A 56,394-nucleotide genomic window follows, 5' to 3' on the forward strand; every position below is an offset into this window, starting at 1 on the left:
GTACTGATTGTTAAACTCGTAGCGATGGCGATGCCGCTCGTTGATTTCTGTAGTGCCGTAGCATGAAGCGGCATGGCTTTCAGGGTCGAGCTTTGCCGGCATGGCGCCCAGTCGCATGGTGCCGCCCTTGTCGGTGATCGTGCGTTGGTCGTCGAGTAGGCAGATGACGGGCTCGCGGGTTTCATTATCGAATTCGGTGGAATGAGCAGCATCCAAGCCGCACACGTTGCGGGCGAATTCCACAACGGCACATTGCATTCCTAGGCAAATTCCGAAGAAAGGAATGCCCCGTTCTCTAGCAAAGCGGATCGCCGCGACTTTGCCCTCGATGCCCCGCTCGCCAAAGCCACCGGGTACGAGGATGCCATCGTACCCAGAGAGCAGGCGTTCTGCGCCTTCGGACTCAATCTCTTCACTCTGGATCCGCGCCACGCGGATTTGTGCCGCATGGGCAATGCCGGCGTGGTCGATGGCTTCGTAGATTGATTTGTATGCATCGCGATGCTCGGCGTATTTGCCAACTACGGCGATGCTCACTTCGTGCTCTGGATTGCGAAGGGTGCTCAGCAGGTCGTGCCACGGTGTGAGGTCGGGCTCTGGTGTGCGGAGGTCGAGTTTCTCGCAGATCAGGCGATCGAGCCCGTGATCCACGAGGCTTAGTGGCACTTCGTAGATCGAGAAATCCTTGTCCTTCTCTTCGATTACGGCATCGTAGGAGATGTTGCAAAACAGGGCGATCTTTTCGCGGTCTTCGCGGCTGATCGAGTGTTCGCAGCGGCAGATGAGAATGTCCGGCTGAATACCAATCTCTCGAAGTTGGCCGACCGAGTGCTGCGTGGGCTTGGTTTTCAGCTCGCGAGCTGCTTTCAGGTAGGGCACGAGCGTGAGGTGAATGTACAGGCAATTTTCTTTACCTGCGTCGAGCGAAAACTGGCGGATGGCTTCTAGAAACGGCAGGCTTTCGATGTCGCCAACGGTGCCGCCAATTTCCGTGATCACTACGTCAGCCGCATCTTCGCCTTCGCCGGCGAGTCGTTTGATGACAGATTTAATTTCATTGGTGATGTGCGGTATCACCTGGACGGTCTTGCCGAGGAACTCCCCGCGGCGTTCTTTGTTGATGACCGACTGGTATATCTGCCCAGTCGTGTAGTTGGAATCGCGTGTGAGCGGCGAGTTGGTGAAGCGTTCGTAATGCCCCAAGTCGAGATCGGTCTCGCTGCCATCGTCCAGCACGTACACCTCGCCGTGCTGGTAAGGGCTCATCGTGCCGGGATCGACATTGATATACGGGTCGAGCTTCTGCATCCGTACTTTGAGGCCACGACGCTCAAGCACCATGCCTATCGAGGCACTGGTAAGACCTTTACCAAGCGAGCTAACCACGCCACCAGTTACGAAAATGTGCTTAGCCATGAAGTTCCTGCGGAGACTATTGGAGAATTTGGATGGGGTTCCACAGGGATTGTATTGTAGCGGATTCGAGGCGAGGTGATTAGGGGGAGTAATTCCAACGTTCGCAACATGTCAGGAAGAAACATGGGCTAGGGATTTGAGAGAATCTTAGCTTTCGAACAATTTCTACCGGAACATCTGCCCGCGACCCTCAGCCTCGAATGCATTGATAATGTGCGTGATTTCTGGCTGGGCAGACTCTTTCGGCCAGACGACTTCTACTACATCGAAGCGGCCAGGGTGCTCCAGCAGGCCATGGCCTTTTTGGAAGGCGAGCGCCGCACGAGTCATGCGAGTGCGACGAGTGAGGTCAACCGCCTCGGCGGGGCGGCCGTGGTCGGCTCGGCGGCGGGTTTTCACTTCGATGAAAACGAGTGTGCGCCTGCTACCCGACTCGTCAATTGCAATGATGTCGATCTCGCCATAACGCACTCGTTGACGCGTAACGACAATTGTGTATCCGAGTCGCTTGAGGTACTTCGCGGCAGCGCGTTCGCCGCGATTCCCTAAAGTGAGATGGCCACTGAGGGACCGAGGGCGCACGCGTTCGGCGAGCCAGTTGCGCAAAAGAGAGAAGAGCGGCACGGGAATCTAGGCGATAGGGAATAGGGCTCAGTTTCAACCCCTACCCTAATTACCTATTCCCAATTCTCCTAATCCCTACTTCGTGCGATCAACGCGGCGTTCTTTGAGGCGGACGGCCTTACCTTGGCGTTCGCGAAGGTAGAATAGCTTTGCCCGACGGACGACGGCACTGCGTTTGATGTCGATGTGGTCGATGCGGGGGGAGTTCACGGGGAACTTACGCTCGACACCTTGGCCAGCCACGATGCGGCGGACGCAGAACATCTCTTTCGAGCCGGAACCGTTGCGTGCGATCACAACGCCGGAGAACACTTGGATGCGCTCTTTCTCGCCTTCAAGAATCTTTGTGTGGACATCGACCGTGTCGCCGACCTCGAACTGAGGACGCTCTTCCTTCATGGCCGATTGTTCGACGGACTTGAGAATTTCTTGTTGATTCATGGCGTTGCTTTCCTAATTCAGCTTCTTCTTTTTGAACCACAGAGCCAACTAGGCTGACACTGTGGAGGAACACGGAGGTTTGTTAGCCAAACCACTCTTAGTGTTTCTCCGTGTCCTCTGTGATCTCTGTGATTAAAAAATATGCGGTGCGTCAATCCAGAAGATCGGGGCGTCGCTGTTTGGTTCTTTCTAAACTGTTTGCTTCTCGCCACTTGGCAATTTTTTCGTGGTCGCCGCTCAGGAGCACTTCGGGCACGGTGTGGCCGCGGTACTCTCGGGGGCGTGTATATTGGGCATACTCTAGGAGGCGATTTCCTGTGGAAAATGAATCGTAGCGGTTGCTGTCCTCATCGCCCAGGACCCCTGGGACCAGTCTCACGACTGCATCCACGAGGACCATGGCCGCGACCTCACCGCCATTGACGATGAAGTCTCCGAGTGAAATCTCCTCAGGCTCTAAAATGTCGGTAATGCGTTGATCGAAGCCCTCGTAACGACCGCAGAGCAGAATCAGCCGCTCATGGGTGGCTAGGCGTTCGACGACACGCTGTGTTAGTTTCTCTCCGCCGGGGGTCAGCATAATGACCTTGGCGGTTTGTCCTGCCTGTGATTGGACCGCCTCAACGGCCTCAACCACGGGTCCTGGGTTGAGGACCATGCCGGCTCCGCCTCCGAAGGGGCGATCGTCGACTTTGTGGTGTTTCTCGTCTTTCGACCAGTCGCGAATGTTGTGCAACTGAATATCGACCAAGCCGTTTTCAATTGCCAGGTTCAACAAGCTTTGCCCCAGGTACCCGGGAAACATCTCGGGGAACAGGGTGAGGATGTCGAAACGCATGACGATGTGCTGGGCAACTGTGATAACTCAGCCCACAGGACGGCTAAGCCGCAAGCGGCACTACTCCTTGGCTTCCTCTTCAGCTGCCGGTGCTTCTTCTTTGGTTTCTTTCGCAGCAGGAGCTTCCGCCTTTTCCTCGGTTGTCGCCTCTGCGGGCTTCGACTCTTCGCCGGCAGCCTCCTCAGTCTTTTCCTCGGTGGCTGGAGCGTCGGCGGCTGCAGCTTCTGCAGCGGCCTTAGCTTCCGCTTCCGCCTTGGCGGCTTCTTCGACAGGGTCTTTCGCCTTGCTGACGGGTTCGCCAGCATCGGGGACCACCTTCGGGGCAGCGTGCTTTTCGCGAGCCGCGGCATTCTCTGCGACACGCGTGCCGCCAGTGCCGTACTTCTTGATAAGCGTGCCTACTCGATCACTCGGCTGGGCGCCGACGCTCAGCCAATGGTCGATACGATCTGCCTTGAGCGTGGCTCGGGCGTCGGTATCGGCAATGTTCGGGTCGTAAGTGCCCAATTCCTCAAGCACGCGGCCATCACGCGGCGAGCGCTTATCGATGGCACAAATGCGGTAATAAGGGCGATGGGTCCGGCCCATCTTCTTCATGCGGATGCGTACCGCCACGGCTAATCTCCAGGTAAATGACTCTGCAGCTGTCTTCTAAAACGCTACAAGTTGGTCGGACAACCCCAATCGATGGGGCGCAAGCTCAGTATTGTGGCAGATTTAGGGTCGATCTGGCAAGTGGGCGAGGGGTGAAATTTTGGGCGAAACAGGTTCTCTATCGGGTATAATTGAAGGTGTAGAGATTTCCTCTGAGGATTGATGTCATGAGTACGCCTACCATTGACCAAACCAACGCCGATTTCCCGCCCGAGCTGCCAATTGAGGCGGCTCGCCCACCACTGCGCGTGATGGCCGGTGGAAAAGTGGTCATAGGCAATAGCCGAGTTCGACTTGCTTCTGTGATCCGCGAGTACCGCCAAGGTTCGACCGCTGAGGAGATTCTCGAAGCCTATGAGGCGCTTCAGCTTCCTGATATTTATGGCACGATCAGTTACTATCTCCGCCATCGCGATTCGGTAGATCAATACCTTGAGCGACTGCATCAGGAGGAAGAAGCGACACGCGCTGAGTGGGAAGCAAGCCATCCCAAAACTCCCACCCGAGAAGAACTGCTAAAGCGTCTCGAAGAAAAGAGGCAGGCAGATGCTGCAGCTGGCAAGTGATGCGGATTTGCACGGCGGGATTGTGAAGGTGTTGCAGAAGAACTCAGCCATCGACTTCGTAAGATCAATCGATGTCCTTCCTGAGGGGACCGAAGATCCTGATGTGCTGGCTTGGGCAGCTGGTGAAGGTCGCGTCCTGATTTCGAATGATCGACAAACCATGACCGATGCTGCCAAGACTCGAATGCAGCAGGGCCTGCCAATGCCCGGTGTGATATTTACAGATATCGACAATCACTCGGTAGGCCGTGCAATCAATGATATCCTCGTGATCGCCGAAGCGATGCCACCAGAAGAAGCGCGTGCGATTGGTCTCTTGTACGTGCCTTTTTGAGCGTTAGCTCTAAACGGTAGCTAAGCCAGTCAAGAACCTCACATCGCGAGCATGTCTCACGCCGGTTTTTACCCTCCCGCTTGCGGGAGGGTCGACGTCTCAGCGTAGGGGAGGGCTCTTCTTTGCATTCTGAGCATCCCGAACCGAATCTTTCGTTGCCTCAGGTGCGCTTTCGTGCATCAGCCCCGAACCGCCACCGTCGCGTTTTTGGAAGCAGCCATCTAGCCCGCTTAGCGGCAAGCCCGCCTGTCGCATTATTGTGTACCCAACCGCTTCCACATCCGTCTCGACGTCCTCATCCGTAAATCGAATGACTTGCCAGCCATGACTGCGGAGATAAGATTCACGCTTTAAATCCTTCTCACCAATCGCGTCATGGTAGCCGCCATCGATCTCAATCACCAATCGCTGGGCAACGCAGGCGAAATCAGCAAAGTAGGAGCCGATTGGGTGTTGGCGACGAAACTTCAAACCGCCACATTGTCTTCCACGTAATAGAGCCCACAGTAAGGACTCCGATTTCGTCTGCTCACGACGTAGTGGACGTGCTCGCTCGGTTTGGATTGGTTCGGGCTCCATCGGTGACGCTCGCTGAAGAGGGGAAGTTGTTTGGAGAGTTTCCAGTTTACCCTCCCCGGCCCTGAGAGGCCGACCCTCCCGCAAGCGGGAGGGTAATAATTGGGGCATTGATGAAAGAGGGGGCATCGGGGAAGCCAGTCGCAGCCGCCAGTTGCGAGAGATTGTCGAATTAGGCATCGGCTAATTGAATGTTGGTGGATAGCTACATTATGGCGTTTGGCTGCAGAGTGCCAATGCTCTCTCGCGCGACCCCATGAGACAGTGCTAAAGCAGGGTGCCGTGAGTGTCAGCGAAACGCACTTAGATAATCAGTGCCAAAAGAATCCAGGCTTCTCAACGTAACCCTCGCACTTCAGCTCGAGAGCTTCCCCGACTGATCTTGCAAATTCGCTGATCTCGTCTTGATGAACCTTGGTCCTGAGTACGAAATCACGCACCGTAATACGCTTTCGATTCTCCACACTGCATACTTTGTGAACATAACCGTGATTGCCACTGCCAGGGCTGCCATACGCCTCGACGTGAATTTGGATGACGTGAGAATCCCCAATGGGCCATTGCCACGAGAACAACGTAACCTTCTGAAGGAAACGCATGTTGAGAGTGACGATCTTATTCTTGAGGTCAAGCTCTCTATCGGGAAAGATGCTCGCTATGATCCATGCTAGTACTGGTATTCCTGCATACCACAAATCGTCAGGTTGTTTGACAAGCAACCATGTCACAATCAACGGGAAAGTAATTGAGAAAATCTTTAGAAGCAGCCACCGAATTCTAGTGTCGCCACTTGGCAATTCAATAGTGCCATCGCTTTGATCAATTGCAAGATTTGCGAAGTTGCCTTCTTTCAAGTGACAGCCTTTCTCAAAGGACTTGACATAATACTCACCCCCCACGCTTCCTACGCCGCGCCTCTTTCATCCGAGCCTTCCGGGCTGCCGCCTTTTCCTTCGGTGTTAGCCGTTTGCCCGTACCCTGCTTTTTCTTGGTGAGTGCACCGCCGCCCATGGCGCTGGCTTGCATTTCGCGGGCCATTTTCATGCGTTCTTTGATGCCTTTGCCGGCCATGGCGGTCATCATTTGGGCCATGGCGTCGAACTGCTTCACGAGGTCGTTCACCTCGTTGGGTTGCACGCCGCTGCCGGCGGCGATGCGGCGGCGGCGGCTTTGGTCGATCACCTTCGTGGGGTTACGCTTCTCTTCGGCCGTCATCGCGTCGATGATGCCGAATAGGCGTTTCATGTCGGCCTCGGGGTCGACATCGTCGCCCAGGGAGTCCATCATGCCGCCCATGCCGGGGATCATGCCCATCACTTTTTGCATGGGGCCCAGCTTGGTGATTTGGCCGAGCTGCTTGCGGAAGTCGTCGAGCGTGAACTCCCCCTTGCGCATCTTCTCTTCTTGGGCGAGCATCTCGTCCTGATCGAACTCGCGTTGCGCTTTTTCCACCAGCGAGAGGATATCGCCCTGCCCAAGAATGCGGCCTGCCATGCGATCGGGGTGGAACTCCTCGAGCGCGTCGAGATGTTCGCCCGTGCCGATGAACTTGATCGGCACACCGGTGACTTGTTTGACTGAGAGTGCCGCACCGCCGCGAGCGTCGCCATCGAGCTTGGTCATGACAACGCCATCGAGCTCGAGCGCTTGGTTAAACGCCTTGGCACTGTTGACGGCGTCTTGCCCGGTCATGCCGTCGACGACGAGCAGCGCCTGATCCGGCCCGCACTGGCGGTCGATGTTGGTGAGCTGGCCCATGAGCTCGTCATCCACATGCAAACGGCCGGCCGTATCGAGGATGACTACATCAACGCCTAGCTTCTTCGCTTCTTTGAGAGCTGCGTTGCAAACTTTCACGGGGTCTTTGTTCGTGCGATCGGAGTAAACGTCGATGCCGAGTTGCTCGCCGAGCACGTGCAACTGGTCGATGGCGGCGGGGCGTTGGAGGTCGGCCGCGACGAGCAGCGGCTTGCGGCCTGATTCTTTGAGCATCCGGCCCAGCTTGCCGCACGTGGTGGTTTTGCCAGAGCCTTGCAGGCCGCACATCATCAGGACGGTGACTTCGTCTTTGCCCTTGAGGTGCAGCGAGTGATCGACGGGTCCCATGAGGTCGATGAGCGCCTGGTGGACGATGCCGACGACTTGCTCGTCCGGGTTGAGCGACTTGAGGACCTTTTCGCCGACGGCTTGTTCGGTGACACGGCTCATGAAGGTGCGGACGACCTCGAAGCTGACATCTGCCTCCAAGAGCGACTTTTCGACGAGCTTCAGCCCGTCGCGCATGTTGGATTCGCTGAGCTTTCCCTTACCGCGCAGGGTTTTCAGCGCACTGCCTAGTCCGTCTTGTAGTCCTTCGAACATGCTCGATTACTCGTGTCACTAGTGGAATTGAGTCGGTTTGTATTGATTGTATCGCAATTGAAGGGGAGGCGGCAATCGGGGGTCCAATTGGGAGGTTGGATTACAGGTCTCGCGCAGAGACGCAGAGACGCAGAGTCGCAGAGATTCACGCTACCAATGAAATCAATTCGATCAGAGGGTGCGGCTTTATTGAGTTTCAGGTTATGGGGTTCATAATGGCAATCCACCAGACCTCTGCGTCTCCGCGTCTCTGCGCGAAAATTCCTGGTTGATGCTCGCACAACCCGACTATTCGTTCTTACTCCTACGGTCTTGCGGCAGAACACATGTCGATTACGGGTAGCGGGTACTCCCGGTTGGACAGCCTGCGGGGGGTGACGCATGTTTGAGTTGAAGATAGGAAGAAGCCTCGTACACACCTTACGCATATAAGTATTGCTGCCATGAATACTCCGCTCTTGAATCCAGCCCTGATCGCTGGTAACTCGACAGACGCTAGCTCCTTTGCAGCTAATTCTAACGGGGCAGATGCAAGCGAAGGCTCCCGCTCTACTGACCAGGGATTTGTCCCTGCTGAGCCGAAGACGCTCGGAGAAGCGCGGCTTGAGGAGAGTGAAATCGAGCACTTGCTGTTGAAGCTACTGCTATTGCGCGGCACATCGACCAGTTGGGCAGCGACTGAGAATTGCGGTGTGCAACGGCCCCTGATTCTTGAAGCATTCGAGCGGCTCCGTGGTGAGTTACTCGTTGCGATTAAAGGCTCAGCAGGGTTGGAAGACTATGTGTTCCAACTGACCGAGGCCGGGCATGATCGGGCGAAGCGGCTTTCCGAGCAGTGCACCTACTCTGGTGTGGCACCTGTAGCGTTGGAATCATACATCGACGCCGTTGAGGCTCAATCGCTCAGGCATAGTAAGATTACACTGGCTGATTTGCAGGAAACTCTTTGTGAATTGAAACTCAGTGGTTCCCTACTCAGTCAGTTGGGTCAAGCGATTAACGATGGCCGCGGACTGTTCCTGTACGGCCCTCCCGGCAATGGTAAAACGAGCGTTTCTGAACGCGTCGTAAGCAGCTTCGGTGAGTATATTTGGATTCCGCATACGGTGACGATCGACGGAGAGCTGGTTCGCTTGTACGACCCACGTAGCCACGTTGCCGTTGAAGAGGCGGAAGTGAAGCAGTTGCTGGGTGAGTTTTCCTACGACCGCCGCTGGATTCTCATCCAACGTCCCACGATTGTGGTGGGTGGCGAGCTGACGATGGCTCAATTGGAGCTGCAATACAATCCGGCGACCGGTATATGCGAAGCGCCCGTGCAAATGCGAGCCAACTGCGGTGCCCTAGTGATCGACGACTTTGGCCGCCAACGCATGCCGGCCTCCGAAATGCTCAATCGGCTGATCGTGCCGATGGAAAAGCACTATGACTTTTTGAACCTAGCCAGCGGTCGGCAAGTGAGCACGCCGTTTGAGATGCTGCTGGTGTTCAGCACGAACCTTGAGCCGGGTGCGCTGGTTGATGAAGCGTTCCTGCGTCGCATTCCTTACAAGATTGAAGTGGTGAGCCCGAACGAGACGGAATTCGCCGAGTTGTTCATGCAGTTGGCAGCTTCCAACAACTGCGAATGCCCAGGCGAAGTAGTTGATTACTTGATCGAACGCCACTTCCGAGCGAAGAATCGCCCACTGCGTTACTGCCATCCCCGCGACTTGATCCGTCAGATATGCAATTTGTGCGAATTCACGGGGATTCCATTGGAAGCTTCGCGCGACACGGTGGATGTGGCAGTGCACAACTACTTTGCAGGGATTTGATCGGCTTGCTTGACGACACTTCAAAGCGGCATCGGGACGATGCGGGCCAACTCGTGTGGGGAACGTTAGTGCAGGGTTGAACTTGCAAGAATGGTGAGCATTTTCGTTAGCCCACCGCGTCCCGCGGTCGATCGTTTACCTTTTTGAGAACGCTAACGCTTGTCGGGCGAGATCTACCCCGACGCTCTCGCCCCAGGCTTCCAGTAGCTTATTGAGCGTCGCGCCAACTTTCCCCGAGCCGACAGGCTTGCCGCTTAGCCGCACTACCGGCAACAGGCAAATCGAGGTACTAGCAAAATAGATCTCATCGGCGTTTGCGAACTCCGCCGGCGATAGGTCTGCCTCTTCGCACGCGATATCGAGCTGGTTGGCGATTTCAAACAGAGCGTCTTGGCTAATGCCAGGCAGTACGTTCTTGTGTCGCGGTGTTACTAAGCCGCGATCTTCGAAGTAGGCAATCACGTTGGCGGTAGTGCCTTCGCCAATGTTTCCGTCTTGATCGAGCAAAATGGCACGCGCACCGGATGTGCATTGTTCGGCTTCACGATCGGCCAAGTAGTAGTGCATCCGGCTGCGGCATTTTAATTGTGGCGGCAGGTTATTCGCATCCAGCTGACGAACGTCCACAATTTCCGCCGCGACGCCTGTTTCGTACTGCTCGGCCCAATTGGCAAAGGGCAGGGGATTGCCGTGGACGCAGACGTTGGGACTGGCCGCATCGTGGGACTTGCCCGGTGTGATGAATGCACAAATCGACCAGTCGTCGCCCGACTGCATCAGGTCGGCATTCTTTGCGGCGAACTTCTCAATCGCGGTGCGAACCTCTTTGGCCAGTGTGGGGTTCCAGCCTACGATTTCCAGTGAGTTTCGTAGGCGGGCAATGTGTTGTTCAATCCGGTAGGGCTGATGATTGAACGTACGCAACCTCTCCACCACAGTGACGCCCATAGTGAAACCGAGATCGTTGAGCCCGATGCTCAGCGATGACTGAGGGACCCAGTCGCCATTCCAGTAAGCAGTGACATCTTTCATGGCTCTAGTATAGCCATAATTACGCAGGCCGTAACAAGCTTGGCGCAGTTACGGCGTGAACATCTGCAAGACAACGCCAGGTCGTAACTGCGTCCCTTGTTACGGCCTACGAATTGGGGCCAGTAGGTGTAGCTAGCTGCGTGGCGATTGCTTGTAGGTTGCGGAAGCCGTATTGGACACCACCTGCTGCGATGCGACTTGTTGTTTAAGCATCGCGATTTGCGGAACTGCGGCTAAGTACTTGTGGAGCGAATGATCGCGACCTACGCCTTTGGTGGCATCGTAGGAACGGAACTTGCCGTTGATTTTCGTGAGCGAGCGGGCGGCGATCCCTTCATAGCCGAGTGCCCTCGCGCCGCGTTGGCCGATGCCGAGGGCATAGAACTTCATGGCCGGGTCGTGCCTATTGTTTACGAGCATGAGGCTGTCCATCATCCGCCCAGCGCGGCCGTGATACCCTCGAGGGCTGAGCCAGCTTTGGTTCGTGGCCGCAGCGATGAGCACTGTGGGAATGGGGGCTCGCTGTGGGTGCCTGCGTTGGGTGAGTTTCAGGCCATTTAAACTTCCGCCAGCCAACAGGTGCAGGGTGCCCGTCGCAACCCTCGCGCCGTAACTGTAGCCAACGATGCCGACTGGGGTTTCGGCTGAGAGTTGGTCGACCGCCCACGCGAGTTGCCAGCCCACAGGGCGCGTGCGGGCCGCTTTCACTTGATAGTCCTTTAACTGTCCTCGGATTTGTTCCGAGGGCCACGACCAAATGATGAACCGCAGCGGCGTCGTAGCCTGACTACGGCAAAGTGTTGTGTAGACTTGCAGCCCATGGGGTTTGTCGATGCCGCTGGGAATGCGATTTCCGTGGACGTAGATGACGGTCGGCGTGGAGTCGTCAGTGATCTTGTTCCAATGAGAAGCATGCCAGCGAAGTTCTCCATCGGTATCGCGAGTAAGTTGTTCGCATCGCAGGCCTTCTTGCATCGCCTTGGAACTGCACTTGGTGCCGATGCCGCGCGTACTTACCAAGAAGATTTGATCTTGGGCAGTTGCTTTTTGCGAGTTGAGCGAATGCGTGCAGACTACGCCGACAAACAGCATGAACTGCAAGAGTAATGGCGCGACAAACAGTCGCGATCGAAGGGCGGGGGAGGGGGACTTCATGTCTAGCGGGAGATGGTTCGTGTATGGGTTTAGCAGACACGCGATAATCGCTTCATGCGATACGCATACAAAGCCACTGGCTTCTTGGGGCTACGCAAGGGTAGCACGCAAAATGGACTCGTGCGGAGTGGTGCTTGGAAAAACTATTAACGGAGAACTCCGGGTGAGGTGTAGCTCCACGGCTAGGTAGTCATTCAGTAAGTGGCGTCTCGTGTTGCAAAAAGAAATCACCAAAAAATTGCCGTGTTTAATTTGCACATCATCGGTAGTGAGGTACGTTTCCTATGTCCCGGCAGCATTGCCCTCCTGAAGCGAATGTTGCTGGGGCCCCCCCGTTTTGTTCCCGCCGCGGAACTCCCCCCTGAAGGCCATCCTTTCTTCACAGTTGTCGAAAGCTGGCTCCCTCCCCAAACTTGCGTACTCGTTGAAGTGCCCCTTCGAAACGTGTGCGCGCTCCGTGGAGTACGGACTATGAGGAATGTACCCATTTTATTATTGTTGGCTGTCGTTACCGTCGGTAACACAGGCTGTACGAGTTGTTTCGGAAAAGTCCGTAGCTTGTTCCGTCGTGGCGCTCCGTGCGGCACAACGACCGTGGCTCCTGCTGCACTTGGTGCGCCGTTGGTGATGCAAGCTCCAACCGCTGTTGCGCCCCCCGTCATGCAGGCCCCCATGGCCTATCAAGCTGCCCCTATGCAATGTATGCCGTGTCAAGAAACATGCCCTCCTTGCGGCGACACCTGTGGTGACTGTGGTAATTGTGGTTGCGGCACACAGGGCTGGGTGAGTGGTTCCAGCGGATACTTCGGCGGCTACGTCGGCGAAGGCGGTGCTGGTTGCTCCGATTGCAACGGCGGTGTCATCTACGACGGTAGCAGCTACCCGATGGAAGGCCAGACGATCGAAGGCGAGAGAGTCAACGATGGTGGCTACTCGAGCAGTATGTCCCAACCGACACCTTCAAGCAGCGGTGGCAGCACTCGTGACAACGACCCTGGTCCGTCTCGTCCAGGTTACGGAGACCGATAAGAGAATCGCGATTCATCGAAACAAGAGCCCTCTCTCTGTGCCCTCCTGAACACGGTTAGAGGGTTCTTGTCGTTTATTGGGGATAGGAAATTTGGCGTCGCGATTCGCAACAAGGTAGAATAGAGGCATGAAAAGCCTTCGCTCCTATTCAAGTTTTCTTCTCGCAGTAATGCTCGCCGCAGTTATGTTCGCGGGCAACGCTCAAGCTCAGATCGCCACACAGGCCGCAGAGGGAAACTCTCTAGCAAAATTTGGCGAGACTTTCGAGTCGAGTCTTCGCGTGGGAGTGAAAGTAGACGCCACACGCGGTGCGGTAAAAAACATTCACGCAACGATTCCCGTGCCGATCAATTGTCCCGAGCAGGAAGTGCTCAAAGAAGCCGAGGATATCACAGCCGACGTGCAAGGGTTTGGTATTCGCGATGTCAAAGGTGGCGAGGCGCAGCAGCTGGTCGTGTCGATCCCACGCCTTAATGCGGGTGCCGAAGCGCGGGCGATTCTCACTTACCGCGTGCGCACGAAAACAATCCTGCCGCCTGAGGAGACGGATCATCTTGTCGTTCCCAAGAAGGTTCAGCGAGATCAAAAGATGTATCTCGGTCGTAGCAAGAATATCGATGTGAACCATCGCAAGATCCGTGATGCCGTGAAGGAAGCCCTTGCCGAGGTTTCCGAAGACGCCACCGCCTGGGAGCGGATCGAAGCTCTGTATGATTTTGCTTTCGACAAGATCGAGTACGTTGAGGGCGAAAATATTTCCTCCGTGGAAGCACTCAAACTCTGCAAAGGCGATTGCCAAGCTGTGAGCGTACTGTTCGTGGCCATGTGCCGCACCGAGAAAATCCCCGCGCGTATGGTCTGGGCTCACGAGCACCAGTATGCGGAGTTCTACCTTGAGGACGAAGAGCAACGCGGGCAGTGGTTCCCCATCGAATCGGCCGGCACAAAGGCTTTTGGTGAAATGCCGATTGCGCGTATCATCATGCAGAAGGGGGACAATTTCACCGTGCCCGAGAAAAAACGCGAGCGCCTCAATTACGCGACCGACTACCTAATCGGCCTGCCCACGCCCGGTGGCGGCAAGCCGAAGGTGAAGTATCTGCGGGAAGTTTTTTGAGTTCGGGGTCGCTTGCGTCTTAGCTGCGCCTTCAGAAAGGCGACCATTGTTTGAGGGGCTAGCGGCTTAGGGTTGGCTGCTAAGCCGCGAGCGGCAACTCTATGCGGGCTTCTCTCGCGTCTTTTGGCTACAATGCCTCAGGAACCGACAACTCTTGACCTGAGGCGAGTATGCTGCAACTTTCCAATACGAATTCTCCGTTTACCCGGGCGACGCGTTTTGAGCAACTCGAATCGCGACTCTTATTGACGGCCGTGAACGCAGGCGGACCGGCGATAGGTTTGTTTGCAGCGAGCAGCGGTTTCGTTGGCGGGGGCAACTATACTTCGTCGACACCGGTAAGCGTTGCCGGCGTGATGGATGCAGCACCGACAACGGTGTATCAAACGGAACGCACCGGTCAGGGTGGGGGCGACTTCAACTATTCGCAAGCAGGCCTCGTGCCAGGCAATGCTTACGACGTGCGTTTGCACTTTGCAGAGATATATTGGTCGGAGAGCGGCAAACGAAGCTTTGACGTCTTGATCAACAGTACAAAGGTACTCGACGACTACGACGTGTTCGTCGAGGCGGGTGGCGAAGATCAAGCGGTTATCGAGGAGTTTACCGCGACGGCAACAGGCAGCGGACGTATCGATTTCGAATTTCTCACCGAAGCGGATAACGCCAAGGTGAGTGCCATCGAGGTTATCGGTGAAACGCAGGGAGGCGGGGAACGTGTGCTTTTCGTACGCGGTGGCGATCGCACGGGCGGCTTTTTAGAGGCCAACAACGACGCAGGGCGGACCGAACAACTGGCCGACATTAACAACTTCGAGACCAACGGTGGCAACCACGGTTGGGGCACGCTGGCGACCACTCTTCAGTCGGCTGGCATGACGGTCGAACAGATCACCGAAGGCGTGGAGAATTCCTCGGGGCCTGCCAACGGGATTCACATCGACTTCGAGTCTGTTAATTTGGCTCAGTACGACGCGGTGGTATTGGGCTCTAACAATGCCGTCTACGATACTGCAGCAATCGACGCGGTTGAACAATACATCCGCACCGGTGGTGCGGTACTGTTCATTTCCGATGCGAACTTCGGCGGCAACTGGGCCGACGCGCCAAACTCTGATCAGCAGTTCTTGGATCGCTTTGGCTGGACGATGAATCAAGACCAGGGCACGTATGCGGTATCTCGCTCCGCCGGCGAGTTTGACGTGCCCGACCATCCGATTTTCGACGGCGTAAACACATTCGATGGCGAAGGCGTATCGCCTATCGTGCTCGGCACACCTGGCACTGGTGTCACTGAGGCTTTGCTTGCCAATGCAGAGGGCTCGACGCGTGTGAACACGCCACCGTTCGGTAGCAATCAGCAGGGCAATTCGCGGAGCGTGACGGCCAACGATGCGGCCCTAACCATAGCCTATGTGGATCAAGGACGCATTGCCGGGCACTTCGATCGCAACACCTTTTTTAACCAGAACGGTGCCGGCACAAGTATTGTGCGATTTGACAATAGCACCTATGCCGTGAATTTATTCAGCTGGCTGGTGGGACGGTTCGAACCCAACGCGGACTTCGACAACAGCAGTACCGTCGATGGATTTGATTTTCTCACCTGGCAGATTGGATTTGGTGCCACGTCGGGTGCAGTTCATTCCGAGGGTGACGCGAATCTCGACGGAGCAGTAAATGGGCAAGATTTGACAGGATGGTATGAACAATACGGCGAGAGCAACTCTGCCGTAGCGGCGGCTCAATTGGCACCGGGGGACCTGATCGCGTTGGCTGCGCGAGCGGCAGCGGAGAGTACGACTGAGGACGCTGACACGGCGACTGATATGTGCTTTGATCAGCTCGGGAGTGGGTTTGCTGCCTAGTGCGGCTCATTAAGCACGCTTGATATGACGAGGCAACATGCGCCGTAGCACTTTTCATTTCTTCATTGCGGTTTGTGCAGGCTGGGCAGCACTATCAATTCCAAGCCTAGTTGGACTGGCACTACCAGCAATTCAAATTGGTGACCTGCGAGCCACTAGAGTTATAGTTGGGACGGTAGGGGTTTTATTGCTGCCCATCGCAAGTGTGGGGCTTTGGCGCGAGCAACTTTGGGGGCTCTCGTGTCTCTTAGTTGGTTTTATTACCGTGTTGGTAACCATCCCATCGGCGAGCTATTTGCACGCTGTTTGCCTCGCTGTTACGCTTGTCCGCTACCTTGGTCCTAGAGAATAGGCAAGTGCTATGCGAGAGGACGCAGGCCCGAGCGAGGCGCACGAGTTCCTGCACGAAGTTTTGATTTCTCCGCAACTCCGATGGCTAGGCAGGGCCTACGATACCATGTCAACAAACTCAAATCACCCAAATAGAAAGCGCTCAGTATTCGTTGCCGTAGCTGTAGCAGGCTCGATACTGGGCGTCAGCTACATTGGCATCGTCAGGGACTCAGCTCCGCTGATCTTAGTGGGCATAGTTTCAATTTGCCTTTCCATTGTCTGGTTCTTGGGTTGGCTTAGGGGCGGCGCTCGGAGTGGAAAAGCCTGGCTAGTGGCAGGCGCCGTCTACATTGCCTTCATGATCCTCAAGTCCTACTTCGCATTTTTTTCTCACTAGCTGCTGGGAAAAGCCAGCAGCGGCACCCGGAGGTCTATTGCACCAGCCAGAATTCGCTCCACTCGGTCCGGCCGACCTTGTAGGCGTAGTCAGCGTCGCTTTACTTCTCTCGCTTGACTGGCCAATCGTTTCGCGGGGTCGGTCAGTGAAGTTCTTCCCGCAACCCGCAACGTTCCGTCGGCGATCTCCAGAGTCTCCAGTTGCCGGCGTTGGCCCACCGACGAAATGGCAGCGGCCAGTGGGAATAGGGCAACCGGCGCTCCTTCCCGCTCAGTCCAAGCGAGCGGGATTCTCATTTTCTCAGCTGCCGTGGCGACTTGTTGAGAAATCTTTTTCGTCGAGATAGGCAGCGAGCCGGCGTGGGCGCTCTCCAGCCGAATCGATAGCATGTCCGCGTCGAGGATTTCTGGGACGGCGACCACTGTCACTACCGTGTTGATCTTTCCTTCACGGTAACGAAGCCCGAGCAGAATCCGGCCGTTTTCGAACGCGATTCGCGGATCGCTGAGTGTTGTAGGGATTTGCTCTGCGTACTGGGCGACTAAGGAGATAGCTAGCCAGCCATTGATTTGGCCTTGGCTGAATGCCGTGCTCCAGGGTGCAGGCCGCTGCGTATCGTCTACCAAGGAGGCAACGCGCTGCCGGAGTTCTTCGCTTGCGACCCGAAGCTTGGGCGGTTGGATGCTGACCGCCTGTGTATAGAAGGGATCGACTTCTTGCAAAGCCTGCCAAGTCCAGGCGAACGCGACAAGGGTGAGTACCAGTAGACCGCTGGCCAACCAACGAAACCTCTGCCAGTTGCAACTCTTCAAGATAGATAGGATCTTGTTCGAAACTCTGAGAGGACGCTTCATCGTGGTCGGCTCCTTCCGACGAGGACACGGCTGTTTCGTCTACGGCGTCGCTGATTGCTTCCTTGTCTCTTGCGGTGCGGAGCGTAGGAGGCCGCTGGGAGTGGGTCAATGGAGGGAACCGCAAGTCAGGAAAACGGAAAATGTGCTAGCATGAGGGGAATCTAGGTATTAGGTAGATAGGGTATAGGAAATTGGGAACGCTTTGAGCCTGGGCCCTAATCCCTATCTACCTAACTACCTAATCCCTAAACATGACATTGACCGCGCTTGCCGAGGCACTAGAATCCCCTCTCCCTTCCCTCCGTTAACCAACAAGACCCATGCCTGAAGAAGCCGCCGCTATTGCTACCGAAGAATCACCTACCGAGGACCTCTCTACGCTTGAAGCGAATCGCCGGGCGAAATTGGCGAAAATTTCTGAGCTAGGTCACGACCCGTGGGGCGGCCGGTTTGATGACCGGTCGCTGATCGGCGAGATCCGTGCGCGGGCTGGCGAGATTACCTACAAAGTGCCCGACGAAGCGGGCGGCGAGACAGTCCACGAGCTACCGCCGCTGGAAACCGAAGAACAGTGCAAAGCGTTTCGCCAATGGAAAGCCGACCAGGGCCGGGGTGAGCTTGTCGGACCGAAGGTGCGTGCTGCGGGGCGAATCGTCTTGCATCGTGACAAGGGCAAGCTGCATTTCATCGACATTCGCGACTTGACGGGCGATCTGCAGGTGATGGTCGGTATGAAGCAAGTCGGCGACGATTGGGAACTGGCCCAGCAGTTTGACCTGGGCGACCTGATCGGCGTGGATGGCACGTTGATCCGTAGTAACACGGGCGAACTATCCATCTTGGCTGAGAAGCTGCACTTCATGGCGAAGTCGATTGCCCCGCCACCAGACAAGCACAGTGGGCTGCAAGACCCCGAGCTTCGCCAGCGACAACGCTACTTGGACTTGATTCATACCGAAGGCGTGCTGCCGCGGTTTCTTGATCGCACACGAATTGTGGCGTCAATTCGCAATACACTTGCACAACAGAACTTTGTTGAAGTTGAAGGCCCAACGCTGCACGGCATTGCCGGTGGTGCAGCGGCCAAACCTTTTCAGACGCATCACAACGCACTGGATATCGAACTTAATTTGCGGATCGCTCTGGAATTACACCTTAAGCGGCTGATGGTCGGCGGGATTGAACGCGTCTACGAAATGGGCCGCGTTTATCGCAACGAAGGTATCAGCCAGAAGCACAATCCTGAGTTCACCATGCTGGAGGTCTACCAAGCCTACGGCAACTACGAATCGATGATGGACCTCACCGAGGCCTGCATCACGGGCGCGATCGAGGCGATCCAAGCGGTACATCCGGCTGGCGCTCGAGGAGATGCCACTAGTGAAGTGAATTACTGCCTGCCCTGGGGTGGCACTACAATTGATTTCAAGCCGCCGTTCGCACGAATGACTTACAACCAACTGTTTGCGATGCATGCTGGCGTCGATCCTGAGGACGAGCAAGCAGTTGCAAAGTTGGCCGAGTCGATTGGAATCCCCACCGAGGGACGCCACCCAGATGTGATCAAGAACGATGTGTTCGAGGAGAAGGTTGAGGACGCCCTGGAAGGACCAGTGTTCGTGACCGACTACCCAGCGAGCATTTGCCCGCTCACCAAACGCAAGCGGGACAACCCTGAAATTGCCGAGCGGTTCGAACTGTTCATTCAAGGTATGGAGGTCGCCAATGCCTATACGGAACTGAACGACCCTGATTTACAGGAAGAACTGTTCAAGACGCAACTTTCGGGACTGAGTGATGAAGACTCGATGGCCAAGATGGACCATGATTTTATTCGTGCTCTACGCTACGGCATGCCACCGGCCGGCGGGTTGGGTATTGGTATCGACCGATTAGTCATGTTGCTGACGGGTACGCAATCAATACGCGATGTTATTCTATTCCCGTTGTTGCGTCCTGAGCGTTAATGCTCATTTAATTTCACACCACCCAAGGATGGGTCGATGTATAAACTTCTACTCTGCTGGCGATACCTTCGCACGCGTTATATCGCGTTGATCTGTATCGTGAGCGTAACGCTTGGCGTCGCCACGATGATCGTCGTGAACAGCGTCATGGCTGGCTTCACGCACGAGATGCAATCTCGCCTGAACGGCATGCTGGGCGATCTGGTTATCGATTGCCGCAGTATGGACGGCGCACCTGACGCGGCAGCGCACATGCAGACGATTCGTCGCACCGTTGGTGATGACGTCGTCGGTATGTCACCCACGGTAAACGTGCCTGCCCTGCTGTACTTCGACGTGTACGGTGCGAATGGCAAGCGGCAAAGTGTGACGCGGCAGATTACGCTCGTGGGTATCGATAAATCGACCTACGCGGACGTAAGCGAGTTCGGCAATTATCTGCAACACCCCAAAAACCGTGACCAGCTCGATTTCCAACTTCGTGAGAACGGTTACGATACGATCGATCACATGGCGGAGGATATGTCGAAAGTTCAGCCACGCAAACAGATGAAATCTGCCGGTTGGGGATATCGTCGCTACAAGTCGATGATTGAGAAGCAGCACGCCGCAGAAGCGGCCACCAAGCAACCGAAAGCAGGCGACGAAAAGGCTGAGGTAAACGAACCGTTCGATCCATTTAAGGCACAGGCGGAGGCGAATGGGGAAGCGCAGGGGCAGGAATTCGACTCCGCTAAAGAGCAGCATACGGGCATCGTGCTGGGCATTGGTATCTGCGGGATGCGACTGGCCAATGGCAGCGACCATTTTCTCGCGCTACCCGGCGATGACGTGAAAATCAGCTTCCCAACAGCCTCGATGCCTCCCAAGGCGATCAGCGAGAGGTACACGATTGTCGATTTCTATGAGAGCAAGATGAACGAGTACGACTCGAACTTCGTATTCGTGCCCATTCGCTCGTTGCAAGAAAGCCGTGGCCTTGTGGATCCGACCACCGGTGTGGGTAAGTTCACGTCGATTCAAATTAAGCTCAAACCGGGTGCTGACGCGAACGCAATCCGAGACAAATTGAAGTCCGCCTTCCCGCAAGAGTTTTATATGGTGAGCACCTGGCGGGACAAGCAAGGTCCCTTGCTCGCGGCGGTACAAATGGAAACCGCCGTGCTGAATGTCCTGCTGTTCATGATCATCGCAGTAGCCGGTTTTGGCATCTTGGCGATCTTCTACATGATTGTCGTGGAGAAGACACGCGACATAGGCATCTTGAAGTCGCTTGGCGCATCAGGCCGTGGCGTTATGGGTATCTTTCTCACTTACGGTTTCAGCCTGGGTTTGGTTGGAGCCGGAGCGGGCTTTGTGATTGGCTGGTTGTTTGTGCGTTACATCAACGAGATTGCCGACGGGCTGGGCAGACTTACCGGTCAGCCGGTGTTCGATCCTTCGGTCTACTACTTCTACAAAATTCCCACGATTGTTCAGCCATTCACCGTGGCATGGATTCTCGCCGGGGCAGTTCTCATTGCCGTTATGGCAAGTATCCTGCCAGCGCGTCGCGCGGCACGACTTCACCCGGTAAGGGCACTTCGTTATGAGTAGTTCATTGGCCAAGACATTAGCCGAGTCTGCGCGTTCGTTCGATTCTACAGGTAGCGAAGTGGATTACGAACCAGCGGCGCTGCGCATTGCACGTCCCTCGGCTAAACCAGCAAGCGGCGTTCCGGTACTTGCCGGGCCTGCTCGGTTGGGTTGTCGCGAACTTTTTAAGAGCTATCAGAAGGGCTCGGTTGGCATCCCCGTGTTGCAGGGTGTTCACTTCGATGTGAGCGACGGCGAGTTCGTGGCCATCATCGGTGCTTCGGGTAGCGGCAAGAGCACGTTGCTGCACTTGTTGGGGACGCTCGACAAGCCAGACGCCGGCGAAGTGCTCTTCGACGGCAACCGCATCGACAACCTGCCGGCTACCAGTCGTGACCTGCTGCGTAATCGCCACTTTGGGATGATATTCCAGGCGTATCATTTGCTGCCTGAACTGACTGCCTTTGAGAACGTGCTGGCACCGGCCTACATCTACGAATCGACGCTCGGTTATTGGGCGAAACGGAAGCAATATCGCCAGCGGGCTATGGAGCTGCTGGAGCTGGTAGGGTTGGCTGATCGTGCCAAGCACAAACCCAGCGAGCTATCCGGCGGCGAGATGCAGCGGACTGCCATCGCTCGGGCATTAATGCTCAAGCCTGAGGTGCTTCTCGCGGACGAGCCCACGGGCAATCTCGATCGCTCGACCGGCGATCAAGTCATGAAAACTCTCTGCGAGTTGAATGAGAAGCAGAACCTCACTATCATCATGGTCACGCACGACCCGCTGATTGCCGGACAAGCCGACCGCACGGTACAAATTGCCGAAGGGCGAATTGTGGGTTGAGCGTGAGTGGACTTGCGAACCTACTGTGGCCTCAGTCGGTCATATGGACGGAACGTGAGGCTCACCAAAGTGTCATTCCGACGTGAGGCTCGCCGACCGAGGAATCCAGACCGAACTTTTGTACGGACCGGATTCCTCAGTCGTTCGACTCCTTTCGGAATGACATGTACATTGTTCTAACCCCTCCCCCAAATACCCAATCTCCACCCCAGCCATGTCACGTCAAGTTTCGATCAACGGTAAGCTCGTCCCTCAAGAGCAGGCGACCGTCAGTGTGTTCGATCATGGCTTACTGTATGGCGATGGCGTGTTCGAGGGGCTTCGCAGCTATGGCGGGAAGGTGTTTCGGCTAGAAGAACACGTGAAGCGGCTCTACGAATCTGCCCAGGCAATTCGCCTGGAGATACCGATCTCGCAGTCCGATATGGCCAAACAGATTAGCGAGACGGTGGCCGCCAACAAGATTACGGACGGTTACGTTCGCGCGGTGATTACTCGCGGGGTTGGGACTTTGGGGCTCGACCCGAACAAGTGTAGCAATCCACAGATCATAATCATTGCAGATACGATTACCATGTATCCGCAGGAGTACTACGACAACGGCCTGGAACTGATCACCTCCAGCGTGATTCGGAACCATCCGGCAGCGCTCAGTCCGCGCATTAAATCGCTGAACTACCTGAACAACATTCTGGCGAAGATCGAGGGCCTGAAGGCGGGCTGCGTCGAGGCGTTGATGCTCAATCACAAAGGTGAAGTCGCCGAATGCACGGGCGATAATCTATTCCTCGTGAAGAACGGACGCCTACTCACTCCCCCCTTAGACGCAGGCATCCTTGAGGGCGTGACTCGCAACGCGGTCATTGAATTGGCTGAGGATGCTGGCATCGAAGTGGTGACGAACGCGATTACTAAGCACGATGTTTACATAGCCAACGAGTGCTTTCTGACCGGCACTGCGGCAGAAGTAGTACCGGTAGTGAAGGTGGATGATCGTGTGATCGGCACCGGCAAGCCGGGGCCGATGACGCTTGACTTGCACAAGCGTTTTCACGAGCTTGTCCGGTCGTAGGATGGGACGCGCATGAACGCGGATCGGGCGGACATGAACAGATTGGGTAGCAACGACACTGCGGCCGTCATTCGGTAGTTCAGCGTGTTCGCAAAACAGGCCGAGTGTCGCTGTCGGCTATGACAGGAGTTCTTCGAGTTAGCGGCCCAGTGACCTCTTGTGCTGCGCACGCCGACACTTATCCGTTTAAGCGTTGCGAGGTGACAACCGTAGAGGCGGATGAAGTGTAGGTGCTACCCGCTCAGTAGAAAACCGCGATCATCCGCCCGATCAGCATCCGCGTCTCATTTCTGACCTTACCGGCGAAAGAACTCTTCCGTCTCGACTTTCTTGTAGCTGGCGAGTTGCTGGCGAGCTTCTGTGAGGCGGGCTTGGTCTTCGCGTGAGAGCCGCCAAGAGAAGAGGTGTTTGGCGTGGATCTCAACATCCTGGCCAGCAATTCGACGGCTGATTTGCTCTGGCACGACTTGGTGCTTGACGAATTGTTCGTTGAGCAGTAACCGTGGCCCGGGTGGTGGAGTCTGATGCAGCATGCAGTTGAGCCGGGCATACCAGTCAGTGAACTCGCGATAGCGGGCCAGGGCAGCGGGATTTTCTACGTTGGTGGTCAACACTTCGTACGACCACTGCGGGCTACGCATGGAAAGCTTGCCGGTGTCTTTGGAAAAACCTTCTTGAAAGGCGGGGTTTGCAGAGAATTGCATCACCGGGTCATTTTGCTCGGAGGCCCACTTCGCAAGCTTTTTCATCAGCGGTGTGATATCCTCCAGCGGAACGTCGGTACGTTGCTGCTTTTCCGAGTTCAGCAGGATGAATTCGCCCGGATGGCTCTTGGTGGCGTTGCGATACACGACCACCTCGGCAGGTTTGCCGGAGAAATCGTACACCGCCTCTTTCTCAAAGATCGTGACGCTCCGGCTTACGGGCTCCTGCTCGTCGCCGACGTAGACATCGGTTTCGATGCGGAACTGATCGCCAGACTCCTCTGCGGCTTGCAATGTGGCGCTGGCGAAACAGCCGAGTGTCATCAAGAGAAACAGAGTGAACGCTGAGAAACGAGAAATTAACATGGCCGGGGTCACCGTCGCGGGGGAGGGGAATCAATGCACCCGTAGATTACGCAATACGCGAGGGTTGCGTAAATGGCAGTCCGCTTGATTGGGCGGCCACTATGACTCGCGCAGAGACGCGGAGACAGCAGAGAATTGTCGATTCAAGGCCCTGCTAGCAAAATGAGTATCGAGAAGATGCAGAACTAGTTGCAGGTGATCCCTTTCATCCAGTTGGCGAACTCGAAGCTCTGCCGTCTCTGCGTCTCTGCGCGAAACTATCGTATGCCAACAACAGTTAGCCCTCTTCAGCTCGCCAATCATCCAGATGCAGCTCCACGGTGCTGCGCCCGCGGAAGTGGTTGATCACGGGCCGGAAGGCGATGGAGAGCTCGCCATCGATGGCGGCCAGTTCGTCGGCCCAGTCGCCGCCGCCGAAGGCTACGGCACGCAGTTTGACTCCGTGTTGATCGAATGTCATGGAGAGGTGCCGCCCGCTGGCGCCTATTCGTTTGGGAGCCCCGTCGAGACGCACGTTGCTAGCACAAAGCACGGGTCGGCGGTTGCCGTGCCCGAACGGGGCGAGACTTTCGATTTGTTGCACAGTTTGCTTGGTGAGCCCACTGAGTGCCGCCTCTGCGTCGATACTTAGCTCGGCCATGCGATCTTCGTTGGATATCTCCCGACGCACCACATCGCAAAAGGCACGTCGAAAAGCGGGAACGTTCTTGTCGATAATTCGCATACCAGCGGCCGCGGCATGGCCACCATGCGACCGGAGATGCTCGTCACACTCGGCCAGTGCCCAGTGCAGATTCAGCCCTCCGGCGCTGCGGGCAGAGCCAATACCCGGCTTCACGCCAATCGGATCGCCGGCGATGAGGATCGTGGGGATGTTGTACTTCTCAGCTAACCGGCCCGCCACGATGCCGATGACGCCCGCATGCCACTGGTGGTCTGCCAGCACCAGAGCCGGATCGGTGAGTGGGTCGAACTTTTCTTTTGCCTGCTTGTCGGCGGATAGCAGCATGCTGCGTTCCAGCGACTTGCGTTCCTCGTTGAGTTCGTCGATGTACTGGGCGAGCTTTTCCGCACGCGCTGAGTCTTCAGTGGTGAGTAGCTCCACACCGATTTCTGCATGCCCCAGCCTTCCTGCGGCGTTGAGCCTCGGGGCAAGTGAAAAGCCGAGATCTTCGCCCTCGAGCTGCCGTTTGTCTCCGAGTTTGGTTTGCTTGAGCAGTGCTTCGACGCCCAGCGGGGGCGAGTGCGTGAGACTATTCAAGCCATGACGCACGAGGATGCGATTCTCATCGATTAGTGGCACCACGTCGGCCACGGTCCCTAGTGCAGCAAGGCCGACTGCTTCCATGAGGAAGTTTCGCATACGGTCAGTCACCTTCTTTTCGCCACAGGCCTGCTGACACAGCGCCCAGGCGAGTTTGAAAGCGACTGCTGCACCGCAGAGACCTGGGAAAGGATAGTCGCTGTCCGGCAGGCCCGGGTGCACAACTGCCGCGGCTCTCGGCATGGAGGAGGCTGCTTGGTGGTGATCGGTCACGATGAGCGTCATGCCCAGCTCTGCGGCAAGGTCGGCTTCTTCGAGGCTGGCGACGCCGCAATCGACTGTTACGATGAGGTCGGTTTTCTGTTCAGCCAGCGAGCGGATTGCCTCCTCGTTGAGACTGTAGCCCTCGTCGATGCGATTGGGCACGTAGTAGTGAACGTCCGCATTCAACAGTCGGAGGCAACGCACCAGAATCGCGGTGGCGGTCATGCCGTCGGCATCGTAATCGCCGTACACGACGATTCGCGATTTGGCTTGGATTGCCCCCCAGATGATCTCGGCGGCAAGGGTATTGCCGGGTAGGAGGTCGGGGTCGCGAAGTCCGGTGAGCTTTGGTTCGAGAAAAAGCTTCGCCTCTTCGGCTTCGCGAATTCCACGCCCCACGAGTAGTTGGGCCACGACCGGGGGAATGCCTGCGGAGCTTTGCAGCTCGGCAATGGCGACTTGGTCGTGCGGACGGATTCGCCAACGCTTAGGCATTGCAGCGAACCTGCTCGTGCGCGTGAGAGGAGAAAGAGAAGGAAGTGTGGTTCAACGAACGAAACCGCCAAGCCCACTGAAAGAGTCCACAGCCAAGTCCACAAAATGATATCAGCGAAGTGACTGACTCTTTGCGAGTACTACTCAGCAACTACTTCTTCTTTTCGTTATGCACCGTATGCTTGCGAAGCCGCGGGCAATACTTCTTCAGTTTAAGTTTCTCACCACCCATCTTGCGACGGATTGTGTAGTTGTAGTCGCCAGTTTCCTCGCAGACGAGGAAGATGGTTTCCACTTTTCTTTTGCGTTTGCCGCCGCTCTTTTTGGCCATCGGTCTCGTGTCTCAAGCGTAAGTTGCTGGAAATTGTGAATTTCAGGTAATCTGAGAGTGTAGAGGGACGCGGCAATTCTTTCTAGTGGGCAATTCCCGGTGCCGCCGATACCTAACTAGTGCCTATAATGGAGGTTACTACGGGGGAGACTGGGGTACCTGCTGGCTTCGATAGACAGCACAGATATTTTATCGCTCAACAAGAAGGTGAAGCAAAATCCCGTGAGTTCCCCGCCTCCCAGTACTCCGAGGGCCACACCGCCGGTTGATCCAGCATCGCCCGAGGCGATGCTAGGGCAGGATGGAGGCTCGAAGGATCGCTCGCCAGTCACCCAATCTCCCGGAACCCAGCCGCCGGTATTTGAGAAGCCGGACAAGCCAGCGAGAGTGAGAGAACCAGAGCAGGGATCGCTGCTCGGAGGTTTCTTAAGCTGGGCACTGGCCGGCCGCACCTCTGCTTGGCTCACAAGCGCTGCCTTACACATGGGTATCGTGCTCGGGCTCTCGCTGCTTTTCTTTTCTCTGCAGAAGAAAGAGCAGATCGAATTGACGGTGATTCCTTCGATCCTCGTGGAGGACTCGGTCGATTTTCTTTTGGATGCGAATAGCGCTTCGAGCGACGGACTCGAATTGCCCTCGCCCCCTGAACGTACGGTAGGTTCAACCGACAGTGCCACGACGATAGTTGTGACTCCACCATCGCTCGAAGGACTCGAAGTTGCCGCGATCACTCCCCTGCCTACGGCTATGACTATTGAGATGACCTCGCCGTTGAAGATCAAGGGAGGTGGGTTCTCGGGACGCAAATTAGGCAATCGTCGCGATGCCGCACTGGCCGGTGGCGGAACCGCGGCAAGCGAAGCGGCCGTCGAGGCGGGGCTGGCATGGTTGGCAGCGCATCAATGGGAAGACGGCTCTTGGCGATTCGACTTAGAGGCTTGTCCCCAGTGCGGTGGCCACTGCCGCGACTCAGGCTACTTTCGCTCCAGCACAGCATCTACCGGTTTAGCATTATTGTGCTTTCTGGGTGCCGGATATACGCACCAAGACGGGCCTTATCAAGAAGTCGTGCAACGCGGGCTCTATCACTTGTCCGAAAGTATGTCGATCACATCGCACGGTGGCGACTTGCGTGACCGTTTCATGGGGGCTGCCGGTGGACGAGATCCCGGGCTGCTTGCCGCGGTCGATTTAGTGAGAGGGCAGGGCGACAACATGTATTCGCACGGCATAGCGGCGCTGGCGTTGACTGAAGCGTACGGCATGACGCGTGACGTAGACCTGAAAGGCCCTGCGCAGGAGGCGGCCACGTTCATTGTGAACGCCCAATACGATGATGGCGGTTGGCGCTATTCTCCAGGCTTTGAGACGCCCAGCGATGGGGATGTCACCGTGAGTGGCTGGCAGGTGATGGCGCTCAAGAGCGCATCCCTCGGTGGATTGAAAGTGCCTTACGAAACTTGGCTGCGTTTGGAAGCGTTTCTCGATGCAATGCAACGAGAGGACGGCCAGTACCTTTACAAGCGTGGCGGAAAACCGACAGGCAGCAACACGGCCATCGGCCTATTATGCCGCATGGTTGGCGGTTGGCCGTTGACGCAGGCTCACCTGAGGAAGGGGGTCGCGAAGCTGGGCACGGAGCGGCCCGATCGCAATCATATGTACTTCAACTACTACTCCACGCTCGTGCAACACCACGCCGGCGGTGCTGGTTGGCAACGCTGGAACCCGCGCATGCGGGAGTACTTAGTGAAGTCGCAAGCCACCGAGGGGCACGAACGCGGCAGCTGGTACTTCGCCGAACCACACAGCGCCCAAGGCGGCCGCCTCTACACAACGGCCATGGCGATCATGACACTGGAGGTTTACTACCGGTACATGCCGCTGTATCGCGAAGTGGCGCTGGAGAGAGAATAGGGCATAAGCAACATTGCCCTAGCTGTTTACCATCAGCACTTGTCTCGCGGAAAATCAAATTTGGGGTTAACTTAAGAATGTGTGATCGTGTCAGCCGCGTTACCTTATTGCCTGCAACCTGTTGATCTCACCAAGCCATTTTATTACTGCTTCATGCTGGCGAGGATACTTATTCTTTTCGGTATGCTCCAAGAACTCGCTGAAGTCCCTCTCCGCGGCATCCAAGTCACGCTTACTCCGATAGTTGACAAGACCGACGCAAAATAACAGGTCTTTCCTGTCGGGCTCCTCATTCATGACGATTTGTATAAATTCCTCAACCTGAAGAGGTACAGAGTTGCTTGTAAGAGGTATTTCGAATGCTTTGCAGTAATTTCTGTAGGCCGCTTGAAGATCACCTCCGTAAGCATCCAGGAATGCTAAACTAAAGAGCCAAACATTGTCTGCGTCATTAGAGCATGCTTCGATCTCCAACCGTGCTCTTTCGACATCTCTACGCAATACAAAAGCTGTCAATGCTTTGTGGTGGCGTGCGAACTTATCCTTGGGCCATCTCGCTTGCAACTTGTCAGTTATATTCTCCAATTCTTCGAGCGAAGACTTATCTCGCCCGATGAAGTATCGATGGCTTTGTATGTCAGCCATTTCCTTGTAAATCACACGTAGTCGACCTGGTATCCACTGCTTAATGTGAGCAATAGCTGGCAACTTATCTTCGAATTTCCCCATTAGCTCCTGCTCAAGGTCGATCAAGAGCGATTCCGCGTATTTATAATCACGCGTGTGATACGCAGCGACACCAACAATGTATCTTGTTATTATGTCAAACCATCTAGCTGTAAATTCGAACGAAAAGAAATCGCCGTCCTTGCCTACGTTCAGCCTGGAAGGCAGGACCGTAGAAAATTCGGCTTGTAATTGACTGGCTTTATTAGTGTCAATCGGAGCGTGTGAAACAATCCCCGATAAGTCGAATACGTGGAGCAGTTTTCCCTGTTGCTCTCTGATCCGAGCCAGCCCGAAAATTAAGAAACGGCATTGCGACTTTCTAAGCAGTTTACTTGCGGAACTTCGATCAATTGCTTTACATGTATGCTGTGAGAACTCGATAAGTTCAAACTGATGCACGCTATCGTGCTGACTCAAGAGCGTTCTGAGCTTAGAGATGAGATCGGACCTAACGCTGACCTGCTGCTTAGGCTCTTCAAATTCTATCGCTATACCGAATCCGACTTTGTCTCGTGCTGGTTTTGGAATCCTTCTGAAATAGGCCCAGCCAACGACTACCGCGATCGCTGCTAGTACCGCGATCAGCCATTCTGCAAGATCGATATTATCGAAAGTGTCGTTAGCGAATATCTTTAAGAGGCCAACGACTACAACTGTCAGAATTACGAATAGTGCAATGGGCGACTTCCAAAAGTCCCTTCCCTTTTCGATTAGCAGTGTTACCAAATGTTCCATTACAGCTCGCTACGAAGGAGATGATTTCTGACCTTGACCCAGTTTACTACGAGCTAAGCAAATTGGCACTAGGCCTACCATATTCGACAGACGAGCTGGTCCTTATCTCAACCTAGAGTGAGTGGTTGAATCGGATACTCTTACTTGACGCGATGGAAGTGATTCAATCCTCCCGCACATAGTTTTACTTTAAATCCACAAGCCACCGAAGGTCACGAGCGCGGCAGCTGGTACTACGCTGAACCCCACAGCGCTCAAGGCGGCCGCCTTTACACGACGGTTATGGCGATCATGACGTTGGAGGTTTACTACCGGTACATGACGCTGTAACGCGAAGTGGCGCTGGAGGGAGAATAGGGTGGTAGCAGCCCGAAAAGAAAAGAGGATAAGCTCGGGCAACGATGTGAGGGCACAAATCGCTGGCAGTTCCGAGCTTATCCTCAGGGATGACGACTGATCGAATCGCAATGACCGTGTGGACGGGGCAGTTGTTACACTGTTCGATGAGGGCGAAAGTCGCAATCGTCGATTTCTAGCAACCTAGGCGTTGGCAGCGCCGGGGGTAAGCAGGCTGCAACAAGGATACAAGCAGGGAGAGGTTTAAAGGGCACAAATAAAGAGGGAGAGGATCGGCTCACAGTTACGTGGGGCGACTCTCGGCGGCCTGGCGATCCCGCAGTGCGGGACCCATGGCTTTGCGTGCTCGGCCTCGCGGCCGGCTTGCCCTGAGCGAAAAGTCTAGTGTTCAACTAAGCGGGTTGAACTCTATTGAAACCTAGGTCGCGTTTTTGGGGGAGTCAAATGGAAAGTCTGAGAAAGTTGCGGTGTGATTTTCTAACCACAGAGAGCACGAAGGACACGAAAATATCGGAGTATCAAGACTAGGAAGATGCAATTTCTCCACGTGACCTATCTGCAGTAGTGATTCATTTATTTCACTTTGTGCTCTTTGTGTACTTCGTGGTTTATGATCTTGCGGTTTGCTGATTCGCCTACTTCCACTCCGGCGGGCGCCCTTCGCGTTGGGCGGCGATTCCCTCCGCTGCGGCTGCGGTGGTGCGGGCGGTGGCACTCAGCACAGCGGCCGCGGAAAGCTGCGTGGCGAGGGTCTCGCCGAGGGTTTCATTGATCAGTCGTTTGGTGAGTTGGATCGCTTCGGGGGCTCCTGCGGCGCACTCTTCGGCGAGTTGGTTCGCGCGGGCCCACGTTTGCTCGTCGTCGACCAACTCATGAAACAAGCCCAGGCGGTAAGCTTCGGTGGCGTCGATTGTCGCTGAAGTGAGTGCGAGCCTGGCAGCCTGGCCGGCGCCGAGTCGAAACCCAACCAGGGTGGATGCCATGCCGGCAATTCGTCCGTGGCGAGCATCATTCAAGCCGAACGTCGCGGACTGTCCCGCCACCACGACATCTGCAGCCGCAGCAATGGCAGCACCGGCAGACAGGGCAGGGCCATTAACGGCAGCGATAATTGGTTTGGTAATCTCCAACATTCGCACCAGCAGTTCGCAGAAGACTTGCGCTTCCTCGCCCCAGCGCCTTGCATTCTCTGCTTCAGTTGCCGTGGAGGAAATGTCCTGCGAATGGTCGAGCCCACTGGAGAAAGTGTCGCCTGCGCCCGTAATTACGATAGCGCGAATGCTCTTGGTGTAATAAAGATCATCTAACGCTTCACTCAATTCACTGACCATTGCGGGAGTGAGGAGATTTTGCTGCTCGGGTCGATTGAGGATAATCGTACCTGTCGGGCCCGCAGTTGAGAGTTTGAGAAAAGTGTCTTTCATGGTCGTTTCCAATTAGTACCACTCGTTTGCTGGGCGCGTATCGACGGCAATATCCACTTGGTCTTTGGGCAAGCTCGTGGGCCAACGCTCGCAACGGGCTACCGGCGATGGCGGGCCGCTTAGCCACCCGGCATCAGGTCCGAGTTGTGCGACAGCTTGTTCGATCATGAGGCAGCAAGCGTAGCATTCTTCGAAGGTCTGCGTTCGGTAGCGTAGTACCAGGCAGAGCTCGCCGAGCCTAGCCGTTTCGGAAACTCCAAGTGTTTGCAGTGTTTCTAGGAACTGCTCAGCAAGTTGCAAGTTGCTGAACTGGAGCAAGCTCGCAGCCTCGTAGCCAGTTGCGTAGGTGAGGTCCAATTGCCAATTGTCGTCAGGTTCTGAGCCTTGAAAACCCTTCAGGGCGGCCGTCCCTGGGCTAAGGGGCGACGCTGCGGCTGCTGTAAAACTACAGACAACGTCCGCTGCTCTTAATGTGGGGCGGTCGGCGATATCGGGCAGCCGGTTTGCTTCCAGGCTAATCGTGACATTTCCGTCGGCGTCCACACTCGTAGGAATTGCGGCAATGGACTGAGGTGACTGCAATGAGAACCTGTGCGGCAAGTGTTCGGCAAGAGTAGCGGCGGCTGCGGCACCGGCGAGTTTCTGGTAGTCGTCCCAATTCCAGTTGAAGCGGTGGACGGCAGCTGCCGCAACTGCTGAGCTGAGATCGCAATTCCCTGCCACCACTACGCGGGCACCCTCAGCAAGAGCCACTTGAATGGGGCCGGCGCCAAGTTGCAAATCGGCTGCAAGTACATTGTTGCCTTCCGTGTCGAAGGGGGCTGCGGTAACGCGGTGGGTAAACTCCGCTCCACCAAAACGAAGTTGGTCGAGCATAGGTAGCAGGTTACTACCGCGCACGGCAGACACTAACAGTTCGTCACAGCCGGCTTCGGTCAGCACTTTTGCCGATGCTTCGACGCAGCCATAAGCGTTCCCCCACCCGGCATCGGCAAAGATTCGCAAGCCGGGCTCAAGGTAAAGAGTCTTTGCGACTTGTTTGAGATGAGTTGAGAACGCTTCATTGAAGCTCGGGTAGTGCACCTCAGGTGAGGTGGCCGAGCGATTGCCGCACGGCAGCGTCAACGGCCGCCGATAGCGCAACTGCAGCAAGTCGAGCCCCGCGGCAGATATGAACTCCTCAAGCCCGTTGATTGGGGCATTTAGTGATGCTTCGACGGTGGCGAATCGCATTGCTTAGCTCAGGTAAAAAAATTTTCAACAAGGTCATCTTACCAAAAGTGGGCTAATTGGAAGTCTCACGCGGAGGCTCGACGAACGCAGAGTTGCATTGGAGGTAATAGTTGGCCACGGATTGCACGGATATTTACAAGAGCTAACGCAAGAAATCGAGCGAAGACTGAAGAGACCACTCTGTCCCGTGAGTTCACTTCTGTTTCAAAGTAAACCGTATCGTCCGTGCAATCCGTGGCACTTCTGCCGTGGTTTGGGTGGCAATAAGGCTACGTGGGGGTTCTGCGTTGTTGCGAGAACTCAACGCAAACTTGTTACTGGGCGGGCAGGCCAGAGGCTTGGTTTGGGTGTAAGTCGTTTTGTAGGAATGGGTTACGGCAATCTTGGCGGGTTGGCTTTTCGCACCGGCACAGCGACTGCAAAAGGAGAGAGCGTACCCATCGATCGCACCCTGCCGAGAGGAAGCCGCCGTGCCACGTCAATCTACTACCAAAGATCCATCCAAGAAAAATGGCAAGAATGGACACAACGGTAAGGGTACTGTCGCCTCTGCCTCAAACGGGAAATCTGCAACAGACTTGCCTGCTACTAACGGCTCGACCGAAGTTCCTGAGCCATCAACCGGTTCTACCACTGCGATTGACGACCCCGTACGCATGTACCTGATGCAGATGGGCGAGATTCCGATGTTCAGCCGGGAGGATGAGGTCTCAGCGGCAAAGCAAATTGAAGCGACCCGCCAGAAGTTCCGTCGGACCATGCTGTGCAATGATTACATGCTCCACGGCGCTGCCGAGCTGCTCCAGAAAGTCGCCAATGGCGAACTGCGGCTCGATCGTACGATTGAAATCTCTGTGACCAACACGGCTGAGAAGAAACGCATTCTGAAGCGGATTGGCCCCAACCTACAAACCATTCGCGAGTTGTTAGCACAGAATCAAACCGATTACCGTCTTGCTTTGAGCACGAGCAAGCCTGACAGTGCAAAGCACGACGCTTGGCGACGGATGGTTGTGCGTCGTAATAAGGTGATCCGTCTGGTTGAAGAGCTCAACCTCCGTATCCAGAAGCTGCTCCCCATCATGGAGCAACTTCACGAAGTCGCCCGACGTATGTCCACCGTGAAGAAGCACCTTGCCGATCCCGAACGCTGCCTGTTGAAGGACAATGAGCACGAGCTGCAGGAGGAACTCCGATACCTCATGCGAATTACGCTGGAAACCCCAGCGACACTTGGTCGGTTGGTGCGGCGCACTCTTCAAAGGAAGCGAGCCTATGATCTGGCCAAGCGGAACCTCTCGGCTGCGAACCTGCGATTAGTCGTCTCTATTGCTAAACGTTATCGCAATCGGGGAATGAGCTTCCTGGACCTCATTCAAGAGGGCAATACGGGCCTCATGCGAGCGGTTGATAAGTTCGAGCATGCTCGCGGGTACAAGTTCAGCACCTACGCAACCTGGTGGATTCGTCAGGCAATCACCCGGGCAATTGCTGACCAAAGCCGTACGATCCGCTTGCCGGTTCACATGATAGACACGATGAGCAAGATTCGCACAGTCAGCAGCGAATTCGTACAATCCCACGGCCGCGAGCCCAACCCAGAAGAAATCGCAGAGATTGCCGGAATGTCGGTCGAAGATGCTCGTTGCGTTCACAAAATGACTCGACAACCGCTTTCGCTCGACCAACCTGTCGGTGATCACGAGGACAATTTCTTTGGGGAGTTCCTCGAAGAGAATCGAGAAGAGGATCCGCTCTACGATACAAATCTGGAAGCACTCAAGGAGCGACTTGAAGAGGTCATGGAAGAGCTGACCTACCGAGAACGAGAAATCTTGCGACTTCGCTACGGCTTGGCCGACGGATACACCTACACGCTGGAAGAGGTCGGCAAGATTTTTTCTGTGACTAGAGAACGGGTTCGTCAGATCGAGTCAAAGGCCGTGCGTAAATTACAATCGCCGTATCGATCGCGTGCATTAGCCGGATTCCTCGACGGAGCGGAAGAGTCGTTGCCTGCTGATGTGCAGTAAAAGTGTTGGGGAGCCCTATCACTTCAGGCACATCACGTTAGCTGTCAAGCTTGCTCGCCGTGGGGACTGAAACGCGGAGCAAGGTCAGCGCCGAAATGGTTGGAATTGAATCCATTGTTAGATTAGTGCGAACTGAAGCTGGCGATCTCCAGCCGCACGAGTTCCTCGGCCACTATGCCGGCCGACTCGGGCCGGCGTAGGGGGTCTTTCGCCAAGAGGCGGTGCACCAGCGATGCCACCGCCTTGGGCGTTTCGCTTTGTCGCTCACGAATGCAAACCGGCTTCGTCTCGCGGTGCATGCGAATGAGTGACTCAGCATCGGCTGCTTTATGGGGCAGCACGCCAGAAAGCATTTCGTAAAGCATGACGCCAAGACCATACAGGTCGGCCCTCAGGTCACAGGAGAGACTCGATGCGACCACTTCGGGGGCAATATAGTTTAGCGTGCCGAACACAGGTTGAGTCGCCCAGTGTTTGGCTTCTCGCGGAGAGTGGACAAAACCGAAGTCGATGAGCGTGGCGTGACCATCGGGGGCGAGCATCACGTTGGCCGGCTTTACATCGCCGTGGACCATGCCCGTCTTGTCGTGCAGGGCTTCGAGAGCTTCGGCCACCTGGCGGACGATCCACAATGTGACCGATAGTGGCAAGCGTCGTTCGCGCTGAAGAACCGCTGCTAACGATTCGCCTTCCAGACGTGGACTCACCACGTAGAACGGTGGTTGCTGCACTCCACAAGAAAGCACTGGTAGCAGATTCGGATGCGTGGCGCGCCGACCGACCCATGCGCTGCGGCGTTGCATTTCAATCGCGCCCGCATGCCTCCACCACTCTTTGCGAAGTACCTTCACGGCGTAGGCCGCCGGTTGCTCGGCTGGCGAGTCGGCCGGGCGAGCGAGGTATACCCTGGCCAATTCGCCTTCGTGGAGTAAGCGAACTAGTTGCCAGGGGCCAATACGTCCAATTGCTTTGTTGCGAGCGCCTTGGTTGAGGCTGGACTTGGTACTGGTGGCCGAGGCGGTTGCTTCGGACAGTGACGCACGGTTGGTGCGATCGGCAGTGGGCTCGAGTGTGGCCATGCAGTGCTATCGTTGAGTTTTCTGGATCGAAGAGGAGCCGCGCCAGCAGCGGGAACAGCCGGCGGTTCAACTAGAGCATCGGCCGGTCCCGTACCATTTCTCAAAGCCACGTGGGAAGAAAAGTACGCGGATATCCGCAATCTGCTAGCACACGTGGAAAGCTGCAACGGCCACGACGTCTTTGCCTTGATGAGGAAGCATTCTCTCGGGCAAGCACCGCTCTCCGCTAGTTCTTGCAATCCGGTTCAGCACCTCGAATCGGATGTCTTTCTCGCACATTTCTGGTTGTTAATTCATCTTTCCTCGTTGACAGCTCGGAAGGAGACCCGATAATCGCTGCTGGTCAGTTGAGAGTGAGTCTCACTAGCAAATGCCCTCCTCCCAGTCCTTGGCATCAGAACACAGAGCCCAAAGCCATGCGAAAGAGCGTTAAATACCTCGGTCAGATCAAAAAGCACAGCGCATTTACGCTCGTTGAGCTGTTGGTGGTGATCGCCATCATCGGCGTGTTGGTCGGCCTACTTCTTCCCGCGGTGCAAGCTGCCCGCGAGGCGGCACGACGTATGAGCTGCTCCAACAATATCCGCCAGCTGGCTCTCGCAATGCACAACTACGAGTCGGCCAACGGCAAATTCCCGCCGAGCCTGTTCATTGGCAAGAATCAATATCGCTGGAGCGCGCTCGCTCGGGTGATGCCCTACATGGAGCAAGGCAACTTTGCTAGCAGCGCCGATTTCAATCAGGACTATCACGATGTCTTTCTGGATGGCGTGCTGCTCAAGTCGAAACGTATGGATATGTTGGTTTGCTCCTCGGAGGAGAAAGACGAGCAGCGTTTTGCGAGCGATGGCAGCCCCAGTGACTATCTCACGAACTACAGCGTGAATTGCGGAGTGTGGAAAGTGTGGGACCCAGCCAGTCGCGAAGGTGGCGATGGAGCCTTCTTCCCCAATTCGGGTACCAGCGCTCGCATGGTATCCGACGGGATGAGCAACACGCTCATGCTGGCGGAAGTGAAGGGATGGACACCCTATCTACGCGACGGTAAGGGGGCCGACGCGACTGTACCTAGCGACCCAGCAAGCATCAGCGGCCTGGGAGGGGACTTCAAGACAAACTCAGGGCACACCGAGTGGATTGACGGCCGTGCTCACCAAAGCGGCTTCACAGCGACCTTCCCACCCAACACCACAGTGCTCCACGAAAAGGACGGCGTTCAATATGATGTCGACTTCACCAGCTGGCGTGTACGCGGTTGGGACCCGGCCGACCCAGCTGCATTCCTAGCGGAGACTGACGTGACCTACGCGGCTGTGACTTCACGCAGCTATCACTCAGGCAACTCCGTGAATGTGGCCATGATGGATGGCTCGGTGAAGAGCGTCAACGGCGACATTGACCTACTTGTGTGGCGCGCGTCGGCTACGCGCGATGGCGGTGAAGTCACGACACTGGATAACGACTGAGCGGACCCTACCTAAACCGCAGCAGTGCGTATTTCTTCTTCCCGCTCCGCAGCACCACGGTCGTTTCGCTCGCTAGGTCCGCGTTTGTGACGGTTTGCTCCAGCCCTGCCACGCGACGGTTGTTAATGTAGGCTCCGCCCTGCTGGACGGTGCGGCGAGCTTCGCTCTTACTCTTGGCTAAACCTGCTTCAACCAGGGCATCTACGATGGCCAGCCCATCTCCGCCTAGTTTATCCGTGGACAACTCCTTGCTCGGTACTTCGGAGAAAATCTGGCCCAGTTGCTCGTCATTCAAGTCGGCAATCTCGGCACCGAAGAAAATACTCGTGGCCTGCTCAGCGACTTCTAGGCCATCTTGGCCGTGTACGAGCAGAGTAAGCTGTTCGGCCAACTGTTTCTGAGCCATGCGTTTTTCTGGATGGGCCGTCTGCACGGTTTCGATGTCTTCGATTTGCTCACGTGAAAGATCGGTGAGCATTCGCAAACATTTCGAGGCGTCCGCATCGTCGACGTTCACCCAGTACTGAAAGAATTGGTACGGACTCGTGCGCAACGGATCGAGCCACACCGCGCCCGATTCTGTCTTGCCCATCTTCGTGCCATCGCTCTTGGTAAGCAGCGGCCACGTAAGACCGAACAATTGAGGCCGTCCCATGCGGCGAGCCAAGTCGATCCCTGCGGTAATATTTCCCCATTGGTCGCTGCCGCCAGCTTGCAATTCGCAGCCGTGCTCGTCGTTCAGGTGAACAAAGTCGTAGGCTTGCAGGAGCATGTAGCTGAATTCGGTGTAGCTCATGCCGCTGGCATCGTCGGAAGCAGTTGCCGATTTATCGGGTCCGTCACTTCGACCTAGGCGGCTCTTTACGGAGTCCTTCGCGAGCATCACATTTACGGGGAAGTTCTTGCCGACGTCGCGAAGAAACTCTAGGTAGGTCCACGAGCCGGTCCAGTCGAAGTTGTTTGCCAGCACAGCCCCGTTATCGTTTGCATCGAAGTCGAGAAACTTACGCATCTGCTGACCGATGCCCTCGACGTTTTTCTGAAGTTCATCCTTGCTGAGTAGATTACGCTCGGCGCTCTTACCACTTGGGTCGCCGATCATGCCTGTCGCACCACCGACCACAGCAATCGGCTTGTGCCCGGCTTGCTGGAAACGCCGCAGCACCACGAGTCCCATCAGACTACCGACATGCAGACTATCGGCCGTGGGGTCGAATCCTGCGTAGACGGTACGTGGCTTCTCATCGAGCCAAGCTGCAATGCCAGCGTCGTTGGTGGTTTGGTGAACGAGGCCGCGCCACTGGAGATCTTCGTAGAAAGACATTTTGCAAAAGGGAAAGAGGAATGTGGGATTGGTGATTGTGCAATGATAGTGGGGAACAGCCCCAGAGAGTATGCGGAAAAATGTAGCCCGCGAGCTACGCCTCGCATGAAGGCATAAAGGCGGAAGAACTTACCGCCACATATCGTCCCCCGCGAAGGGATTCACACCACCAGTCTTGGTCTTGGGGGCAATTTTCAAGATTTGCTCGGCGAGTCGCAGATCGCCCTTTGTGGTAATCTTGATGTTTGTGGCCGCGGATTTCACAAGCGTGACCGGCTCGCCCAAGCGTTCGACCAGTTGAGCATCGTCAGTGGCCGATTCATCACCGCGCTGCGAATAGGCTTGTTCGATGAGCTCACGACGAAACACCTGCGGCGTCTGCGCTTCCCACAAGCCGCTGCGATCAACGGTTTCGGCCACGCTAGTTTCAGTCCCACTGGTGCTGGCCTTAGCACGCTTTAGCGTGCCTGCAATAGGAGCGGCCAGCAACGCTGCCCCCGACTTCTCTGCGGCGGCAAATACGGCGTCTAGCTGCTTTTCAGTCACACATGGGCGGGCCGCGTCGTGAACGGCCACAGTATCGATTTCGTCGGATAGTTTTCCGAGCGCATTGGCAATCGAGTCGCTACGCTCTTTGCCACCGGTGCAAACTTCGATACCCAGAATCGCTAGATTCGCACCGAACTTGCGTTTGAACTCTTCCTGGTCTTCCTCGGCCACCACGACGATCACCTGCTTCACGTCTTTTCGAGCGAGAAATTTCTCCGCCGAATGCAACCAAACGGCCCGTCCGGCAAGCATGGCGAACGGTTTCTTGTAGTTCTTGTCGCCAAATCGGCGGCTTGCGCCGGCGGCAGGTAAGATTACGGCAATATTGCTCATAGGGAATTCAGTAGTTGTAAGATGGGCAGCGAAATTAGCAGGGGCGGGCCTATATCTTAGCCACGAACGTCACAAATCGACACGGAGGTTATTCTACGCCTATCTCGATAAGTAGCCTAAACTAAGATTGAGACTACTCGAAATGGGCAACTATCGCATAAGGCGTTTGAAGAGCAGTGGCAGGTGATTATGACCAGCGAAGATCCAATTCGAATCGAGACCTTGCTGGCGGACGATATCGATGAACCGCTGGCCCGCAGCGTGAGCGAGTTGCTATGCAGGGTCTGGCCCAAGCCGGGGCGTACGGTGGAAACGCGGGTGGAGCAGTTCCTAGCCGAGCGGGGCGTTTACCAGGGGCCGCCAGAACAAGCGCCTAGGAGTTTTCTTATCCGCGAGGGCAGCAAGCCGATCGCGTTCTCCTCGATCCTCTCCAGGACCATACGCACAGAAGCGGGCCGGATGACGATTGCCGGGCTTGCCAAAGTGTGTACGGACCCTGAGCAACGAGGGCATGGCCTGGGAGAGAAGATTGTCAGGGCTGCTCTCGCACCCATCGACGATGGCTCTTTCCCGCTGGTCCTGTTTCAAACCGACGTGAGTGTCCAGCCGTTCTACGAGAAACTGGGCAGCCGGAGGGTTGAGAATCGAATTGTGAACTCGCTGGCCGACGATCCGGAAGCGGACGCATTTTGGCATCCCGTGATCATGATTTATCCCAAAGAAGCGCAGTGGCCAGAGGGGACGATCGACCTACAGGGGCCTGGATATTAGCCGCGGGCCAACGGCCTGCCGGAGAATTGCCATGGCAACGCAGACCCAGACTGATCTCTTCTACAGTGAGCCCGGTCACAGCGAACACGCTTACAGCGAACTCTGCTCAGCACTTCGCAGCTTCGCACGAGCGCGGCTCAAGAGCGGCCCGACGCTGTTGGTGGGCATGCCGGTGGTACGACCGATCTCTTGATAGGTTTTCCCCTCCAAGTGATACATGCGTACAACGGCCGCTTCGGAGCTGTCCAATTGGCCCATCAGGCGTTGAACTTCTTCCTTGTCGGTGATGCGTTGTTCCGTGTCGGAGGGTTGGGCTACCGATTCCGCGGTCGCTCTATCCAGTGAAACCGATTGATCTGTCTTGAGGAGTTGAGCTACCGCAACGCGGCGTGCTATGACCGTCAAATAAGTCGCTAAGCTAGCCTCGCCGCGGAAGTCGCGGAGCACTTGGTAGTCATTGCGAATGATCGTCAATAAGACCTCAGCAGCCAAGTCTTCACGGTCGGCATTGGAAAGCATAATCGCACGACTTTGTGCCGAGTGATTGATGACGTGCAAGACCAGCCCCGTGAAGCGGTCGACAAAATCTTCCCAGGCCCGCGACTTGTGTGACAAGCAGTCGGAAATGAGCGTGCGATCAAGATCAGAGAGTGCCACTACTACACCTAGAAAGACAGGAAGCCCCAGTGCGAATCTGCGTTGCCCAGAGAGTACACGCTCCAGCCAATCGAGGCTGTAGCAATGGGAAGGAGGGATTTGCAGAAACCGCACGTCTCTATCGATTCTAAATACGACTCCCGGCTGCGGCAAGCGAACAATCGGCAGAAAGGCAGCTTAAAAAGCCGGAAACAGGCCACTTTACGCTTGCAAAATAACCCGCGCAGACTACCTATTCCGGAGTCTTGACGCCCTGAGAGCAGACCTTTAGGATCGGCGAGAGAGGGTCACGAATTGCCTGAATGGCGATTCGGAGGTCCTTCCGGGGTAAACACTTGCCCGAGGTTTGCCGATAGGGGTATCATCCCCTGTAGGCAGGGCACGAGAAACTCCCCGGAAACTTTGGAGTGCTTGACGCTCGGAAGCCAGCCAGACATCAATCAAGGCTTAATTAATCAAAAGAGGCTGCAGAACCGGCGGCCGCAAGGAGAAACAGAAAATGACGCATGTTGTTGCCGAACCCTGCTTCGGGTGCAAGTACACCGATTGCGTGGTTGTTTGCCCTGTTGAATGCTTCTACGAAGGCGAACAAATTCTCTACATTCACCCAGATGAATGCATCGATTGCGAGGCATGCGTCCCTGAGTGTCCCGTAGAAGCCATCTTCCACGAAGACAATGTGCCTGAAGAATGGGAAGGATTTACGGCTTTGAATGCCGAAATGGCATCCCAGTGCGAAGTCATCACCGAGAAAAAAGAACCATTGTGTGACTAACGGTTCGCTTTGGGTGATTTTCAGTGCATTCAATAGCACTAGATCTTCGATAGCACTAGGTCAATGACCGACGAGACGCCGGCTCGATCCGCATCGAGCTGGCGTTTTCTCATGCGCTCCTCTTGCGCTAAACATCTTTGGCCAAATCGGCTTGTTCGGTCGTAACGGTCGTAACGGTCGTAACGATTCTCTTAGCAACTCGCTGCGGCAGGATGCAGCGGAACGCCTAACCGGCCACGCAAATCCGTCGTCTTAATGCTTTCCGACCTAGTCTTTAAATGAGTCTAGGCTCGTTCCCCTCTTCACTTGCTACGTTTCGCGCGTCGTTTTTCACCTGCGCGAAAAGTAGACAGTTGGCGAGAGCTTCAGCACTCGCAATGCCTGCTTCCCATCCAGCGGAGGGCGTTGGACCTTCCCCCAAGTGAATTTATCGAGTCATGGTTACTTCACGAGAAAAACGCACTCGACGCGCTGCTATCACTCACCCAGCAACTACGCGTCGTGGCGCTGCTGCTACGGAACTGGCCGTTTGCTTGCCTATTATCACGCTGGTCGTGTTTGGCTCGATCCAAGCTTGCGGTTTGGTTTACCTCAAGCACACCGCTACAAGTGCAGCCTACGAAGCCACCCTCGAACTTGCTAAACCAAATGCATCAAACGCTTCGGTATTGGCCCGCGCCACTCAAGTGCTCGCCGCAATGAACGTCACTGGGGGCACGGTGGAGATTCTTCCGGAGAACACCAACATCGCCCAAGCGACTGCAGGTGATGCGGTTAGCATTGTTGTTACCGTACCCGCGTCTCCCAACTTAGTAGTGAATGTGTTCTTCATGAATCCTGATCTCGTCATTGCCCGTCTGGCCGCAACAAGGTAGTCCCCTATGAATGCCCACATAGCTATCACGAAAACCAAGTCCCAGGCCAACCGGCGTGGCGCCATGCTGCCCCTGATTGCGTTTCTACTGCCCGTTCTGCTAATCTTCCTCGGCTTTGCTGTGGATTTGGCCTACATGCAGAACACCCGCATGGAACTGCGAGCGGCCACCGACGCGGCGGCACGTGCCGGTGCCACAGAACTTTCACGCACTGAAGACATTGCCGCGGCACGCATTAAAGCACTCAACGTAGCTGAAGCTAACTCGGTTGCTGGTGCACCCCTGAAGCTGGCTCCCTCGGACGTTGAAGTGGGGCGCGCTTTGCCTGACTCGAATGGTAAATGGGTGTTTACTCCTAACGGCACACCTCCCAACTCAGTGCGAGTAAATGGCCGTCGCAACCAAGGCTCACTCAGTGGCACAATCCCGTTGTTCTTCGGCAGGATCGTCGGTAGCCAGGACTTCGAGCCTGTACAACTAGCGACCGCGAGTTTCTTAAACGTTGATATATGCCTTGTGCTCGATCGTTCGTCATCCATGAAACTGAGGGATGACTCGAATGAGAGTGGCATGTACCTGAGTGATAGTCGATTCTGCAGCGCCCCGTACAGCAATAGTCGCTGGGTGGCCCTCGACGGAGCGATTCGAATCTTTACGCAGGCACTTAGAGACACCGACGCCGACGAAAAGGTTGCCTTGGTTACGTACTCCAGTGATTTGTCCTACTACAACCCACCCTTGTGCGGGGCCTATAGCGATCCGAGTAAGCTCGATTCGACACTCCATACGAACCTTAGCAGGATCGAAGGAAAAATGGACGATTACCGCGACGGGGTTTGGAACGGAAACACCTACATCGAAGCTGGCATGAGAACTGCGCTCACCGAACTACAGCATCCGACGCGCTCCCGCGACTTTGCAGACAAAATCATGATTGTGCTCACGGATGGCCATCAAAACGAGGGCGACGCATTGGATGCTGCCAACGACTGTTCCGACGCAGGAGTTATTGTTCACGCGATCACCTTCAGCAGTTTCGCCGACCAAAATACGATGCGAAACGTCGCCAACGCTGCTGGTGGGCGGCACTACCACGCTCACGACGGCATCGCACTCGGCGACGTCTTCAGAGAGTTGGCCGCTCAGATTGCCCGACTTACCGAGTAATTCGTTCCTTCAGGGCTGCACCTGATCATCTCCATCGGACATCTCTTCAATCAAATATCGCGACCTAGATAAGGCCACCCATGAACACACGATCGCAACACAGCAAATTCACGAGAAGCAACTGTCGCGGTGTAACGACCGTGGAGTTTGCGCTGACCGCACCTATCTTGTTTTTGATGGTGTTCGGCGGAATTGAGCTAAGCCGCGCGAACATGCTCATGCACACGAGCAGCATTGCTGCGATGGCAGCTGCCCGTCAGGGAATTGTCCCTGGTGCGACCAATGCTGAATGCGTTGCTGCCGCTCAAGCAGAGCTAGACATTGTGGGCATCACCTCGTTCAATCTCGAGGTGAATCCAACGGTGATGGACAACGGGACAACTCAAGTGATTGCTAATTTGACGGTTCCTGTAAATGGCAAGAACGGTTACTTTCTTCCGCAATTCTTCGTGGGTCGATCGATCTTCAAGACTGTCACTTTGCAGCGTGAAGGCAAGCACGATGCCATCGACAACGAGACGGAGCAATCTGCTAGCGACCCAGAGGACGCCTACGATGGCGAATCCGGCTACTACAACAACAGTGGCCACGCTGGAAACGGCGAAGAATCTGAGGGCGAAAACGAAGAGGACGAGAACCTCGGGAACTACGGTAACTACCACGGATCTGGAGATGGATCTGAAAACTCAGACAGCGGAAACTCTGGAAGTGGAAACTCTGGAAGTGGAAACTCTGGAAGTGGAAACAATGGAAACCACTACGGCCACGGAAATGGAAACTCCGGCCATGGCCATGGAAACTCGGGCCACTGAAACAACGGCCATGGCGAGAGTCGCCACTAAATCATCACCAAGCTGATCGGACACACAATTTGCCGCAGGGCAGTTGCTCCGCGGCACTTTGTGTATCGTTTCGCTTAGGGTCGTGCTAGCTCAAGTCACCGCTACTTCAAATCGACGGACCAGTAGGCCGAGTCGAGGAACGTTTTCCAGCTAGCGTACTTTGGATTGCCCAGTTTGATGGTCATCATAGGGCTACGCTTAGGGCGTATAGGCTCGTTGGCGAGTTTCATGCCAGCTTCCTTGGGAGTGCGACCGCCCTTGCGGACGTTGCACTTCACGCAAGCGCAAACCAAGTTCTCCCAGGAAGTCTCGCCGCCGCGGCACGTTGGCAACACGTGGTCGAGACTCAATTCATTCGTGGGGAATCGCTTGTTGCAGTACTGGCAGCGATTGGCATCGCGTGCGAACACATTGCGACGATTCAATCGCACACGCTGCTTAGGCAGGCGATCATAGTGGAGCAATCGCAACACTCGCGGAACGCAGACCTCGAAGTTGATACTGCGTATCCAGTCCTCGTCGGGGCACTCTTCCTTGACTTCCGCACGCAGCTCGCTAATCTCGCGCCAGGAGTCGAAGTCGTAATTGCCGTAGACCCCGTCTTCGATGTGAATGACTTCGGCGATGCTATTGATCAGCAGGCCAAAAGCGCGACGTACGTTGATCACGTGAACCGCCATATACTGACGGTTCAATACTAGGACACTGGCATCGAGGTTGCTCGCTCCGTTGTTTAACATACGACTGAACTTTCCTGAGAATAATGTTCCTGAATGATTGCGGAGATTTGTGTTGATAAGTGTTCGGGTGCTCTAATACTCCAAATCTTTTCTCTGAATCAATGGCTAAACGTTAGCCGCCAATTATCAATGCCATGTGAGGGCGGCGCTGCCCGATAGCGATGAGACAACGCCCCATGCCCGAAAGGCGCACGCAAAGCGTCCCTCGATTCGCAGCGCACTATATGGCTACACGGCGAAAGTTCCGGGATCTCACCGGTTCACACCCGGGCGTGTCGCCTGCCTGTCAGTCACAGAGACTCGTCGACCACAAATGGTTCGACTTGGCTCCTGGGTTCTATTCTATGCGCACTAGAATTTGATTTCCAGCACGGAATTTTGCATGCAGAGTGCTATAAGGCTTCGATTTCTTGTGTTTCTAGATAGTTCTTATCGCGCCAGCTTACCCATCATTGACGGTTGTCTGGCATCGACGCTAACACTTTGGAGCAAGTAACTTATAGCGATTGGTGGCAGGCGCTGATGTTAAGCGACCTCCCTTTTGGCACCGTTTGCTTGTCGAAACTTGCAGCGAGTGATTCATCTGAAAGCCCCACCAGTCGCTCTAACTCAGTAAAAGCAGGGCATGCGATTTGCTGGTCAGCCGAACTACGATCGAGGACGCAATTGGTCAGACTCTGCTACCGGCTGATCGTCGAAGACTAGCCAAGTTTATTTGTTGAAGAGAAGTGATTTGTTGAAGAGAAGTGCAAGTTTACCTTGCGACCCGGCTTGCTTTGTCGTTAGGATGGAACTGTTGGAGGTTTGTTACAGCATGATTGATATTGCGATCGCAACCTTGGAGCAGGCAAAGGAAATGCCTGACCTGTCGTATTCGGCTTCTCACGGAGTCACACGATGGCAACGGATTCTCCTCATCACCCAGGGGCGGGTAAATGATTCATTACACTTGCGACTCATGTAAGAAACAGATCGATCCGGAGCAGGATGTTCGCTATGTTGTACGACTTGAAGTCTACGCTTCGCTGAACGGCGAGGAGGAGAGCGACGACGATCGTGATCATCTCGAAGAGATTCAAGACATTCTAGAAAGTCTTGATGTCGATGAGGACGAGATTAGCGAGGAAGTGTACCACAAGTCACGTTACGATTTGTGCAGTGTCTGCCGCGAACGCTATCTCCGCAATCCACTGGGCTGCATTGTGCGACAGCAAGTCGGTTTCAGCAAAAACTAGTTGCTGAGTTTGGGGTCTTCATAAGCCGTCAGATTGAACGACTTGCAACTGACGCTAGACGGCTTACACCTGTCTGTCAGCTTAGCTCGCGTTCTGGCTTAGAATCTGGCTGACCTAGTGCCTTGTCACACCGCCAGCAGGTAGTCTCTGCACGGGTTGCGTCGGCTGTCCAAGCTGTTGCACCTGGATGGTTGGCTCCTGCACTGGAGTAAGTGACTGCGCCGGTGCAGGAGAAATGGAACTTGGCAAGCTGGCCACTGTCGCTGCGGGTGTTGGGCCGTACCAGTCGGCACCGGAAAGCTGTCCGCCGACCGTCGCCGGTGCTAATCCTCCAGCTGCCCTGCCCAGGTCCATCAAAGGTACGCCTTGCGGTTGTGGCATCGCCCAAAGCTGAGGTGATGCCGCGACTTGGTTAAGTACCACGGTGCCCATGTCAATCGTCAGCGATAACTGAGCGGCTGGCATTTGCACGCTGATACGCTGCGGCAGCGACACACCGACCTCTGGATAATACCTGTGTGATTCCGCGACTGTGCTGGCGAGTAGCGCCCCTTCCGACGTATAGACATGCTGCTCTAGCACTTGAGCCGTTGTGGAATTGACAACGGTATTCTTCGTGAGTTGACCCATCGGCGAGTTGACGACGGAACGAATCTCCACGGTGCCCTTACCGTGGGGCGTAGGACCTTCGTGGAAGTCGCTAGGCTTGAATTCAACGAAGCCGAGAGCGTCGAGCAGCCACTCCGGCTGGATCGGCATCATGCGCTGAGCAGCGCTTCCAGCGAACTGATCGTGCCGCGAATAATACACGGCTGGTGGCTCGTTGCGTCTCACCCACAGCCAGAATAGCTCGTCGTTGCTACCCAAGTCGACTTCCGCACCCGTGAGTGCCGTCGAAGCTTGAAGCCGAATGCGCCCCGGCCGTTCCGCGGCAATATTGCCACTCAGCGAGGGAATGCCGAGCATGCCAGGTACAGAGATTTTTGCGTTGTTGGTTTGCAAGCTTCGCAGCTTTACCGAGTTTTGATTTACAGCAGCCATGACTTGATCGAGCGACATGCCAGGAACGAGAACCGCCGGCGCAGGCGGACCAGAATTGCTGAACGGATTGCTCCAAGTCGATCGACAACCAGCCAGCAGTATGCAAGCCACTAGCGGTAAGGCGAGCTTCGATCGAGTCGTTAAGTTGGTTTGATTTCTCAGCAAGGTTCCATCCACAGAATGATTAGTCGCTGGATTAGTGGCTAGCCCGCGTAGAGCAGCTCATCGATCTTTTCTTGCAAGGCGTCGGCTTCTTGGGGATGGGGCAAGGCGACTTTCAGGTGGTACTCCTCACCGCGGCCACTACTTGTGAGCACCAGTACTTCGCGGCCTTCGTTTTCGCGTGTTTCTTCTAAGCGAAGTACTCGCCGACGCACGAGCAGCAAACCGAGGACGTAACGAAAGCTTTCCTGAGAGCGTTTCTCCGCAAGTTCTACAAACAGACTTAGCAGTACCTCGTTAGGCGCGAGCTTCGGCTCGTCGTCACCTGTGGGCATTCGGAATCGCCACCATCCGAGCGTTTCGGCAAGCTTCTCCTCGGACGGTTGCTCCCAATGGGCGGCCGAATAGTCAACTCGAACGGTATCCAGCCCCTCTAGCTTCAACACGGAGTAGCAAACTTCACCCGGCTTCAGCTCGACGCCTGAATCGGAGCAAGTGCGCGTACAGCCCTTTACGTCGAAGTCGTTTAGCATGGGTAGCCTTTCTAAACTCGAAGTAAGCTTCGATTTTGCAGCTTTGGTACGAAAGCAACCTAGGGACCACAATCGGCGCGAAGGGTAGGACAATTCCCTCCTAGCGGCAAGCGAATCTGACGGTGCTAGCGTCGCTCAGGGAAGCTTCACTTGGCACTGCGGGCTGATTTATCTACGATTCCACATCAAATGTTGCAGGAGTCTTGATTGCAGGAGGCCTGGCGCGTGAACCCATACGGAAACCAACTCGACCTCTCTAGCCCGGCAAGCCCGCCGCCGGCTACGGTGCGCGATAGTCGCCGCGAGGCGACTCGTTTTCTCGGCATCCACTTCGCCTGCTGCGAGGTTTACTCGCGGGTTTACATGAACTCCAGTGGCACCGCATACGTGGGGCATTGCCCGCGGTGCGCTAAGCGGGTTTCCTTCCAAATCGGCTCCGGCGGCACCAGCAGCCGCTTCTTCACAGCCGGTTGAGCCGCTCGCGGCTCGGCCGAAACTACCAAAAAAACCCGAACCTTGACCCGCGCCGCTGCGTCGTCTAAAACAGAACTAGACAAAAGTCCCCTACACCTAGTGAAAAACCGATGCCGAATTTACTACTCAGCCTGCTATTACTATTGCCGCCGTCTAGCAGGCCCTGAGGTTCGTATGCAATTCCAATAAGCAAATAAGAACCCTGAGGCCCGCCAAGGCTTCAGGGTTTTTTTTGTTTTCCGCTACTTTCCGATCACTACTCCATTTGCAGTTGAAGCCATGCCCTCCTCCGACAAGCCAAGTTCCGACCAACCGGTCGTTATTTTCGACACCACTTTGCGTGATGGCGAGCAATCGCCTGGCTGCAGCATGAATCTCAGTGAGAAGCTCGAGGTGGCTCAGGCGCTGGTCGACTTGGGAGTCGATGTCATCGAAGCCGGTTTTCCAATTACCTCCGTCGGCGACTTCGAGGCAGTCTCGGAGATCGCCAAGATGGTGGACGATGCTACCGTGTGCGGCTTGGCTCGATGTCGTGAGCAGGACATCGATCGAGCGTGGGAAGCCCTGCAGCATGGTAGCAACACGCGCATCCACGTATTTTTGGCAACGAGCGCGATCCATCGTGAATTCAAGCTTCGAATGGATAAGGATGAAATCGTCCGCCGTGCAGTGGCTGGAGTGGAGCGGGCTCGCAATCTTTGCGACAACATCGAGTTCTCTCCGGAAGACGCCGCTCGCACGGAAATAGATTTCCTCTGCCGCGTCGTGGAAGCCGCCATCTCCGCTGGTGCCACGACCGTGAACATTCCCGACACAGTCGGTTATGCTACGCCGGCGCATTTTCAGCGCGTGATCGAAATGCTTGTGAATCGCGTTCCCAACATCGATCAAGCGGTTATTAGTGTTCATTGTCATAACGACCTTGGGCTTGCGGTTGCTAATAGTCTCGCAGCGGTTGAGGCCGGTGCCGGTCAGATTGAATGTACGATTAACGGTCTGGGTGAGCGTGCCGGGAATTGTTCGTTGGAGGAAGTCGTCATGGCGATGCGCACGAGGAACGACTACTACGGCAAAGACACCAACATCAACACGCAACGCCTCGTGCCTATCAGCCGCTTGGTTTCCGGCATTACGGGTATGACCGTGCAGCGGAACAAAGCGATCGTGGGCCGCAATGCATTCGCTCACGAGGCGGGCATTCACCAGGATGGCATGCTCAAGGAGCGTTCCACCTATGAAATCATGCGCCCCGAGGACGTCGGCTTTACCAAGACCGACTTGGTCTTAGGAAAACACAGTGGCCGTGCCGCTTTAGCGGACCGGGCGAAAGCCTTGGGTTTTCATCTCGACGGCGAACTCCTCGACGCCGTGTTTGCTGATTTCAAAAAGCTCGCGGACAAGAAAAAGGAAATCTACGACGGCGATATTGCCGCCTTGATCGAGCAACGCAACACACAAGTTGCCGACCAGTGGCAGTTGGAGTCTTACGAAGTGCAAGCCCACAGCGACGGTACCCCCAAAGTGACGGTGACCCTCAACCGCGGCGAGCAAACCGAGTCCGCCACCATTACTGAAGGCGATGGCCCATTGGATGCCCTGTTCCGCGCGATCGAAACCATTACGGATCGCTCCGTTGTAGTGCGCGACTTCCGAGTACAAAGCACTTCCAAAGGCAAGGACGCCCAAGGCGAGTCGCTTATCGAAGTGGAACACAACGGCAAACTCTACCGTGGCCGTGGCGTTTCCACCGACACGGTGGAAGCCGGCGCCCGCGCGTTTCTCAACGCAATCAACCGCGTGGAAGCAGGTTTTGGGCAACAAGTTGGGGAGCCTGTCGACGCGGTGTGACAGCCACGCTTTCCTAACCCCGACTGCCTACGCATCCTTGCTCATTCGGAATGACCCCGCTTGCCACCACTCCCTTGATCAATCATCATTCTTAAATCACCGACCTTCGATGAGTAATCCACTCGGCCGAGTGGCGGAATTGGCAGACGCTCTGGACTTAAAATCCAGTGGGGGGTAACCCCCGTACCGGTTCGAGTCCGGTCTCGGCTACTTGTACGCTTGTACAGATATGACTCAGCACGACAGGAGCGGCTATTCTCGCTGTTTTGCTTTCTGTTGTCATACACTGACCATCGCTTGCCGGCGCTGACTGCGTCGCATTTTGCGTCGCTTTGCTGAAGTGGTCGTCGGTTACTTGCAGATAGTGCTTCGCGGCGACGGCTTGGCTGTTGCCGATCCATTCGCAGACGACGTGTTGCGGGAACTTTTCAGCTAGTTCCGTTTGTCGCGTGCTGCGTAAATTCTGAAACAGTTTGGGCCACGGTTCCAAACCAGCACGTTCGATGATCCGGCTTAGTTGCGTTCTCAGGTTCGAGTTGCTGCCTCGATAGCGGCTGATGACGTGAACACTGCCCGCCGGTGCCGCGTCGAACACTTGCTCTAGGCGTTCTCGCAATTCGGGGAACAGCGGAATCGTGCGGCTTGCCTTGCCGGCATGGTGTTCAGTTTTCGGGCTGACGATTCGCAGGCGGTCGTTCTCCCAATCGACGCAATCCCACGTCAAAGCTAGGTGCTCGCTGGGGCAGCGTAGGCCGCCGTAGCGACTGAGGGCGAAGATCAGCCGCCACTCGGCATCGGGGCAAGCCTCGATCACTTGTGCGGCCACTTCTGGCGTCACAAAGTGGAATCGATCGGGGTTAGCTTGAATCGTCGAGCGAAGATCGGCAAACGGGTTGGAGTCGATCAGCTTGCTACGGTGGGCGGCTTGAAAGAATGTCTTGGCAACGGCAATATGCTTGCGAACCGTGTTTTCGGCGCGGGTTTCCTTCAATTCGCGACGCCATTGGTCGGCATCGCCAGGAGTGATATCGCGTAGCGGTCGGGTTGCTCCGAACTGCTTCACTAGCAAGTCGCGTGTGGTGTGGTATTTCTTAACCGTCAGCGGCTTCACGTCGCTGCGGCTTTCGATGTAGTCGTTCAAGTAGTCGGCAAGCGTCGCCGATGCTCGCTGACGCACCAGCCCTGCCCTTGCGAGCCGGTCAGTCATCACATCGTCGAGGGTCGCTACCCAGCGGGCCGTATCGGCATCGACAGGTTCGCGGCTGATTTGAGCATTCAGCAGATACTCGATTCGCGTCTTAACGGCTTCGGCTGCTCGCTTGGGGAGTTTCCCAAGGCGCAACGTCTGCCGCTTGCCGTTGGCGTTGGTGAACTGAACTTTGCGGGTGCCGTTTGCTGCGGTGGATAGGCTGGCCATCGGTTATCGCTTTCGTTTGCGTGGTTGTAGTTCCAACTCAAAATAAGCCGCCAGCTTGTCGGCAGCGCTTAGCAGCAAGCCGGTTTCGCCCCGGGCAAACTTCATAAGCGATTGCCGTAGCACGCCCGTTTCTTTCTCTAGGGCTTGGAACGACAGCTCGCAGTTGTTCACCGCGTCGCGGAGGGCTTCGGTAATGGGTTCGTTAGTGTTTTGTTTCGGTGGCATGTAATGCAGGTTACACTATTGGGCGACTGTTGCCAAGCTGTTTCCCGTCACTACCCGTTCTGCCCCGGCGGTCGCCGTCCGCGTAGCGGACAAACGGCGTGCCGCTTATGCCCTTTATGGGATGGGGGAACCAATAGGTTCCCCAGTAATTGCACCTAGAGTGCCCTAGTGCTTGGGAACTCATTAGTGCCCTAGTGGTTGGGGTTATCGATAGGGTCGTCAGGCGTAGGAATCACTCGGTAACGCGACGGGCCGCGATTCAGACCGCCGCGATAAACCTGCTTAAGCAGGCCCTGCTTCTCCAATCGCCGCAACACTTTACCGACGCCACGCAATGACAACCCGGCACGCTTGGCAATGTCAGTTCGTGCCGTGCGGGCCGTACCGTTGCGGGTGTCGCGGTAGAGGATCATCCAAACGGCGATGTCGCCACGGCATAGCGTCGCTAGCGTTTCGTCGATGAACTGGTTCAGTGTTGCAAAGCGACCGGCGGTCTGCTTGCGGTTGCGTTTCGCCTTCGGTGTTGGCGGTTCCGTCGCTTGTCGATTGCCATCGTCGATCGGTGGTAGTACGCGGCAGCCGTCGAGTTTCGGGAGATCGAGCTTAGGCGGTTGGGCGTTGGTGCTCATTGTTCGCCCCCGCTGTTATCGTCATCGGGTGCCGCTTCGGTCTGGTTCCACAGATTTGCGAGCGCGGCTTGCAGTTTGCCGTCGGGCTTTGCTGGCGGCGTTGCGGTGGTGGGCGTGAACGATTGCCGCTGGCGGTCGAATCGCAACAGCACGTCGCGGGGTTGCGTGTGCCGTGCTTTCAAGTGCTTCATGTGAACCGTCTCGGCATCGTTGGCATCGGGTGCGAGAATGAACGCATCGTCGGCCCCGAACTCCAGCTCGCTACTCTCACGGAAACTGGCCAGCGACAGCGAATCGCCCGCATAGCTGGAACGCCCTTGCTTGTCTTTCTGCCGACTAACCGCCGCGACAACCACCACGGCAACGCCCGCGTCGGCAAACTGCCGTAGGTAGTTCATCGTCGCATCGACACTGCCCCGGCGGTCGCCATGCTGACCGGGGGGCGTAATTCGTTGAATATAGTCCAACGTCAGCACGTCGGCCCCGAACGCATCGCAAGCCGCTGCAATGTTGGCCAGGTCAAACGGCGGACGCACGAAGCACAACCGGTCGGCAATCGCTTCGAGCGTGTTCAGCGCTTGGTCGAGCCGGTCGGCATGGTTGCCGTCGAGCCGCCGATAGCGAATCGATTCCGCATCGATGCCCGACAGTCGCGCTAGTTGCCGGTCGAGTAGCACGCTAGGCGGCATCTCGATATTGCAGACGCACCACCGCAGCTCAGGATTCAATCGCAGCCCATCGACGACGCATTGCATCGTGAACGCGGTTTTCCCCGCCCCGGGTGCTCCGCCGAACAACGTCACCAGCTTAGGGCCGATCTCGATTTGCGAGAGTTCCCCTTCGCCTACGCGGTAGAGCGTTGGCGGCTGGCCGGTTAGCACGTCGTCGCGCCAGGTGGCGAACACGTCCGAACCGGATTGCCACTTGCCGGAATTATTCGCCACGGGTTGCGGTTGGTTATCGGTCATGGCTGCCCCCTTCGAGCGATGCCCTGTTCAGCCCGCAATCGATCTGCCGTCGCACTTCGCTAGGTGACAATCCCGAATCGAGGGCCGATTCCGTCAGCAACGCATGGGCCAGCGCCGCAGAACAGCGGAACTCGGCAAGGTTCGCCGCCGCGCTGAACAGCAGCCGGTGTCGATCGCCTTTCGTTGCGCCTTGGCGTAGGAACTCCAGCGTCGCCCGGTTCAGCGTGGCATCGGTCGCGCCGCTGCCCACCGCTTGCCGACGTTCACGCATCGCTGCCCGTTGCTTGGCTACGTGGTGGTCCGCCTGTTGCCAGTCGCTCGCAGCGGTTTGATTCAGCGCGACCGGCTTGGTGGGCACGTCGAACGGTTCGGGCGTCGCCGCTAGCTCTACAAGTCGCGTTGTTTTCAGGTGCAACAGTTCGTCGAACTCGAAACGCCGCTTGTGCAGCCCCGTTTTCGGGTGGCGGCTATTGGGTGCTCGAAACGCTCGCACGGCATCATAAACGCCCGTGTCGATGTCGATTCGTGCGAGTGCCGCGACGTGTTCCGCGAATTGCCGAGCTATCCGGTGGTACGTCGCCGATGCTCCCGGTGTGAAAAGTGCGGTCGGCAGCCCGACGTGAAAACCCTTCGAGCCGCTGAAGAAAATCAGCAAGGCATTATCGTCGAGCTTGTAGCGTTTGATCAGCACCGCACAGAGCGACCTAGCCGCGTTGTGTGCGGCAGGAATATCGTCAGCGGCGTCGATGTCGAACCATAGCCACGGCGACCAGGACGGGCCACTGTAGCCCTTCGTGCTGCCGGTGTTTGTCAGGTGTTCGCGGAACGCATCGCCGAACGTGAACGCGGATAGGTACGCTTCGCGTTCTACTTCTGCTAATCCATCGCAGCGACAGTAAGCCGCGAAGGCGACTGGCCACTCGACCAGCCGCCGCTCGCTGCGACAATCGCCAACAATGCGAAACCCGTAGTGGGCAATTGTCGGTTCAGACATCATCGCCCCCCTTCGCGTCGTCGCTGTCGTCGTCTGTCTTGCTGCCCTTACCAAACTCGAAGCTATCGTCGAGATCGTCGTCGCTCTCAGCGTCGTCAGGGGCGAACGGATCAGCCTCAGGCGTATCGATGCCCAGCACGTCGAACCGCACCGCGCTATTGAACTCGCTGCCGTCGTCGCCCTTACGCAGTGCCAGTTGAACGCGACAGCGGATCCCCAGTGGCAACGGTTGCTCAAGCTGCTCTAGCGAAGTCACGCCCAGCTTGGCGAGGTCGCGTTTAGCCATTGGTAGCGCCGCAGGCGTCAGCCAAATGTCATCCCAGAACAACCGGTCTACGTAATCGAGCGACTCGCCCGGCCCCTTCACTACGCGATGGGTCAGCTTGTAGCCGGGCGTTCCCCGATTGCGGCTGCTCTCCAATTCGCCACTGGCTATGTGGGTGATATACTCGCCCGGCGGTAGAGGGCCGAAGTCGCCCGCTGCCCCGGTCAAATTCCATCGATTGTTGATGTCGTCGAAGCCGCCATCGCCTAAAATATCTGTTAACTTACCCATTGTTAGATTCCTTTCGTTTCTTAGTTTTCAAGACTGAAGTCGAGGGGGTCGAAGCAATAGAAGCCCCGGCTGTTCCAGCAGTCGGGGTTTCGCTTTTCTTGGCGTCAAATTTGTCGAATAGTAGTTGGTCGCCGGTCGTCAGTTCGGGTAGCGGCTTGTGGCGGTCGAGCCAAAGCTGAGCTTTCACGGAATCAACCAATTCCCAAACTGAAACCGTGCGAGCGTGAGCGATTGCCCGCGCCGTAGGTGTCCAAGTTCGACGGCGAACGATGCCCGCCCGTGCGAGCACGCCAGGAATCGCCCCGAACACTTTCGGGTTCATGCCATCGGGCAAAGTCACCACGGCGCGAACGTCGTCGATGGTTGCCGTGCCGTTGTCGAGCAGAGCTTGCAGCAACACGCGACGGGCTTCTCGCACGTAGCTTTCAAGTCGCACTTCGAGCAGCACGTGGGCTGCTTGCTTGCGAGCTTCGCCGTCGGCAGGGGTGCCGTTTGTGGTGTTAGGCGTTTTCATTGTTGGCCCCCATCATTCAGAGGAGGAGGACAACCGGGCTTGGTCGGTTGTGCAACGCTGCTGGAAGATTGTTGGCCCCCATCAATCAGCGGAGGGCAACCGGCGGCAATCCAATCGGCAATGCCGGTTGTCGGATCGCCAGTGTTGAGGGGCCAACGCACGAGCGCACCGAGCTTGTGAGAGGGCGGTATTAGGCCAGCCGCATCGAGCCGCGTGACGTGCCGTTTAGAGCAGCTAAGCATTGTCGCGACGACACAAACGTCGCCCATTTGAGCCGCATCGTTCGCGGCAGGGGGGAGGGGGTCAGGCATCGTTAGAGTTTCCGGTATTACATTCGCCAGGCGTGCCCAGTCACGTCGAGTGACCGCCAAAGCACGCCCGCTATAGACCAGAGACCGGATACCGACGGGGGCGAACCGGATACGCAGGCAATTGTAGAATACGCTGCAAAAATAGGTGTTTTGCGAATGACGCAAAGCAAACCGGATTTTTAGA

General features: G+C 56.0%; 53 protein-coding genes, 1 tRNA gene, 1 pseudogene and 1 riboswitch (1 of these 56 running past the window's edge). Of the genes and pseudogenes, 23 read left to right on the top strand and 32 right to left on the bottom strand.

Annotated features, from left to right (window positions below):
• From HG15A2_RS06555 to rpsP, 5 genes are all read right to left on the bottom strand, one after another.
• Positions 1–1,416: the 5' portion of a CTP synthase gene (locus tag HG15A2_RS06555; RefSeq protein WP_145059008.1), read on the bottom strand. It extends 261 nt beyond the left edge of the window; 1,416 of the gene's 1,677 nt are visible here — the first part of the coding sequence; the start codon lies at positions 1,414–1,416; its stop codon lies off the left edge, out of view.
• A 165-nt stretch (positions 1,417–1,581) separates the two neighbouring features.
• The gene (locus tag HG15A2_RS06560) at positions 1,582–2,040 is read right to left on the bottom strand and encodes a YraN family protein (RefSeq protein ID WP_218932364.1); all 459 of its coding nucleotides are present in this window, start codon (positions 2,038–2,040) and stop codon (positions 1,582–1,584) included.
• A gap of 75 nt (positions 2,041–2,115) precedes the next feature.
• Entirely contained in the window at positions 2,116–2,481 is a 366-nt protein-coding gene (rplS, locus tag HG15A2_RS06565) for a 50S ribosomal protein L19 (RefSeq protein ID WP_145059010.1), read from the bottom strand.
• A 151-nt stretch (positions 2,482–2,632) separates the two neighbouring features.
• Positions 2,633–3,319 (bottom strand): tRNA (guanosine(37)-N1)-methyltransferase TrmD, encoded by a 687-nt coding sequence (gene trmD / locus HG15A2_RS06570; protein ID WP_145059012.1) that lies wholly within the window; start codon positions 3,317–3,319, stop codon positions 2,633–2,635.
• A gap of 60 nt (positions 3,320–3,379) precedes the next feature.
• Entirely contained in the window at positions 3,380–3,934 is a 555-nt protein-coding gene (gene rpsP, locus HG15A2_RS24780; RefSeq protein ID WP_218932365.1) for a 30S ribosomal protein S16, read from the bottom strand.
• Positions 3,935–4,140: 206 nt separating this feature from the next.
• On the opposite strand from rpsP, the gene HG15A2_RS06580 reads away from it, so the two are divergent.
• Together HG15A2_RS06580 and HG15A2_RS06585 are read left to right on the top strand one after the other, a co-directional pair.
• Positions 4,141–4,539, top strand: coding sequence for a DUF433 domain-containing protein (locus tag HG15A2_RS06580; protein WP_145059014.1), 399 nt, complete (start codon positions 4,141–4,143; stop codon positions 4,537–4,539).
• Complete coding sequence (locus HG15A2_RS06585) at positions 4,520–4,873, top strand: DUF5615 family PIN-like protein (protein ID WP_145059016.1); 354 nt, start codon at positions 4,520–4,522, stop codon at positions 4,871–4,873. The genes HG15A2_RS06580 and HG15A2_RS06585 overlap by 20 nt, the downstream gene beginning before the upstream one ends.
• 99 nt (positions 4,874–4,972) lie before the next feature.
• Here HG15A2_RS06585 and HG15A2_RS06590 read toward each other — a convergent pair whose 3' ends face one another.
• From HG15A2_RS06590 to ffh, 3 genes are all read right to left on the bottom strand, one after another.
• Complete coding sequence (locus tag HG15A2_RS06590) at positions 4,973–5,452, bottom strand: endonuclease domain-containing protein (protein ID WP_145059018.1); 480 nt, start codon at positions 5,450–5,452, stop codon at positions 4,973–4,975.
• Between the two features lie 308 nt (positions 5,453–5,760).
• Complete coding sequence (locus tag HG15A2_RS06595; protein ID WP_145059020.1) at positions 5,761–6,177, bottom strand: hypothetical protein; 417 nt, start codon at positions 6,175–6,177, stop codon at positions 5,761–5,763.
• Positions 6,178–6,337: 160 nt separating this feature from the next.
• A complete protein-coding gene (gene ffh / locus HG15A2_RS06600; RefSeq protein WP_145059022.1) occupies positions 6,338–7,810 on the bottom strand; it encodes a signal recognition particle protein in 1,473 nt (490 codons plus the stop codon).
• A 443-nt stretch (positions 7,811–8,253) separates the two neighbouring features.
• Between ffh and HG15A2_RS06605 the strand changes: the two genes are divergently transcribed.
• On the top strand, positions 8,254–9,627 hold the full coding sequence (locus HG15A2_RS06605) for an ATP-binding protein (RefSeq protein ID WP_145059024.1): 1,374 nt from the start codon (positions 8,254–8,256) through the stop codon (positions 9,625–9,627).
• Between the two features lie 135 nt (positions 9,628–9,762).
• Here HG15A2_RS06605 and HG15A2_RS06610 read toward each other — a convergent pair whose 3' ends face one another.
• Both HG15A2_RS06610 and HG15A2_RS06615 read right to left on the bottom strand, forming a co-directional pair.
• On the bottom strand, positions 9,763–10,659 hold the full coding sequence (locus tag HG15A2_RS06610; protein ID WP_145059026.1) for an aminotransferase class IV: 897 nt from the start codon (positions 10,657–10,659) through the stop codon (positions 9,763–9,765).
• 132 nt (positions 10,660–10,791) lie between these two features.
• Positions 10,792–11,814, bottom strand: a complete 1,023-nt coding sequence (locus HG15A2_RS06615; RefSeq protein WP_145059028.1) for a hypothetical protein — start codon at positions 11,812–11,814, stop codon at positions 10,792–10,794.
• A 471-nt stretch (positions 11,815–12,285) separates the two neighbouring features.
• On the opposite strand from HG15A2_RS06615, the gene HG15A2_RS06620 reads away from it, so the two are divergent.
• The 3 genes from HG15A2_RS06620 (at position 12,286) to HG15A2_RS06630 (ending at position 15,828) form a co-directional block, all read left to right on the top strand.
• Positions 12,286–12,843: a hypothetical protein gene (locus HG15A2_RS06620; RefSeq protein ID WP_145059030.1), complete on the top strand. Its 558-nt coding sequence runs from the start codon at positions 12,286–12,288 to the stop codon at positions 12,841–12,843.
• Positions 12,844–12,970: 127 nt separating this feature from the next.
• On the top strand, positions 12,971–13,960 hold the full coding sequence (locus HG15A2_RS06625) for a transglutaminase-like domain-containing protein (RefSeq protein ID WP_145059031.1): 990 nt from the start codon (positions 12,971–12,973) through the stop codon (positions 13,958–13,960).
• Between the two features lie 170 nt (positions 13,961–14,130).
• Positions 14,131–15,828, top strand: a complete 1,698-nt coding sequence (locus HG15A2_RS06630) for a malectin domain-containing carbohydrate-binding protein (protein ID WP_145059032.1) — start codon at positions 14,131–14,133, stop codon at positions 15,826–15,828.
• Positions 15,829–16,647: 819 nt separating this feature from the next.
• Here the strand turns inward: HG15A2_RS06630 and HG15A2_RS06635 are convergent.
• Complete coding sequence (locus HG15A2_RS06635; RefSeq protein ID WP_145059033.1) at positions 16,648–17,412, bottom strand: hypothetical protein; 765 nt, start codon at positions 17,410–17,412, stop codon at positions 16,648–16,650.
• A gap of 320 nt (positions 17,413–17,732) precedes the next feature.
• Between HG15A2_RS06635 and lysS the strand changes: the two genes are divergently transcribed.
• The 4 genes from lysS (at position 17,733) to ilvE (ending at position 22,873) form a co-directional block, all read left to right on the top strand.
• Positions 17,733–19,379, top strand: coding sequence for a lysine--tRNA ligase (gene lysS / locus HG15A2_RS06640; RefSeq protein WP_145059034.1), 1,647 nt, complete (start codon positions 17,733–17,735; stop codon positions 19,377–19,379).
• A 36-nt stretch (positions 19,380–19,415) separates the two neighbouring features.
• Entirely contained in the window at positions 19,416–20,975 is a 1,560-nt protein-coding gene (locus HG15A2_RS06645) for an ABC transporter permease (RefSeq protein WP_145059035.1), read from the top strand.
• Positions 20,968–21,801, top strand: a complete 834-nt coding sequence (locus tag HG15A2_RS06650) for an ABC transporter ATP-binding protein (RefSeq protein WP_145059036.1) — start codon at positions 20,968–20,970, stop codon at positions 21,799–21,801. Before HG15A2_RS06645 ends, HG15A2_RS06650 begins: the two co-directional genes overlap by 8 nt.
• A gap of 214 nt (positions 21,802–22,015) precedes the next feature.
• On the top strand, positions 22,016–22,873 hold the full coding sequence (gene ilvE / locus HG15A2_RS06655; protein WP_145059037.1) for a branched-chain-amino-acid transaminase: 858 nt from the start codon (positions 22,016–22,018) through the stop codon (positions 22,871–22,873).
• Between the two features lie 296 nt (positions 22,874–23,169).
• Here the strand turns inward: ilvE and HG15A2_RS06660 are convergent, their stop codons facing one another.
• The 3 genes from HG15A2_RS06660 to rpmG form a co-directional block, all read right to left on the bottom strand.
• On the bottom strand, positions 23,170–23,943 hold the full coding sequence (locus HG15A2_RS06660) for a ubiquitin family protein (RefSeq protein ID WP_145059038.1): 774 nt from the start codon (positions 23,941–23,943) through the stop codon (positions 23,170–23,172).
• Positions 23,944–24,220: 277 nt separating this feature from the next.
• On the bottom strand, positions 24,221–25,966 hold the full coding sequence (recJ, locus tag HG15A2_RS06665) for a single-stranded-DNA-specific exonuclease RecJ (protein WP_145059039.1): 1,746 nt from the start codon (positions 25,964–25,966) through the stop codon (positions 24,221–24,223).
• Positions 25,967–26,117: 151 nt separating this feature from the next.
• The gene (gene rpmG / locus HG15A2_RS06670) at positions 26,118–26,297 is read right to left on the bottom strand and encodes a 50S ribosomal protein L33 (RefSeq protein ID WP_145059040.1); all 180 of its coding nucleotides are present in this window, start codon (positions 26,295–26,297) and stop codon (positions 26,118–26,120) included.
• Between the two features lie 222 nt (positions 26,298–26,519).
• Between rpmG and HG15A2_RS06675 the strand changes: the two genes are divergently transcribed.
• On the top strand, positions 26,520–28,214 hold the full coding sequence (locus HG15A2_RS06675) for a prenyltransferase/squalene oxidase repeat-containing protein (RefSeq protein ID WP_145059042.1): 1,695 nt from the start codon (positions 26,520–26,522) through the stop codon (positions 28,212–28,214).
• Between the two features lie 99 nt (positions 28,215–28,313).
• On the opposite strand, the gene HG15A2_RS06680 is transcribed toward HG15A2_RS06675, so the two are convergent.
• From HG15A2_RS06680 to HG15A2_RS06690, 3 genes are all read right to left on the bottom strand, one after another.
• Positions 28,314–29,678, bottom strand: coding sequence for a hypothetical protein (locus HG15A2_RS06680; protein ID WP_145059043.1), 1,365 nt, complete (start codon positions 29,676–29,678; stop codon positions 28,314–28,316).
• A gap of 655 nt (positions 29,679–30,333) precedes the next feature.
• Positions 30,334–30,413, bottom strand: a riboswitch (cyclic di-GMP riboswitch).
• Positions 30,414–30,670: 257 nt separating this feature from the next.
• Complete coding sequence (locus HG15A2_RS06685) at positions 30,671–31,459, bottom strand: enoyl-CoA hydratase/isomerase family protein (protein ID WP_145059045.1); 789 nt, start codon at positions 31,457–31,459, stop codon at positions 30,671–30,673.
• A gap of 12 nt (positions 31,460–31,471) precedes the next feature.
• Positions 31,472–32,692 (bottom strand): acyclic terpene utilization AtuA family protein, encoded by a 1,221-nt coding sequence (locus tag HG15A2_RS06690; RefSeq protein ID WP_145059047.1) that lies wholly within the window; start codon positions 32,690–32,692, stop codon positions 31,472–31,474.
• Between the two features lie 578 nt (positions 32,693–33,270).
• Here HG15A2_RS06690 and HG15A2_RS06695 point away from each other — a divergent pair.
• On the top strand, positions 33,271–34,725 hold the full coding sequence (locus HG15A2_RS06695; protein ID WP_391483919.1) for a sigma-70 family RNA polymerase sigma factor: 1,455 nt from the start codon (positions 33,271–33,273) through the stop codon (positions 34,723–34,725).
• 122 nt (positions 34,726–34,847) lie between these two features.
• On the opposite strand, the gene HG15A2_RS06700 is transcribed toward HG15A2_RS06695, so the two are convergent.
• Positions 34,848–35,804 carry a serine/threonine-protein kinase gene (locus tag HG15A2_RS06700; protein WP_145059049.1) on the bottom strand — a complete coding sequence of 319 codons (957 nt, stop codon included), beginning with the start codon at positions 35,802–35,804 and terminating at the stop codon, positions 34,848–34,850.
• A gap of 416 nt (positions 35,805–36,220) precedes the next feature.
• On the opposite strand from HG15A2_RS06700, the gene HG15A2_RS06705 reads away from it, so the two are divergent.
• On the top strand, positions 36,221–37,270 hold the full coding sequence (locus HG15A2_RS06705) for a DUF1559 family PulG-like putative transporter (protein ID WP_145059051.1): 1,050 nt from the start codon (positions 36,221–36,223) through the stop codon (positions 37,268–37,270).
• Positions 37,271–37,277: 7 nt separating this feature from the next.
• Here the strand turns inward: HG15A2_RS06705 and tyrS are convergent, their stop codons facing one another.
• Together tyrS and ispD are read right to left on the bottom strand one after the other, a co-directional pair.
• Complete coding sequence (gene tyrS / locus HG15A2_RS06710) at positions 37,278–38,594, bottom strand: tyrosine--tRNA ligase (protein ID WP_145059053.1); 1,317 nt, start codon at positions 38,592–38,594, stop codon at positions 37,278–37,280.
• A 129-nt stretch (positions 38,595–38,723) separates the two neighbouring features.
• Entirely contained in the window at positions 38,724–39,476 is a 753-nt protein-coding gene (gene ispD / locus HG15A2_RS06715; RefSeq protein ID WP_145059055.1) for a 2-C-methyl-D-erythritol 4-phosphate cytidylyltransferase, read from the bottom strand.
• Between the two features lie 189 nt (positions 39,477–39,665).
• Between ispD and HG15A2_RS06720 the strand changes: the two genes are divergently transcribed.
• Complete coding sequence (locus HG15A2_RS06720; RefSeq protein ID WP_145059057.1) at positions 39,666–40,247, top strand: GNAT family N-acetyltransferase; 582 nt, start codon at positions 39,666–39,668, stop codon at positions 40,245–40,247.
• Positions 40,248–40,337: 90 nt separating this feature from the next.
• On the opposite strand, the gene HG15A2_RS06725 is transcribed toward HG15A2_RS06720, so the two are convergent.
• Positions 40,338–40,904, bottom strand: a complete 567-nt coding sequence (locus HG15A2_RS06725) for an RNA polymerase sigma factor (protein WP_145059059.1) — start codon at positions 40,902–40,904, stop codon at positions 40,338–40,340.
• 499 nt (positions 40,905–41,403) lie between these two features.
• Here HG15A2_RS06725 and HG15A2_RS06730 point away from each other — a divergent pair, with 499 nt between their 5' ends.
• The 4 genes from HG15A2_RS06730 to HG15A2_RS06745 all read left to right on the top strand — a co-directional run bounded on the left by HG15A2_RS06730 (position 41,404) and on the right by HG15A2_RS06745 (position 44,533).
• The gene (locus HG15A2_RS06730; protein WP_145059061.1) at positions 41,404–41,679 is read left to right on the top strand and encodes a ferredoxin family protein; all 276 of its coding nucleotides are present in this window, start codon (positions 41,404–41,406) and stop codon (positions 41,677–41,679) included.
• Positions 41,680–42,116: 437 nt separating this feature from the next.
• Entirely contained in the window at positions 42,117–42,554 is a 438-nt protein-coding gene (locus HG15A2_RS06735; protein WP_145059063.1) for a TadE/TadG family type IV pilus assembly protein, read from the top strand.
• A gap of 6 nt (positions 42,555–42,560) precedes the next feature.
• Positions 42,561–43,721: a VWA domain-containing protein gene (locus HG15A2_RS06740; protein WP_145059065.1), complete on the top strand. Its 1,161-nt coding sequence runs from the start codon at positions 42,561–42,563 to the stop codon at positions 43,719–43,721.
• Positions 43,722–43,801: 80 nt separating this feature from the next.
• On the top strand, positions 43,802–44,533 hold the full coding sequence (locus tag HG15A2_RS06745; RefSeq protein WP_145059067.1) for a TadE/TadG family type IV pilus assembly protein: 732 nt from the start codon (positions 43,802–43,804) through the stop codon (positions 44,531–44,533).
• A 131-nt stretch (positions 44,534–44,664) separates the two neighbouring features.
• Here HG15A2_RS06745 and HG15A2_RS06750 read toward each other — a convergent pair whose 3' ends face one another.
• The gene (locus HG15A2_RS06750) at positions 44,665–45,303 is read right to left on the bottom strand and encodes an HNH endonuclease (protein ID WP_145059069.1); all 639 of its coding nucleotides are present in this window, start codon (positions 45,301–45,303) and stop codon (positions 44,665–44,667) included.
• A 935-nt stretch (positions 45,304–46,238) separates the two neighbouring features.
• On the opposite strand from HG15A2_RS06750, the gene HG15A2_RS06755 reads away from it, so the two are divergent.
• Entirely contained in the window at positions 46,239–46,538 is a 300-nt protein-coding gene (locus tag HG15A2_RS06755; RefSeq protein WP_145059071.1) for a hypothetical protein, read from the top strand.
• 114 nt (positions 46,539–46,652) lie between these two features.
• On the opposite strand, the gene HG15A2_RS06760 is transcribed toward HG15A2_RS06755, so the two are convergent.
• Together HG15A2_RS06760 and HG15A2_RS06765 are read right to left on the bottom strand one after the other, a co-directional pair.
• Positions 46,653–47,744, bottom strand: a complete 1,092-nt coding sequence (locus HG15A2_RS06760) for a hypothetical protein (RefSeq protein WP_145059073.1) — start codon at positions 47,742–47,744, stop codon at positions 46,653–46,655.
• Between the two features lie 38 nt (positions 47,745–47,782).
• Positions 47,783–48,274 (bottom strand): hypothetical protein, encoded by a 492-nt coding sequence (locus HG15A2_RS06765; RefSeq protein ID WP_145059074.1) that lies wholly within the window; start codon positions 48,272–48,274, stop codon positions 47,783–47,785.
• A gap of 225 nt (positions 48,275–48,499) precedes the next feature.
• Here HG15A2_RS06765 and HG15A2_RS06770 point away from each other — a divergent pair, with 225 nt between their 5' ends.
• The 3 genes from HG15A2_RS06770 to HG15A2_RS06780 all read left to right on the top strand — a co-directional run bounded on the left by HG15A2_RS06770 (position 48,500) and on the right by HG15A2_RS06780 (position 50,806).
• Positions 48,500–48,748 carry a hypothetical protein gene (locus HG15A2_RS06770; RefSeq protein ID WP_218932366.1) on the top strand — a complete coding sequence of 83 codons (249 nt, stop codon included), beginning with the start codon at positions 48,500–48,502 and terminating at the stop codon, positions 48,746–48,748.
• A 279-nt stretch (positions 48,749–49,027) separates the two neighbouring features.
• Positions 49,028–50,596: a 2-isopropylmalate synthase gene (locus tag HG15A2_RS06775; protein ID WP_145059076.1), complete on the top strand. Its 1,569-nt coding sequence runs from the start codon at positions 49,028–49,030 to the stop codon at positions 50,594–50,596.
• Between the two features lie 124 nt (positions 50,597–50,720).
• A tRNA-Leu gene (locus HG15A2_RS06780) sits at positions 50,721–50,806 on the top strand.
• Between the two features lie 145 nt (positions 50,807–50,951).
• Here HG15A2_RS06780 and HG15A2_RS25055 read toward each other — a convergent pair.
• Positions 50,952–51,773 (bottom strand): annotated as a pseudogene (locus HG15A2_RS25055) (tyrosine-type recombinase/integrase); the annotation flags it as partial.
• On the opposite strand from HG15A2_RS25055, the gene HG15A2_RS24495 reads away from it, so the two are divergent.
• Positions 51,678–52,004 (top strand): hypothetical protein, encoded by a 327-nt coding sequence (locus tag HG15A2_RS24495; RefSeq protein ID WP_246117899.1) that lies wholly within the window; start codon positions 51,678–51,680, stop codon positions 52,002–52,004. The pseudogene HG15A2_RS25055 and the gene HG15A2_RS24495 overlap by 96 nt on opposite strands.
• A 12-nt stretch (positions 52,005–52,016) precedes the next feature.
• On the opposite strand, the gene HG15A2_RS06790 is transcribed toward HG15A2_RS24495, so the two are convergent.
• From HG15A2_RS06790 to HG15A2_RS06820, 7 genes are all read right to left on the bottom strand, one after another.
• Entirely contained in the window at positions 52,017–52,238 is a 222-nt protein-coding gene (locus HG15A2_RS06790; RefSeq protein ID WP_145059078.1) for a hypothetical protein, read from the bottom strand.
• A 191-nt stretch (positions 52,239–52,429) separates the two neighbouring features.
• Positions 52,430–52,867 carry a transcriptional regulator gene (locus tag HG15A2_RS24500; protein ID WP_246117900.1) on the bottom strand — a complete coding sequence of 146 codons (438 nt, stop codon included), beginning with the start codon at positions 52,865–52,867 and terminating at the stop codon, positions 52,430–52,432.
• The gene (locus HG15A2_RS06800; protein WP_145059080.1) at positions 52,864–53,835 is read right to left on the bottom strand and encodes a DnaB-like helicase C-terminal domain-containing protein; all 972 of its coding nucleotides are present in this window, start codon (positions 53,833–53,835) and stop codon (positions 52,864–52,866) included. Before HG15A2_RS06800 ends, HG15A2_RS24500 begins: the two co-directional genes overlap by 4 nt.
• Positions 53,825–54,829: a DNA primase gene (locus tag HG15A2_RS06805; RefSeq protein WP_145059082.1), complete on the bottom strand. Its 1,005-nt coding sequence runs from the start codon at positions 54,827–54,829 to the stop codon at positions 53,825–53,827. Before HG15A2_RS06805 ends, HG15A2_RS06800 begins: the two co-directional genes overlap by 11 nt.
• Positions 54,822–55,385 (bottom strand): hypothetical protein, encoded by a 564-nt coding sequence (locus HG15A2_RS06810; protein WP_145059084.1) that lies wholly within the window; start codon positions 55,383–55,385, stop codon positions 54,822–54,824. Before HG15A2_RS06810 ends, HG15A2_RS06805 begins: the two co-directional genes overlap by 8 nt.
• On the bottom strand, positions 55,378–55,899 hold the full coding sequence (locus tag HG15A2_RS06815; protein WP_145059086.1) for a hypothetical protein: 522 nt from the start codon (positions 55,897–55,899) through the stop codon (positions 55,378–55,380). The genes HG15A2_RS06810 and HG15A2_RS06815 overlap by 8 nt, the downstream gene beginning before the upstream one ends.
• Positions 55,896–56,210 (bottom strand): helix-turn-helix transcriptional regulator, encoded by a 315-nt coding sequence (locus tag HG15A2_RS06820; protein ID WP_145059088.1) that lies wholly within the window; start codon positions 56,208–56,210, stop codon positions 55,896–55,898. The genes HG15A2_RS06815 and HG15A2_RS06820 overlap by 4 nt, the downstream gene beginning before the upstream one ends.
• Between the last annotated feature and the right edge of the window lie 184 nt (positions 56,211–56,394).

The sequence above is a fragment of the Adhaeretor mobilis genome (genome assembly GCF_007741515.1).
GTDB lineage: Bacteria > Planctomycetota > Planctomycetia > Pirellulales > Lacipirellulaceae > Adhaeretor > Adhaeretor mobilis.

What these genes read in the sequence shown, in the direction of transcription:
- HG15A2_RS06635 (WP_145059033.1), bottom strand. Translation starts at nt 17,412, where the DNA reads ATGAAGCGTCCTCTCAGAGTTTCGAACAAGATCCTATCTATCTTGAAG.
- tyrS (WP_145059053.1), bottom strand. Translation starts at nt 38,594, where the DNA reads ATGTCTTTCTACGAAGATCTCCAGTGGCGCGGCCTCGTTCACCAAACC.
- HG15A2_RS06605 (WP_145059024.1), top strand. Translation starts at nt 8,254, where the DNA reads ATGAATACTCCGCTCTTGAATCCAGCCCTGATCGCTGGTAACTCGACA.
- HG15A2_RS06650 (WP_145059036.1), top strand. Translation starts at nt 20,968, where the DNA reads ATGAGTAGTTCATTGGCCAAGACATTAGCCGAGTCTGCGCGTTCGTTC.
- ffh (WP_145059022.1), bottom strand. Translation starts at nt 7,810, where the DNA reads ATGTTCGAAGGACTACAAGACGGACTAGGCAGTGCGCTGAAAACCCTG.
- rplS (WP_145059010.1), bottom strand. Translation starts at nt 2,481, where the DNA reads ATGAATCAACAAGAAATTCTCAAGTCCGTCGAACAATCGGCCATGAAG.
- HG15A2_RS06610 (WP_145059026.1), bottom strand. Translation starts at nt 10,659, where the DNA reads ATGAAAGATGTCACTGCTTACTGGAATGGCGACTGGGTCCCTCAGTCA.
- HG15A2_RS06755 (WP_145059071.1), top strand. Translation starts at nt 46,239, where the DNA reads ATGATTCATTACACTTGCGACTCATGTAAGAAACAGATCGATCCGGAG.
- HG15A2_RS24500 (WP_246117900.1), bottom strand. Translation starts at nt 52,867, where the DNA reads ATGAGCACCAACGCCCAACCGCCTAAGCTCGATCTCCCGAAACTCGAC.
- HG15A2_RS06820 (WP_145059088.1), bottom strand. Translation starts at nt 56,210, where the DNA reads ATGCCTGACCCCCTCCCCCCTGCCGCGAACGATGCGGCTCAAATGGGC.
- trmD (WP_145059012.1), bottom strand. Translation starts at nt 3,319, where the DNA reads ATGCGTTTCGACATCCTCACCCTGTTCCCCGAGATGTTTCCCGGGTAC.
- HG15A2_RS06815 (WP_145059086.1), bottom strand. Translation starts at nt 55,899, where the DNA reads ATGAAAACGCCTAACACCACAAACGGCACCCCTGCCGACGGCGAAGCT.
- HG15A2_RS06615 (WP_145059028.1), bottom strand. Translation starts at nt 11,814, where the DNA reads ATGAAGTCCCCCTCCCCCGCCCTTCGATCGCGACTGTTTGTCGCGCCA.
- ispD (WP_145059055.1), bottom strand. Translation starts at nt 39,476, where the DNA reads ATGAGCAATATTGCCGTAATCTTACCTGCCGCCGGCGCAAGCCGCCGA.
- HG15A2_RS06660 (WP_145059038.1), bottom strand. Translation starts at nt 23,943, where the DNA reads ATGTTAATTTCTCGTTTCTCAGCGTTCACTCTGTTTCTCTTGATGACA.
- ilvE (WP_145059037.1), top strand. Translation starts at nt 22,016, where the DNA reads ATGTCACGTCAAGTTTCGATCAACGGTAAGCTCGTCCCTCAAGAGCAG.
- HG15A2_RS06730 (WP_145059061.1), top strand. Translation starts at nt 41,404, where the DNA reads ATGACGCATGTTGTTGCCGAACCCTGCTTCGGGTGCAAGTACACCGAT.
- HG15A2_RS06810 (WP_145059084.1), bottom strand. Translation starts at nt 55,385, where the DNA reads ATGGGTAAGTTAACAGATATTTTAGGCGATGGCGGCTTCGACGACATC.
- HG15A2_RS06690 (WP_145059047.1), bottom strand. Translation starts at nt 32,692, where the DNA reads ATGCGATTCGCCACCGTCGAAGCATCACTAAATGCCCCAATCAACGGG.
- HG15A2_RS06700 (WP_145059049.1), bottom strand. Translation starts at nt 35,804, where the DNA reads ATGGCCACACTCGAGCCCACTGCCGATCGCACCAACCGTGCGTCACTG.
- HG15A2_RS06805 (WP_145059082.1), bottom strand. Translation starts at nt 54,829, where the DNA reads ATGTCTGAACCGACAATTGCCCACTACGGGTTTCGCATTGTTGGCGAT.
- HG15A2_RS06590 (WP_145059018.1), bottom strand. Translation starts at nt 5,452, where the DNA reads ATGGAGCCCGAACCAATCCAAACCGAGCGAGCACGTCCACTACGTCGT.
- HG15A2_RS06735 (WP_145059063.1), top strand. Translation starts at nt 42,117, where the DNA reads ATGGTTACTTCACGAGAAAAACGCACTCGACGCGCTGCTATCACTCAC.
- lysS (WP_145059034.1), top strand. Translation starts at nt 17,733, where the DNA reads ATGCCTGAAGAAGCCGCCGCTATTGCTACCGAAGAATCACCTACCGAG.
- HG15A2_RS06750 (WP_145059069.1), bottom strand. Translation starts at nt 45,303, where the DNA reads ATGTTAAACAACGGAGCGAGCAACCTCGATGCCAGTGTCCTAGTATTG.
- HG15A2_RS06740 (WP_145059065.1), top strand. Translation starts at nt 42,561, where the DNA reads ATGAATGCCCACATAGCTATCACGAAAACCAAGTCCCAGGCCAACCGG.
- HG15A2_RS06685 (WP_145059045.1), bottom strand. Translation starts at nt 31,459, where the DNA reads ATGAAAGACACTTTTCTCAAACTCTCAACTGCGGGCCCGACAGGTACG.
- HG15A2_RS06765 (WP_145059074.1), bottom strand. Translation starts at nt 48,274, where the DNA reads ATGCTAAACGACTTCGACGTAAAGGGCTGTACGCGCACTTGCTCCGAT.
- HG15A2_RS06800 (WP_145059080.1), bottom strand. Translation starts at nt 53,835, where the DNA reads ATGACCGATAACCAACCGCAACCCGTGGCGAATAATTCCGGCAAGTGG.
- HG15A2_RS06705 (WP_145059051.1), top strand. Translation starts at nt 36,221, where the DNA reads ATGCGAAAGAGCGTTAAATACCTCGGTCAGATCAAAAAGCACAGCGCA.
- HG15A2_RS06745 (WP_145059067.1), top strand. Translation starts at nt 43,802, where the DNA reads ATGAACACACGATCGCAACACAGCAAATTCACGAGAAGCAACTGTCGC.
- HG15A2_RS06775 (WP_145059076.1), top strand. Translation starts at nt 49,028, where the DNA reads ATGCCCTCCTCCGACAAGCCAAGTTCCGACCAACCGGTCGTTATTTTC.
- HG15A2_RS06720 (WP_145059057.1), top strand. Translation starts at nt 39,666, where the DNA reads ATGACCAGCGAAGATCCAATTCGAATCGAGACCTTGCTGGCGGACGAT.
- HG15A2_RS06585 (WP_145059016.1), top strand. Translation starts at nt 4,520, where the DNA reads ATGCTGCAGCTGGCAAGTGATGCGGATTTGCACGGCGGGATTGTGAAG.
- HG15A2_RS06630 (WP_145059032.1), top strand. Translation starts at nt 14,131, where the DNA reads ATGCTGCAACTTTCCAATACGAATTCTCCGTTTACCCGGGCGACGCGT.
- HG15A2_RS06625 (WP_145059031.1), top strand. Translation starts at nt 12,971, where the DNA reads ATGAAAAGCCTTCGCTCCTATTCAAGTTTTCTTCTCGCAGTAATGCTC.
- HG15A2_RS06790 (WP_145059078.1), bottom strand. Translation starts at nt 52,238, where the DNA reads ATGCCACCGAAACAAAACACTAACGAACCCATTACCGAAGCCCTCCGC.
- HG15A2_RS06620 (WP_145059030.1), top strand. Translation starts at nt 12,286, where the DNA reads ATGAGGAATGTACCCATTTTATTATTGTTGGCTGTCGTTACCGTCGGT.
- rpmG (WP_145059040.1), bottom strand. Translation starts at nt 26,297, where the DNA reads ATGGCCAAAAAGAGCGGCGGCAAACGCAAAAGAAAAGTGGAAACCATC.
- HG15A2_RS06580 (WP_145059014.1), top strand. Translation starts at nt 4,141, where the DNA reads ATGAGTACGCCTACCATTGACCAAACCAACGCCGATTTCCCGCCCGAG.
- HG15A2_RS06645 (WP_145059035.1), top strand. Translation starts at nt 19,416, where the DNA reads ATGTATAAACTTCTACTCTGCTGGCGATACCTTCGCACGCGTTATATC.
- HG15A2_RS06680 (WP_145059043.1), bottom strand. Translation starts at nt 29,678, where the DNA reads ATGGAACATTTGGTAACACTGCTAATCGAAAAGGGAAGGGACTTTTGG.
- recJ (WP_145059039.1), bottom strand. Translation starts at nt 25,966, where the DNA reads ATGCCTAAGCGTTGGCGAATCCGTCCGCACGACCAAGTCGCCATTGCC.